Genomic DNA, 57671 nt, shown 5'->3' with positions numbered 1-57671 from the left:
GCGATCACCACCAGGAAGACGAGATCGGAGAGAAAACGGCGATCCTCGAGCCCGGCCGCAATACCGACAACGGCTAGGCTTACCACACAACCGAAGAGCCGCGTCACCAGCTGGCGCGCATTGCCCTTGTCGCGAACGGCGATCCCGCCTTCGATCGACAGTACGATCCCGAGGCCGAAAGCCGCGGTCGGCAGCGGCAGGATGAGAGCCCTGATGGCAAGCAGGATCAAAAACGAAAGGACGATCGTCAGCGTCACCCGCGATGCCATGCGCAGGCGCGAAAGCGCCGGATCGTTGGCAAGCAGCCAGTCGCGGAACTGAAACCCGGAAAACAAATGCAAGAGCCCCCATGCCACGGAAGGATCGACAGATACCGCCGATAGAGCGCAAATCAAACCATCGGAGAACCGATCGGAACAATCGCCCGGGATCGAATCCCCATCATCGATCGCCCGACATCGATCGCCCGACATCGATCGAATGTCGCGCGCCTACTGGCCTTTGGCAATCAGCGCCATCGTCGCCTTCAGGGAATCACGGGCCTGCGTTTCGATATTCTCGGTGACGATATCGTCGATTACCGCCTGGCCGGCCTCCTCGACCACCTCGAAACGAACGGTCGTATAGTCCTTGGCATCGGGCGCGCCCGAGCAGGCAGACTTCTTGAAGCGCACCGTCACCTCGGTCGTGCCGTCAACCGGCGGTGCCGCCGCTGTGGTCATATCCTCCAGCGGGCATGCATCCTGGCCGTTGACGATGACGTCGTAGTTGAACGGCGATATGCCGTCGTCATCGACGGCCGGAAACTGCGCGGCCGCATTGTATCGCGCGACGAAGTCCTTGCTGTAGAGATGATCGAGCCGGCTCGCATCGAAGATGTCGGTCCAATCATTGTTGTTGTCGGCCCAGTTGCTCCCGGTCGCATCCATGATCTCCTTCACCGGAGCGGTGGCATCGGCCGCATGGGCGGCACCTGAAAGGGCGATAAGGTTTGCGATAACAATGGCGAGCGTCTTCATGGTCGAATGTTCCGGACGGGCAAATCAAGGCGGACACTAGAGCATGATGCCGAAAAGTGTGAGCGGTTTTCGGACGACACCATGCTCTAACTTCTAATGTAGAACAGGATTCAGATTTTAGGCCGACCGGCCCAAAATCATCCTGTTCTAGCCGGATTCGAGCGCTTGGCAATGCCGGCAAAAACGCGTTGTGAAACCCGTTGCAGCTTTGCGTTCCAGGTTCACAATGCTATAGCGCTCCTCATCACGTCACCCACCCGGGACCCCGTCCCCCTTCAAGCTCGAACGAGGCAGATACATGAACAAGATCAAGGTCGCCAATCCCGTCGCCGATCTCGACGGCGATGAAATGACGCGCATCATCTGGCAGCTTATCAAGGACAAGCTGATCCATCCGTATCTCGACCTCGACATCGATTATTTCGACCTCTCCGTTGAAAACCGCGACGCCACCAACGACCAGGTGACGGTCGATGCCGCCAACGCCATCAAGAAATACGGCGTCGGCATCAAGTGCGCCACGATCACGCCGGACGAAGCACGCGTCAAGGAATTCAACCTCAAGGAAATGTGGAAGAGCCCGAATGGCACGATCCGCAACATCCTCGGCGGGGTCATTTTTCGCGAGCCGATCATCTGCAAAAACGTGCCGCGTCTAGTTCCCGGCTGGACCAAGCCGATCGTCGTCGGCCGCCACGCCTTCGGCGACCAGTACCGCGCCACCGATTTCAAGTTTCCCGGCAAGGGCAAGCTGACGATCAAGTTCGTCGGCGAGGACGGGACCGTGATCGAGAAGGAAGTCTTCAACGCGCCGGGCTCCGGCGTCGCCATGGCCATGTACAACCTCGACGAGTCGATCCGGGAATTCGCCCGTGCCTCGATGATGTACGGCCTGATGCGCAAGTGGCCGGTCTACCTGTCGACCAAGAACACCATCCTCAAGGCCTATGACGGCCGCTTCAAGGACATCTTCGAAGAAGTCTTCGAGGCTGAGTTCAAGGATCAGTTCAAGGACGCCGGCATCACTTACGAACATCGCCTGATCGACGACATGGTGGCCTCGGCGCTCAAGTGGTCGGGCGGCTACGTCTGGGCCTGCAAAAACTACGATGGCGACGTCCAGTCCGACACCGTTGCCCAAGGCTTCGGCTCGCTCGGCCTGATGACCTCGGTCCTGCTGACGCCCGACGGCAAGACGGTCGAAGCCGAAGCCGCTCACGGCACGGTCACCCGCCACTATCGCCAGCACCAGAAGGGCCAGGAAACCTCGACGAACTCGATCGCCTCGATCTTCGCCTGGACCCGCGGCCTCGCCCATCGCGCCAAGCTCGACGACAATGCCGAGCTTGCCCGCTTTGCCGCAACGCTCGAAAAGGTCTGCGTCGACACCGTCGAATCCGGTTTCATGACCAAGGATCTGGCGCTGCTGATCGGCCCCGACCAGCCGTGGCTGTCGACCACCGCCTTCCTCGACAAGATCGACCAGAACCTGCAGAAGGCCATGGCGTAAGTCAGCCCTTTCGCGATAATATTGAAACGGCGGGGATTTTCTCCGCCGTTTTTCATTTGGGAGAACAGCTGATGACGGCGACCCTGCGCCCGCTCGAACCATCTGACCATGCCGCTTGGCAACCCTTATGGGAGGCCTATCAGCGCTTCTATGACGTAGCCATCCCGCCCGAAACCACGGATCTCACCTGGGCCCGCTTCCACGACCCTGACGAACCGATGCACGCGCTCGGCGCCTTCGATGAAGACGGTCACCTCGTCGGCATCGCCCATGCCATCTTTCACCGCTCCTGCTGGCTGCCGCAATGGACCTGCTACCTGCAAGATCTCTATGTCGAAAATAGCCAACGCGGGCTCGGCACCGGCGCCGCGCTGATCGATGCGGTCGCCGATCTTGCCCGCAAAAACGGCGCAGGCAGGCTCTATTGGATGACGCATGAAACGAACGCAACGGCGCGGCGGCTCTACGACAAGATCGCCGAACGCTCGGGTTTCATCCAGTACCGCAAGGCTCTCTGAAGATCGGGGGTTGCACAAAGACCTCGCAGCGCTATTGATTCCGAGCGACGCAACAGGAGGAGGATCTCATGACTGAGGAATTGGTATTCTATACGAACCCGATGTCGCGCGGCCGTATCGCGCGCTGGATGCTGGAGGAGATCGGCCAGCCTTATCGCACCGAACTGCTGACCTTCGGTGGGACCATGAAAGCCCCCGAATATCTCTCGGTCAATCCGATGGGCAAGGTGCCGGCGATCCGCCACGGCGAGACCGTCGTTACCGAATGTGCGGCGATCTGCGCCTATCTCGCTGAGACCTTCCCGGAAAAGGCGCTGGCGCCGAGGCCGGAGGAGCGCGCCCGCTATTACCGCTGGATGTTCTTTGCCGCCGGTCCGCTCGAATCGGCGGTGACGATGAGGGCTCTCGGCTTCGAAATTCCGACGGAGCGCCTGCGCATGGCCGGCTGCGGCGGTTTCGGCGACGTGATGAACACGCTCGAAATGGCCGTCTCCGGTTCGACCTATGTTGCCGGCGAGCGCTTCACCGCCGCCGACGTCTATGTCGGCTCGCATATCGGCTGGGGCCTTGGCTTCGGCTCCATCGAGAAGCGACAGGCCTTCGTCGATTATTTCGGCCGCATCAGTGAGCGTGAGGCCTATAAGCGTGCCAATGCCCTTGATGATGAGGCCGGCAAGACGATGCAGGCCGCCTGATCGTTACCGGCGCGGCTCTCCGATGGCCGCGCCGGGATGCCAGCCTTCAGGCAAGCGGCATGTGAATATCCGTCAGAAGCTCGGTCGGCGGCACGTCGCGCGGATTGTTGAGATATTCCTCGAACATCACCCTGTCCTTCAACTGTCGACCGGATTTCGGCAGCCATTCGGCAAAGAGCCACTGATAGGACTTGGGCATGTCGGCATAGGGACCCTTGTGGCGCAGCACGGCATAATCGCCGCCGTCGATCGTACGCCGCTCGAAAGGCGCATTGACCGGCACTTCGGCAGCGCCGGCGACGCAGGCGATCGAGCGCAGCTTTTCAAGCGGCACAACGTCGGGATCGTCGAGATAGACGCCGATCATCCGCATGTCGGGCTTGGCAAGCCCGCGGGCGTAAAGCGTGCCGAACAATGTCTCGAAGGCCTTGCCGATCTCCATATAAGAGCCGGTATGGGCGACGCCGATCAGTTCGGTTGGTGCGATCTCGCGTATGGTAATGTCGAACATGGCTTTGGTCTTTCCCTTAGGTGAGGGTTGGAAGGCGGTGTGGCTTCCCTCTTTCCGGTAACGGGCCGGCGGCATGCCGTAGACCGACTTGAAGATGCGGTTGAAAGATTGGAGATTGGGATAGCCTGATCGCTTCGCAATTTCGCTGACCGCAAGCTCCGTGCGGACGATCTCGCCCGCCGCGCGATGCAGCCTGAGCCGCTTGACGGTTGCCGCCAGCGTCTCACCGTAAATCGCCCGGTAGATCCTGTGCCAGTGATAGCTCGACATGCAGGCGATCTCGGCAAGGCGCTCCATATCCAGCTCCTCGTCGAGGTGGTCGTGAATATAGGCAGAAACCCGTCTCAGACGATTTTCATAAAGTGCCCATGCCGTTTCGCCGTTCATGTCAAACCTCGTGCAAATCGATCGGCTAAAGAGAACCATATCCCGATTTGACAAATCCTGCGGAGTTGCTTCCGGCGCAAACCGAAAAAGAAAAAGGCGGAAGCTGAGCCTCCGCCTTTCGAAACTCTCTTATGAACCGGCAGTTCAGCCGGCGAGTGCCAGGGCCACCGCTTCGATCGCCTCGTCGGCCTTCGAGCCGTCGGGACCGCCGGCCTGGGCCATGTCGGGGCGGCCGCCGCCGCCCTTGCCGCCAAGGGCGGCAGAGGCGATGCGGACGAGATCGACGGCGCTGTAGCGCTCAACCAGATCCGGTGTCACCGCCACGACGGCGCTCGCCTTGCCGTCGTCGGACACGCCGATCAGGGTGACGACGCCGGAGCCGATGCTGGTCTTGCCGTCATCGGCAAGCCCCTTCAAATCCTTGGGATCGACGCCTGAAATCGCCTTTCCGAGGAACTTGACGCCGGCGACTTCGCGCACGGCATCGACCGAGCCGCCCTGCCCGCCGCCCATGGCGAGCTTGCGCTTGGCGTCAGCCAGTTCTTTCTCCAACTTGCGGCGCTCGTCCATCAACGCTTCGACGCGCGACAGAACTTCGGCCGGCTGTACCTTGAGCGAAGTGGCAAGCGCCTTCACGCGTTCGTCCTGTTCGGCCAGATATTCGCGCGCCGATTCGCCGGTGACGGCCTCGATGCGGCGAACGCCGGCGCCGACGGCACTTTCGCCGAGAACGCGGATCAGGCCGATCTGGCCGGTCGCCCCGACATGGGTGCCGCCGCAGAGTTCGATCGAATAGGACCTGCCGGCCTTGGCGCCACGCATACCCTCGCCCATCGCCACGACGCGCACCTCGTCGCCGTATTTTTCGCCGAACAGCGCCATCGCGCCTTCGGCGATTGCATCGTCGACGCTCATCAGCCGGGTTGTAACAGGCGAATTCTGCAGCACGATTTCGTTTGCCATATCCTCGACGATCTTCAGCTCTTCGGCCGACATCGGCTTCGGATGCGAAACGTCGAAACGCAGACGCTCAGGCGCGACCAGCGAACCCTTCTGCGCCACATGGGTACCGAGCACCTCGCGCAGCGCCTCATGCAGCAGATGCGTTGCCGAGTGGTTGGCACGCAGCCGCGAGCGTCGGGCGTGATCGACGGTCAGAACAACCGCGTCGCCGGTCTTGAATGCACCTTCGACGACGGCACCGAAATGCACGAAGAGGCCTTCGCCCCTCTTCTGCGTGTCTGATATCTCGATCTTGCCGTGGTCGGACGAGATGACGCCGGTATCGCCCATCTGACCACCGGATTCGCCATAGAACGGCGTCTGGCTGACGACGATCTGCACCTTATCGCCGGCCTTGGCTTCTTCAGCGACGGCGCCGTCCTTGACGATCGCCTGCACCACACCTTCAGCGGTTTCGGTATCGTAACCCAGGAATTCGCTTGCGCCGTGCTTTTCCCTGAGCTCGAACCAGATGGTTTCGGTTGCCTTCTCGCCGGAACCGGCCCAGTGCGAGCGGGCTTCGGCCTTCTGGCGTTGCATGGCATCGGTGAAGCCGGAGATATCGACGCCGATCTCGCGAGCGCGCAGCGCATCCTGCGTCAGGTCGAGCGGGAAGCCGTAGGTGTCGTAGAGCCTGAAGGCGGTCTCGCCATCCAGCATGTCGCCCTTGCCGAGATCGGTGGTCGCATCCGACAGCAACGACAGGCCACGCTCCAGCGTCTTGCGGAAACGGCCTTCTTCGAGTTTCAGCGTCTCCGAGATCAGCGCTTCGGCACGCACCAGTTCCGGATAAGCGCGGCCCATCTCCTGCACCAGCGTCGGCAGCAGCTTGTACATCAGAGGCTCGCGGGCACCGAGCAGTTCGGCATGGCGCATGGCGCGGCGCATGATGCGGCGAAGCACATAGCCGCGACCTTCATTCGACGGCAGCACGCCATCGGCGATCAGGAAAGCCGAGGAGCGCAAGTGGTCGGCGATGACGCGATGGCTGGCGCTCCCCTCCGCCTTGACGCCCATCGTCTCTTCGATAGTACCGATCAGCGTGCGGAACAGGTCCGTGTCAAAGACGCTCTGGACGCCCTGCAGAATGCAGGCCATGCGCTCCAGACCCAAGCCGGTATCGATCGACGGACGCGGCAGCGGGTTGCGAACGCCAGGCTCCGTCTGCTCGAACTGCATGAAAACGAGGTTCCAGAATTCCAGGAACCGGTCGCCATCTTCTTCCGGCGAACCGGGAGGGCCTCCCCAGACGTTCTCGCCTTGGTCAATGAAGATTTCCGAGCAGGGGCCGCAGGGGCCGGTATCGCCCATCTGCCAGAAATTGTCAGAGGTGGGGATGCGGATGATCTTGTCGTCGGAGAATCCGGCAATCTTCTTCCACAGCGTCGCAGCTTCTTCGTCTTCGGAATAGACAGTCACCAGCAGGCGATGTTTCGGCAGATCGAAACCTTCGGTGACGAGCTTCCAGGCAAGCTCGATCGCATTCTCTTTGAAATAGTCGCCAAACGAGAAGTTGCCGAGCATTTCGAAAAAGGTCAGGTGCCGGGCCGTATAACCAACATTGTCGAGGTCGTTATGCTTGCCGCCGGCGCGCACGCATTTCTGCGACGTTGTCGCAGTCGAATAAGGGCGCTTCTCAAGGCCGGTGAAGACGTTCTTGAACTGCACCATACCGGCATTGGTGAACATCAGCGTCGGGTCGTTGCGCGGCACGAGCGGGCTCGACGAGACGATCTCATGACCGTTCTTCTTGAAATAGTCGAGGAATGTCGACCGGATATCGTTCACACCGCTCATGCTATGCCCTTCAATGCTGCCCGAGGCAGGTAAATCTAAATCCATCGGCTTTTAACGTTCGCCTCCGCCACTGTCCAGCAGACAAACAAAACCGGCCGCATTCTGATCAGGGAATGCAGCCGGTTTGGATTTTCTAAAGGACTGGCAGAAAAACTGATCGCGAGATCACATCTCCGCGGCAGCATCACTGTCATCGGGATCCGGTCCGCCGTTCTGCAGGAAGCGGTCGGCGATCAGGCCGGCATTCTGGCGCAGCGACAGCTCGATTTCGCGAGCGAGATCCGGATTGTCGCGCAGGAAGGTCTTGGCGTTTTCGCGGCCTTGGCCGAGACGCTGGCTGTTATAGGAGAACCAGGCACCCGACTTCTCGACGATGCCGGCCTTGACGCCGAGATCGACCAATTCGCCGGTCTTGGAAACGCCCTCGCCATACATGATGTCGAACTCGACCTGCTTGAAGGGCGGCGCCATCTTGTTCTTGACGACCTTCACGCGGGTCTGGTTGCCGATCACCTCTTCGCGCTCCTTGACCGCGCCGATGCGGCGGATGTCGAGGCGCACGGAGGCATAGAACTTCAGCGCATTGCCGCCGGTCGTCGTTTCCGGCGAACCGAACATGACGCCGATCTTCATGCGGATCTGGTTGATGAAGATCACCATGGTGTTCGACTTGGAAATCGAAGCGGTGAGCTTGCGCAGCGCCTGGCTCATCAGGCGCGCCTGCAGGCCGGGTAGGCTGTCGCCCATCTCGCCTTCGATTTCGGCGCGCGGCGTCAGTGCAGCGACCGAGTCGATGACAAGAACGTCGACGGCGCCGGAGCGCACCAGCGTATCGGTGATTTCGAGCGCCTGCTCACCGGTATCGGGCTGCGAGATCAGAAGGTTCTGCAGATCGACGCCAAGCTTGCGGGCATAGACGGGATCGAGCGCATGTTCGGCATCGACGAAGGCGCAGATGCCGCCCTTCTTCTGCGCTTCGGCAATGGTCTGCAGTGCAAGCGTTGTCTTACCCGAGCTTTCCGGCCCGTAAATTTCGATGATGCGGCCCCTCGGCAGACCACCGACGCCAAGTGCAATATCGAGGCCAAGCGAGCCGGTCGAGATCGTCTCGATCTCGACAACATTCTCGTTGGAGCCGAGTTTCATGATCGAGCCCTTGCCGAACGACCGCTCTATCTGTGAGAGTGCCGCTTCAAGCGCCTTGCTTTTGTCCACCGATTTGTCCTCTACCAGCCGCAATGAATTCTGAGACATCCGATCCACCTTTAGGTTATTGAAGCCGCCCAAGCAATGTTGAGTTTGTACCCTGTTTGTTCCATTCTCGCAATAGGCGATCAAACAATTGAAAGAAAAAGGTAAAACGGCCCGTGTTCTATTTTTGTTTTATCGATGCAAAGCAACGGCTTAGACCTGAAATGCCAACACGCGCCCATCAGAATGCATCGCATCGATTCGCTTTTTCGGCATTGGGAGAGCGACTGAAATGAACAGAAAGATTCTCGTTCTCGGTGGTGCCCATATCGATAGACGCGGCCGCATCTTGGGCGAGACGGCGCCTGGCGCCAGCAATCCCGGGACCTGGTTCGAAGAGCCGGGCGGCGGCGGCTTCAATGCGGCGCGCAATCTCGCAAGGCTTGGTTTTCAGGTGACGATGATCTCGCCGCGCGGCGGCGATCCGATGGGCGAGATGGTCGGCGAAGCCGCCGATTTCGCCGGCATCGACGACCGGCCTTTCGTCTTCCTCGACCGCAAGACGCCGAGCTATACGGCGATCATTGAGAAGGACGGCAATCTGGTAATCGCCCTTGCCGACATGGATCTCTACCGCTTCTTCGTGCCGCGGCGTCTCTCCATCCGCTGGGTGCGCGAGGCCTTCGCCGTCCATGATCTCATTCTTTTCGACGCCAACCTGCCGGAGGAGACGATCGCGGCGATCGTTGCCAAGGCGCAGTCCCTGGCAAAGCCGGTCGCAGCGATCGCCATTTCGCCCGCAAAGGTCGTCAGGCTGAAACCCTGTATCGGGGATATCGACTACCTGTTCCTGAACGAGGCCGAGGCCGCCGCCCTTGCCGGGCAACAGCCGGAAGACGCTGCCGGCTGGCCGCCGCTTCTGAACGCGATCGGCATCAGGAACGCCGTCGTCACCCGCGGCCGCCGCGAGCTCGTCGCTCTTTGCGAGGGCCGCGCCGTGACGCTGCAGCCGCCGATCGCCGACACTGTCGCCGATGTCACCGGTGCCGGCGATTCTCTTGCAGCCGGCACGCTCGCCGCCTTGATGGACGGCCTGCCGCTCGAGGAGGCCGTCCGCCACGGCACCGCGGCCGCCACGCTGACCGTGCAGTCGCGGCACGCCGTCAACGAAAATCTGACGCCGGATCTCTTGAATGCGGCGCTTGCCCTTGTTCCCAAGGTCAGAATTCTGCATTGAAACGACGAAATTAAATAGTTGAGTGTGATCTCGTCCGAAACCGCTGAGACTTTCGGCATCATGCTCCATCGACGACAGGACAAATCATGACCAAGCCCATCTCGCCTCTTCTGCCGATCGCCTATTCGAAAGAGGTCGCCAGCGCCAAGCAGCGCGGCGCGCCGTTGGTGGCACTGGAATCGACGATCATCACCCACGGCATGCCCTATCCCGGCAATATCGAGATGGCCCGCAGCGTCGAGACGATCATTCGCGAACAGGGTGCCGTCCCGGCAACGATCGCCGTCATTCACGGCACGCTGCATGTCGGCCTTGAAGCCGGCGAACTGGAGCAGCTTGCCAAGGCGACCGAAGTGATGAAGGTGTCGCGCGCCGATCTCGCCTTCGCGATCGCTGAGCGCCGCACCGGCGCTACCACAGTCGCCGCGACGATGATTGCCGCCGCCCGCGCCGGCATCCGGGTTTTTGCCACAGGCGGCATCGGCGGCGTGCACCGCGGCGCCGAGGAAAGCTTTGACATCTCCGCCGATCTCGAGGAACTGGCGCGCACCGGCGTTATCGTCGTCTGCGCCGGCGCCAAGGCAATCCTCGACATTCCGAAGACGCTGGAGGTGCTGGAAACCCGCGGCGTTCCCGTCGTCACTTACGAGAGCGAAGAATTCCCCGCCTTCTGGTCACGCTCCTCGGGCATCCGCAGCCCGCTGTCACTGAACAGCCCGGCCGCCATTGCCAATTTCCAGACGGTGCGCGAACAGCTCGGCATCGACGGCGGCATGCTGATTGCCAACCCGGTGCCCGAGGCTGACGAGATCGCCCGCGAGGAGATGGAAATCTATATTGAGCGGGCGCTGGACAGCGCCGAGCGCGACGAAATCACCGGCAAGGCGGTCACGCCCTATCTGCTCTCCACCATCTTCGACCTGACAGATGGCCAGAGCCTGAAGACCAATATCGCGCTGGTCGAAAACAATGCGCGGCTGGCGGCAGAGATTGCCGTGGCGCTTGGGGAATAAGGTAGCGGGCCGGCAGGAATCGCCTCGGTAGATAGGCCATACCGGGTGAGCCCCCCTCTGCCCTGCCGGGCATCTCCCCCACAGGTGGGGAGATCGGCTGCGGCACCGGCTTCCACGACAATCAACATTGCAATCCGGCAAACGATAGAGAGGCGGGAGGAGCATGCCTCTTGTCGATCTCCCCACCTGTGGGGGAGATGGCCGGCAGGCCAGAGGGGGGTGTCTCACGGCACGCCCTCTCAAAACCTCTGAGCCACCGAACTCCTAACTATCCAGCGTTTCCTTCACCACCACCGCAAGCTGCTTCAACGAAAAAGGCTTCGGCAAGAACCCGAATTTTGCCTCGGGCGGCAGGTTGCGGGCGAAGGCATCTTCGGCGTAGCCCGAAACGAAGATGAATTTCATGTCGGGATAGGTCTTGCGCAGCTCGCGCAGCAGCGTCGGGCCGTCCATTTCGGGCATGACCACGTCGGAAACGACGATGTCGACCTTGCCGTCGAGCTCTTCCATGATGTTGAGCGCCTCGACGCCCGATCCCGCCTCGTGCACGGTATAACCGCGGGTTTCCAGCATGCGCTTGCCGCCGCGGCGCACCGCCTCCTCGTCTTCGACGAGAAGGATGACCGCCGATCCCGTCAAGTCCTCCGGCTGCTGCGGTGATGTGGGCTGGGGCAGCACCTCGATAGCGCCGTCGATCGAGCCTGCCTCGCCGGCAACCACCGGCTCCGGGATGTGGCGCGGCAGGAAGACCCGGAAGGTCGTGCCCTTGCCGACTTCGGATTCCGGCTGGATGTAGCCGCCCGATTGCTTGACGATGCCGTAGACCATGGCAAGGCCAAGTCCCGTGCCCTTGCCGACATCCTTGGTGGTGAAGAAGGGCTCGAAGATCTTGTCCATGATTTCGGGCGCAATCCCGGTGCCGTTATCGGCAACTTCGATCAGCACCATGTCCTCGGCCGGCATGTAGGAATAGTTGAAGGCAGAGACCTCTGAGGCAGTCAGGTTTCGGGTGCGCAGCGTCAGCGTGCCGCCCTCGGGCATCGCATCGCGCGCATTGACGCAGAGATTGATCAGCACCTGCTCGAATTGCGAAAGGTCTGTTTTGACAGGCCAGAGGTCGCGGCCATATTGCACGTCGAGCTTGACATTGGTGCCGGAGAGCAGCCGGTCGACCAGCATGCGCAGGTCGCCGACGACATCGGTGAGGTTGAGCACCGAGGGCCGCATCGTCTGCTTGCGCGAGAAGGCGAGCAACTGGCGCACCAGCACCGCGGCGCGGTTGGCGTTGCGCTTGATTTCCATCAGGTCGGCAAAGCTGGCATCGGCCGGCCGCGCCTGCAGCAGCAGATGGTCGGAGGAAAGCAGGATCGCCGTCAGCACATTGTTGAAATCATGTGCGATGCCGCCGGCGAGCGTGCCCACAGCATTCATCTTCTGCGTCTGCGCCATCTGCGCTTCCAGCGCCTTCTGCTCGGTCACCTCGACGGCATAGACGATCGCCGCCTCCTCGGGCGCCTCGTCGCTCTGGTCGATGACCGCATTGACATAGAAGCGGAAATAGCGCGCCTCGTCGGTCGGCGTACGGGTATCGAGCGGCGCGATGTCGCCCTGCCGGTCCTTGGCCGCCGCCAGCGCCGCAGCCAACTGCGGCCGATCGCTCTCCTGGACAATGGTTTCGAGATGCGGCGCCTTTTCGAGATCGTCGCGCGAGACGACGCTGGAAAACAGCTTCAGGAACGGCGCGTTGGTCCGCAGGATGCGCCCGTCGCCGTCGACAGAGGCGATTGCCATCGGCGTGTTGTTGAAGAAGCGGGTGAAACGCATAGCGGCAGCCGACGCGGACTGGCCGCCGGCCTCGCTCTTTTCACGCCCCAGCACGATCGTCCGGCTTTCGCCGGGTGCGCCGTCGCGCATCGAGGTGACGCTGTGAATGATCTGCACCGGCAGGCTCTGGCCATTGGTCTTGCGCAGGTCGAGATCGAGCGTTACGGTCTTTTTCAGGCCCGGTTCGGCCTGCACCGACTGGATCAGCGCCAGCCCCTCGCCCGCCACGACGTCGCCGATCGTCATCGAGCCCGGCACGAATTTGGTAAGGTCGAGGCCCAGCCACTCGGCAAGCGTTGCATTGAGATAGAAGATCTCGCCCTTCCTGCCGGCGGAAAAGAAGCCGGCCGGTGCATGGTCGAGATAGTCGATCGCGTTCTGCAACTCCTTGAAGAAGCGCTCCTGGTCGTCGCGCTCGGTGGTGATGTCGGTGATCTGCCAGATCTGCAGCGGTTTGCCGCTGTTCTCCTCGGGCTGCAGCAACCGCGCCTTCAGCCGGTACCAATGCGCGCCGGAGCTGTTGCTGCCAGGCCCGACGGCGCGCAGCAGGCGGAATTCCTCCCGGCCCTCCTTGCCCTCGCGCAGGCCGTTGACCAGCCTGTAGAGTGCTTCGTTCGATTCGCGGTGGCGCGACAGCAGGGTTTCCAGTGTCTGCACCTCGGTCGCCTTGCGCGCGCCGGTCAGCGCGCCATAGGCGGCGTTGGCATAGATGATTCGGCCCTTTTCGTCGGTGATCAGCGTGCCGTCCGGATGGCTGTTGAGGAAGGCGCGCGCCAAGCTGTCGGATTGGCGCTGCGGCATCACCTCGATGAAACCGATGACCGAGGAGACCAGGAAGAAGATGCCGACCATGGCGAGCACGCCGAGACCGCCAAGCACGACCTCGTTGTCGAGCGAGCTCTTGAAGACGACAAAGCCGCCGGCGGCTGCGATCAACACGAGAGCCAGCAGAAGAATGCGCAAAACCGTGCCAGAACGCCCCCCACGATCCACAAGCGGTGCGTTATACTCGTCGGCCTGACGCGGTTTCGTCATGTATTCCTCACATAAGCCCCTCCAGCTTCGTAGCACGAACACGAAGCGGGAATCAGGCACTGTTTCCTTCTTAGCAATTTGCTGCGTCGGCAAAAACACCGCTGGCCGGCAAGACTGCTTGAATTCACAGGCAACAGCGCCATCTGCCCCTGAAGCTCAACCCGGCCACCCGAGCGCATGGTCGCCGGGCGCCAAGCAGCGAAACACGAAATCGCGTTCTCCCGTGACTGGACAGCACCGGCGGCCCTTGCCTAAGGAACGGAAAAGTCGTCAATATGTGCCGAAATGTGAAATGGAGTGAGTGATTATGTTGGGTGATGTTGTCGGAGCTTATGGCAGCCGTTTCCTGCTTGCGGCCGGTGGCGTCGGTCTGGCGCTTCTCTTGCTCATCCTCGTGCTCTGGGTGATCCGCAGACGGGCACCCTCGCCCTTCTTGCGCGGCGGCCGCAACCGCCAGCCTCGCCTGCAGGTGCTGGATGCCGCAGCTGTCGATACCCGTCGCCGGCTGGTGCTGGTGCGCCGCGACGACGTCGAGCACCTGATCATGATCGGCGGCCCGAGCGATATCGTCATCGAAAGCCGTATCCTGCCGGGAGCGACCGAACAGCCGGAAAGCGCCAACCGCCCGCAACTCGTCGAGCAGCGGCCAATACCCCCAGCGCGGCCGGAAACGCCGGCGGTTTCTCCGCCCCACCCGCCGGTCGCGACCCCAGTCGCAGGCCCCGTTGCAGCCCGCATCGAGCCGGCGGCCGAGCCTTCCTTCTCCGCGCCGGTTTCGCCGGTGCCGCTCCCGCGCCCCGAACCGCCTGCCCCGCCGGCTGTCGCCCCGCCCGTGGCGACGAGCCCTCTTCCGGCAAACCCCATGACGCTGTCGGTCGAACGCGACTCTCCTGTGCCTGCCGCCCCGCCGCAGCCGCGCCCGCCGGAGCGTCCCGTCGCTCCTCCGGTCGCACAGCCTGCATCTTTCCACGATACAGCAAGTGCGGCCGAGATCCTCGATGCCGCCCGCCAGCGCGTGCTGCCGCAGCAGCGCATTGAACCCGAGATCTCCGCCCCGCCTGTCCACGTGCCGGCCGCCGCCCGCGCCGCACCTGGTACGGCAGAGGCCGATGCGGCTGCGCAGTCGGCAGCGGCAATCCGCGGCGATTTCCAGCGGGTGCTGGATGAGGAGATGTCGAACAATCTGACGGCCGAACGCATCGTCCCGGTGCCGGCGAACCAGGCCCCCCGCCAAGCCATACCGCAGCCGGGCAACCTGCCGCGCCGCGATCCCGATCTTGCTCCGATCACCGGCGCCGATACCGAGCTGCAGAAGGAAGTGGCCCGCATCTTCGGCGAGATGAGCGTCAACCGCGACAAATGAGGCAAACGCGTCCGCGTGAAACCGGGTTGCTGCGCCTTCGTTTTCATCATCAAGTTGCACAAAAGCCGCATGCCGCGGCTTTTTCCGTTTCCGAATGCCTCCGGCCTCCCCATCATGCCGATCATTTGGTATCGATCAGGGTGAAGAGCGTCGGCGCATTCGAGGTTACATATTGCCTAAATAAATTCCGGTCTCACTCCAGTTTCACCCGTACTGCCGCCTAGCGACACGCTGGCGGCATGCGAACATGTTCATCGGGTGGTGGCGAGAGACCGGTTTGGCATTGTTACAATGTGCCAAGTGCAGCTCCGCTGTCTCAGGTCTTCAGCCGCCCACAACATCGCCACACCGCGCCCGCAAGGGTCTTCTCACGCACCATCTCGATGGGCTTCCGAACGGAAGACCAAGACGATATGTGCAAGACGCTTCGGGTCCGATGGACCATTATTCCCAAGACAGCGCCCCGGCCTTGGATTGCATGCGGCGGATGCGGAGGCCTGAGAGCCTTTCAGTCCAGCGGCAAGATCCGGCTCAATGCCAACGGCCGCAAGCTGGACGCCTGGCTTATCTACAAATGCCTGACCTGCGAACGGACATGGAACCGGCCGATCCTCGAGCGCCGGAATGTCCGCGACATCGATCCTGCCGTTCTTGACGCTTTGCAATCCAACGATCCGGACTGGATCCGCGCGGAAAGCTTCAACCTCGATGCTCTCCGACACAAATCGCTGCGTATGGATGAGTTTGCCGAATTTGAAATCGCGAAGGAAATGCAGCACGAAACTGCCAATTGGACGAGATTGGCAATCGAACTGATGGTGCCGTTTCCAACAAGCACCCGCCTCGACCGTCTGCTGGCCTCGGAACTGAAGCTTTCACGTTCGCGGCTGCGGGCTCTTCACGACAAAGGCATGGTCCGGACGGCTCCTGAGCGGGCAGACATCATGCGGCGGCGGATCAGAAATGGCGCCCTTGTGGTGATTGACCTCTCCATGGAGACCGAGCGGGAGCAATCGTGGAAACCTCTGGCGACAGGCAATTACGCCGTAGAACAGTGATCAACGAAAAAAGCGCCGCGATCGGATCGCGGCGCTTGTTCTGTTCTCATCTCTGCATGAAGACCATTATTCGTCGCGATAGACCTTTTCGCGGCGTTCGTGGCGCTCCTGCGCCTCGATCGACAGCGTCGCGATCGGGCGGGCGTCGAGACGCTTGAGGCCGATCGGTTCGCCGGTTTCCTCGCAAAAGCCGTAAGTGCCGTCTTCGATGCGCTGCAGTGCCGCGTCGATCTTGGAAATCAGCTTTCTCTGCCTGTCACGGGCGCGAAGTTCGATCGCCCGATCAGTTTCCGACGACGCCCGGTCGGCGAGGTCGGGATGGTTTGCGCTTTCCTCGGCCAGATGGTCGAGGGTTTCACGCGCTTCTCTAAGGATATCATTTCTCCATGCAACCAGCTTCGTCCTAAAGTAGGCACGCTGGTTTACGTTCATGAACTCTTCCTCTTCCGAGGGAACGTAATTGCTAAGATCGATCTTCTCACTCAACGCGATTCTCCTGAAGAACATCTCATCTGGCCGGGTGTATATCCCAAGCGCTAGCCGCGGTTCAAGCCAAATACGACAGGTAAACAGATTTTTAAATCTGTTACAATTTTAGGCTAACGATCTATTTTGTCATGGTTATTCCGGCTTCCGTTTTTTTCTTCGCCTTCAAAACGCCGTGTTGTCAGCCACGTTTTGCGCCGTTGCGGCATGGCTGGCGATTGACGGCGGCCGATTGCAACCGCTACTGAAAAGACCCACCCGATCCTGGATTTGCCCATGACCGTACCGCTGCCTCCGCCCAACCGCATCTATCTCCTGCGTCATGCCGAGGCCGCCTGGGCCGACCCCGGGCAGCGCGATTTCGACCGGCCGCTCAACGAAAAGGGCTTTGGCGATGCGGAGATCATCGCCGACAAGGCCGCCGACAAGGGCTACCGTCCCGATCTTGTGATCAGTTCGACGGCGCTGCGCTGCCGCGACACCGCCGGCGCCGTCCACCGGGCAATGGGCGTTGCACTCGACGTGCGTTATGTCGATGCGCTCTACAACGCCACGGTCGACACCTATCTCGAGATCGTCGATGCCCAGGATGAGGCGGCCGTCATGCTGGTCGGCCACAATCCGACCATGGAGCAGACGCTGGAGGCGCTGATTGGCCATGAGGCGATGGTCGGCGCCCTTCCCGGCGGCTTCCCGACGGCTGGCCTTGCCGTCGTCGATTACGACGCTTCCGCCGCCGTCTGGCGCCTCGCCGATTTTGTGATCGTCTGAAAGCTTTCGCGCCGCGTCTTTTTCGGGCGGCGTGCCCTTCCTATATTGCCGGCAGTCACCAACCGGAATCGCGCCTTGCCGCCACGCTTGACATCCTTTGCCGATGACGCCCGCATCGCCCTCGACAATCTCGCCGATCGGGCGAGCGGCCTCGTCAATCCGACCGTGCGGCTCGGCGTCACCGGCCTCTCCCGCTCCGGCAAGACGGTCTTCATTTCCTCGCTGGTTCACAATCTCCTGCATGGCGGCCGCCTGCCGCTGTTCGAGCCGGTGCAATCCGGCCGCGTCTCGGCGGTGCGGCTGGAGCCGCAGCCCGACGATGCCGTGCCGCGCTTCCAGTACGAGGACCATATCCGCGCGCTGGTGAAGGACCGTATCTGGCCGGATTCGACCCGCGCCATTTCCGAACTGCGCATCACGCTGGACTATCAGAGCGCCAGCGGATGGAACCGGCTGTTTTCGCCCGGTCGCCTGTCGATCGACATCGTCGATTATCCCGGCGAATGGCTGCTCGACCTGCCGCTGCTCGGCAAGGATTACCGCACCTTCAGCGAGGAAACGCTGGCGCTGGCGCAAACCGGCGTCCGCTCGGAACTGTCGCGTGGATGGCTGGCGCTGACGCATGCCGCCGATATCAACGCCGGCGCCGACGAAATGGTCGCTCGCGACCTCGCCACCGCCTTTGCCGATTATCTCAAGGCCTGCAAGGCCGACGAACGCTCGCTCTCCACCCTGCCGCCCGGCCGCCTGCTGCTGCCGGGCGATCTCGACGGGTCGCCTGCGCTGACTTTCGCGCCGCTCGCTCTGCCGCCGGACGGGCGTCCCGGCCGCGGCTCGCTCTGGACGATGATGGAACGGCGTTACGAGGCTTATAAATCGGTCGTCGTCAAACCCTTCTTCCGGGAGCATTTCGCCCGGCTCGACCGCCAGATCGTGCTGGTCGATGCACTCCAGGCGATGAACCGCGGCCCTGAAGCCGTGCAGGATCTGGAACGCGCCCTGACCGATGTGCTCGCCTGTTTCCGCCCAGGCACCAATTCGCTGCTCTCCTCGCTGCTCGGGCGCCGCATCGACCGCGTGCTGGTTGCCGCCACCAAGGCCGATCATCTCCACCATGAAAGCCACGACCGGCTCGATGCCCTGACCCGCCGCCTGGTCGATCGTGCCATCGACCGCATCGGCATGGCCGGTGCCGGCATCGACGTCATGGCGCTGGCCTCCGTGCGCGCCACCCGCGAAGCCTCGGTCAAGCGTGAGGGTCATGAACTGCCGGTCATCGTCGGCACGCCGATGGAGGGGGAAACCATTGCCGGCGAGCGCTTCGACGGGCAGAGAAAGACCGCAATCTTTCCCGGCGACCTGCCGGAGGATCCGGAAAGCCTGTTCGACCGCATCGCCTCGGGCGAGACCGGCCTGCAACTGCCCGATGTCAACGTCGTCAGGTTCCGCCCGCCGCAGCTTGAGGAAACCGGCGGCGGCATCAAGCTGTCGGTACCGCATATCCGCCTCGACCGGGCCATGCAGTTCCTGTTCGGAGACCGTCTCGCATGAGCAAGCCTCCGTCCGAGCCGCCACGCCGCCCACCGGCGGTCTTCACCTACGAGGACGAGGCCACCGAGCGTCATGATAACGGCCGCCAACGAGAGCAGCGGCGCAGGCCGGAAAGCTTCTCCGAAAACGTCGTCGTGACGGCCGATGAAGACGATCCCTTCCTCAATCCCGACAAGGATCTGAGCGCAGTGCCCGTGGCAACGCCGCTGAGACGTCGGACCTCCTTCGGCAAGATCGCCGCCGGCGCCTTCGGCATCCTGTTGTCGCTAGGCCTCGGCCTCTGGACCGACAGCCTGATCCGCGATCTCTTCACCCGCGCCGACTGGTTGGGTTATGCAGCCCTTGCCGTGCTCGCGGTCGGCATTCTCGCCGTGTTTGCCCTCGTCATCCGCGAGACATTAGGCATGATGCGCCTTGCCGCTGTCCAGGCGATCAAGGCCGAAGCGGAAGCCGCAATGGTCGAAACCCGGCCGGCAAAGGCGCGCGCCGTCGTCGCCCGCCTGATCACGCTGCTTTCCGCCAATCCCGAAACATCGAACGGCCGCACCACGCTGAAGGCGACCGAGGGCGAGGTCATCGATCCCCCGCACCTGATTGCGCTTGCCGAACGGGAATTGCTCGCTCCGCTCGACCGCAAGGCTCGCGCCTTGATCGTCAACGCCTCGAAGCGCGTCTCGATCGTCACCGCCGTCAGCCCGCGCGCCGTGGTCGATCTGCTCTATGTGCTCTATGAGGCCGTGCGGCTGATCCGCGCCATGGCCGAGCTCTACGGCGGCCGCCCCGGCACGCTCGGCATGTTCCGTCTGCTGCGTGACGTGTTGGCGCATCTGGCGGTCACCGGCTCGATCGCCGTCGGCGACAGCCTCGCCCAGCAGGTGCTCGGCCACGGGCTGGCCTCGAAGCTCTCGGCAAGACTCGGCGAAGGCGTCATCAACGGCCTGATGACCGCCCGTATCGGAATCGCGGCGATGGATCTCTGCCGCCCGCTCGCCTTCCACGCCCTGAAGCGACCGGGAATCGGTGATTTCATCGGCGATCTCGCCCCCTCCATGTCGCCGCGCGGCAACACTCCTTGAACGAAGCAGCGATTCCGCGGCTTTCTCCTCCCCTTGCGTGAAGCGGAAGAAATTACAGCGGATTCAAAGCGATAATGGCGGTATGCTGAAATTACAGCCGCGCGAAAGCCCTGTGCCGCATCGCATTTCGACATGATTGAAAGGAAGGATTAACCATTCTTCGGCAAAACTTGCAGCCAGTTCGTGAGTGGTGTTTGCCAAGGAAAATCCATGTATTCGCGCAAGCTTCTTATTATATGCGGTCTGGCCGCCGCGGCACTGTCTCCCGTCGCAGATGTCGCTCCGGCAGCCACCGCTGCAACCCGTGACAAGGCCTTCTTCGATTCCGTCACCGGCTCCTGGAAGGGCCCGGGCGAAATCGTTGCCGGCAAGTACAAGGGCACCAAATTCACCTGCAATCTGATCGGTGAGCCGACTGGCGACAGTGGCGCCGGCATCAAGCTCGACGGCACCTGCCGCGTCGGCGTCTTCAAGCAACCGATGACCGCCGTCATCTCGCAGTCGGGCTCGACCTACAAGGGCAAGTTCCTCGACGGCGCCGCCGGCAAGGGGCTTGACGTCGTCTCCGGCGCCGTTTCTGAGGATACCGTCGTCGTCGGCATCAACCGCGCCAAGCTGAACGGCGCGATGATCGCCCGGGTGCGGGACGACAAGACGATGAATGTCACCGTTTCCGTCAAGGTCGAAAGCCAGATGATCCCGGTCATCGGTCTGACACTGACCCGCCAGGTCGACGAGATGGCCGTCGGTTCTATCGAATAGATAAATCGTATAGTGGATTTTCCTGAAGCGGCGGGTTTCCCGCCGTTTTCCGTTTCAGGATCTCCGCTTCAGCTTTTGAGCCACCAGTCGCGGCTGTTATCGGCGACTTCGATGCCCGCCACATCAGCATCCGACAGCCAATCGCTGATCGCCCTGCCCTTGACGAAAATGTCCGCCGCGATATCGGCGAGCGGCATCAGCACGAAACCGCGATTGGTCATGCGCGGATGCGGCAGTTCCAGCCGCGGCGCCTCCTGAATGACGTCGCCATAGGTCAGCACGTCGATATCGAGCGTGCGCGGACCCCAGCGCTCGATGCGCTCGCGTTTCATCTCCCGTTCGATCGACAGGCAGACATCGAGCAAAGCCTCGGGTTCCAATCGGGTCTCGACGGCGGCGCAGGCGTTGAAGAAGAAGGATTGGTCGGTCTTGCCCCAGGGCGGCGTGCGATAGAGCCGGGAGACCGCCGTCACCCGGCAGTCATCTCGTTCGTCCAGCCTCTGCAGTGCGGCGGCCATCGCCTTGACGGGATCGCCGACATTGCCGCCGAGACCGAGTGTGGCCGATTGCCATGCGGCCTCAGGCAAAGTGCTCAACGCTCACCTGCACGAAATCGAGCACGCCGGGCACCGGCGCGTTCGGCTTGCGCACCGTGATCTTCGCCCGCCGGACCTGCGGGAATGTCTCGCACAGCCCCTTGGCGATATCGAGCGCCAGGGCCTCGATCAGGTAACGCCGCTTGCCCGTGACGATCTGCTCGATCACGGTGAAGGCGATGCCGTAATTGACGGTATCGTTGATCGAATCGCTTTCCAGCGCCTCGCCGGCAACGACATCGAGCTCGGCATCGACGAAGAAGCGCTGGCCGAGGAATTCCTCCTCGTCATGCACGCCGTGGCGCGCAAAGAAGGCGCAGTTCTGCAGCGTGATCGTGTAGGTGGTCATGTCGGCCGCTTCCTCTCGAATTCCTGGCGCGCATTCAGCATAGCATCGACGATGTCGAGCGCATCCCTGTTGATTGCGACATTGTGCACCCGAAAAACCGCAGCGCCTTGAAGTCTGAGCAGGGCGCTGGTGACAGCCGTCGCCGCGTCTCGGTCCGGCGCCTCACGTCCCGTCACCGCGCCGAGGAAGCGCTTGCGTGACGTGCCGGCGAGCAGCGGCAGGCCAAAGCGGGAAAGTTCGGAAAACCGCGCCATCAGTTCGAGATTCTCCTCCGCCGTCTCCTTGGCGAAGCCGAAGCCCGGATCGAGCACGATGCGATCGCTGCTGACGCCGGCGGCCTGGGCGATCGCAAGCGACCGTTTCAGAAAATGCACCTGGTCGGCGATCACATCGGGAAGCTTCGCCCTGTCGCGGCCGGTATGCATGATGCAGAGCCCGGCCCCGGTCGCCGCGGCGATGTCGGCGATATCGGGCTCCTTCTGCAGCCCGAAGACGTCGTTGACGATATGGGCGCCGGCACTGACCGCCAGCCGCGCCGTCTCGGCGCGATAGGTATCGATCGAGATCAGCGCCTGAGTGCGCCCGCGTAGCGCCTCGATGACGGGCAGCACGCGCGCCTGCTCCTCGGAAGGGCTGACGGATGCTGCGTTCGGCCGGGTCGATTCGCCGCCGATATCGACAATCCCGGCCCCCTCGCTCACTGCCCGCAGCGCGTGTTCGACCGCCGCCTCGACGGTTTCAAAACGTCCGCCGTCGGAAAAGGAGTCCGGCGTCACGTTGATGATCGCCATGATGAGAGAACGACGGCCGAGTTCGATCTGCCGGCCATGGCCCACACGCCATAAACTGCCTTCGAGCCCTGTCACCAGACTTATCCCATTGATCACGAAAAAAGCGCCATCCGATATTGCGCTTGTGGTGGCTATGCCCCAAGCTCCGGTCGATTTCAACACGGGTTGCGTTCAGAATGCCGCTTGCAGTGCGTTATATGGTCCTTCCTATCGCCTTTTCCATTGCTCTTTCCGTCTGCAGCCCAGCGGCGGCAGAAGTGATCGCATCGAAAAGCTACTCCTATTTCGACATCCGCGGCAAAACCGCGGATGAGCTCGACCGCGAACTCAGCCGGCGCGGCCCGACGTCGAGCGGCTCCTCGGCGCGCCATCCCGGCGCAACGAAGATCCGCTTTGGCGGTGAAGCCACCTATATCCAGGATAACGGCCGTTGCCGCGTTGGCAGCGTCAAAGTCACGGTCCACACGCAGATCATCCTGCCGCGCTGGAGCAGCCGCAAGGGCGCCAGCAAGGAGCTGTCGATGATCTGGGATGCCCTGTCGAGCGATATCAAGCGCCACGAGGAGCGCCATGCCGAAATCGCCCGCGATCAGGCCCGCGCCATGGAACGCGCCATTCGCGCGCTGCCGCAGCAGCGCAGCTGCGAGGCCATGCAGGAACTCGTCACTGGCGAATCAGCTCGCGGTATAGACGAGCACGATCGGCAGCAGGCGCGATTCGACCGGGTCGAAGCGGTCAATTTCCAGAAGCGTATGCTGAGGTTGCTGAACAATCGAATCAACGGCCGAGCCGGCGAAAAATAAGGCTTTTTTAGTCTGGTTGCGAGCGGAAAACCTTAGCTGCACAACAAAACTTGTGCGAAACTTGCACCCTCCCCAGTGATTTAATGGTCATTTTTCATCCTGGCAGACTCAACCGGAACGCGTTAATATGAACACATTCGAAAGTTCAGGTACGGCATCTGCACTTTCATCGCTGGGTTCTCCTGGCGCGTTCCGAAGCCGCGGATGTTCCTCCCTCATCCGTAGGTAATGCGCCCGCCTCGCCTCGCTCGCTCAAGCGCGCGAGGCGTCTTTTTTTCTGGACGAATTCTGGCGAAGTTTGAAGCGCAGCGCGCTTAAGCCTGGCGTTCCGGCACGTGCACCACGAGACCGTCATAGACAGACTTCATGCGGATCTGACAGGACAGCCGCGAGGTCGGGCGCACATCGAAGGCGAAGTCGAGCATATCCTCTTCCATCGCTTCCGGCTGACCGACCTGTTCGGTCCACGCCTCGTCGACATAGACATGACAGGTCGCGCAGGCACAGGCGCCGCCGCACTCGGCCTCGATGCCGGGCACCGAATTGCGCACGGCATTCTCCATCACGGTGGAGCCTTGGTCGACGTCGAGGTCGAAGCGCGTGCCGTCGAAGGCGACGATGGTAAGTTTGGGCATCAGGACTATTTCCGGTCTTCAAATGATGGGCGGATTTTCTTCCGACAATTCGACGCGTCAGTCAACATCGGGAAATTCACTATAGCCTCGCAGATTGGGGTTTCACCCGCCGTCTCCAAAGCGTCATGCCACAGGTCGCAAAAAGACCCGTGGTTCCGCAATGGAACAACGGGTCCTTGTTTGAACGGTCTAGAGAAAGAAATCAGCCGCGGCAGAGCTTCAGAATGAAATTCTCGGCGTCGATGACGGCTGCACCGAGCGCTGCCGTCGCACCGGCATCGCCGCCGTTTTCCTCGACGGCCTCAGCCGTCTGCGACACGCGGAACGCGCCGACCGAACTTGCCGCGCCCTTCAGGCGGTGCGCGGCCGCGCCGACGCGGATGGTTTCGCCGCTCGCAATATCCTGCAGACATGCACGAGCCTGGCGCGCAAACATCTGAAGGACTTCGATTTCCAACGTCTTGTCGCCCATCGTCTGCTTGGCGAGATGAACCAGATCGATTGGCCGGACCTTCGAGGGACAGGGTCCCTTTGCATTATCCGGCGCCTCGAATACGATGTTCAATGCTGCCATCTGAGCTGCCATTGCCAATTCTCCCGTCTCGTGTCGTGCGCAGTTCCAACAGTTCTGCGTCAGGAGGGTGGCCATCACGTTAAATTCCGGCACATTCCGGGCGGAAATCTCGCCACATGGTTAACGTCCGTTAAATATCGCTAAATTATTGGTTTTTAAGCGGTGCTACGGATTTAAAGATGTTAACAACAGGTTAACGAGCCTCAAATCTCAAGCCTTCATTAATTGTGTGAGGAGCCCAGATGTGTCACTACGATACTGGTGGAGCGGGTTTATGGTACGCGCCTTTGCCGAGTGAGTGGATAATGGTAGTGTTTTGATACCTTCCGTTTGAAAAAGCGGCTATCTACTCTGAAATGACATGCTTAATCCGTCCGTCGTTGGGATGGAAGGCTGGAACGGCAAAGTTGTTCCCCGGGTGAGGCGGAAGCCCGGGATTGCGCTGCCAGACCGGCCGACAGTAACGAGGCGTAACCAATGGCGAACAACAAATATAACGAGTCGGTTGAGGACAAGGCGTTCAAGGCATTGGACGAGGCGCTCCAGATCGACTTCGGCAAAGATAACGTGCCGTCTCGCCGCGGCGACGCGCCTGAAGCCCCGGAGGCTAATGTGTCTGATCCAGTGAACGCGCGTAACCAGCAGGCCCAGGAAGAAGCGCAGCGCCGTAGCCGCCGCGCCGCCGCCGGCGAGCAGACATCCCGGGGGCCGGCCTTCGCGCCCGCAAACGATGCCAGTCGCAATACGCCCGCCTCGATACTGAAATCCTTCGACGGCGCCTCCAGCCGCTCAGCGGTGCGCACCGCCACCCTCTTCTCGGTGCTTTGGGTCATGGGCGGGCTCGGCCTGATGTCGCTGCTTTATGCGCCTCAGATCTGGCAGATCCGTTCGCTCGCCGATCTCGTCGCCCTGCCGGGCGTCATCGCCGGCCTCGTCGGCATCATCATTCCCGTCATGATGTTCTATGCTTTCGCCATCATGATCGCCCGCGCCCAGGACATGCGCAACGCCGCCCGTTCCATGGCAGAGGTGGCATTGCGCCTGGCGGAGCCCGAAACCATCGCCTCCGAGCGCATCATGACCGTCGGCCAGGCCGTCCGCCGTGAGGTCTCGGCGATGAATGAAGGCATCGAGCGCACCATCGCGCGTGCGTCCGAGCTGGAAACGCTCGTCCATTCCGAAGTCAATGCACTTGAACGTTCCTATGCCGACAATGAGTTGCGCGTCCGTGGTCTCGTCCACGAACTCGGCTCCGAGCGCGAGGCAATCGTCAACCACGCCGACCGCATCCGTACCTCGATCGGCAGCGTCCACGACCAGTTGAAGGAAGAGCTGTCGCTTGCGACCGAAGAGATCGCGGTGCGGCTCTCCACATCGGGCGAAGCCTTCGCCTCGCTGATCGACACGCGCGCCGCGACGATTTTGGAACGATCGGACAACGCCCTGCAGTCGATGGGCAGCCTGCTCGCCGCCAAGACCGATAGCCTGTTGCAGACACTGAACGCATCGGGTTTCGCGCTCGCCACCGAATTCGACAGCCGCCTCGAAGCGCTCTCCGTCAATCTCAACGACCATGGCGAAAGGTTGCTCAGCCAATTCGAGACGCGCGCCTCGACCATGGACAGCAGCACCGAGAAGCTGAATGCGGCGCTGAACGAACGCACGCATCAGCTCAGCGAGATCCTGATCGCCCGCACCCGCGAGATCAATGAGAGCCTGAAATCAGGCGAACGCACCATCGGCGGCACGCTCGACGACGTGCTGTCGAAGCTGAACAGCGCCCTCGACGAAAAGGGCGCGAGCTTCCGCCAGAGCCTGCAGACCACCGCCGACGATGCCGTCATGGATCTCGACGTCCGCTCCGGCTTCTTCGAAGAACGGCTGCAGACGACCGTCGCCCAGCTGTCGACCGCCTTCGACGAACGAGTCGCCGAATTCACCAGCGCCTTCGACAAACGCACCGGCTCGCTCGACACCAAGCTGATGGAGAGCCTCGCCCGCATCAACGAGACGCTGACCGGCGGCTCGGATTCGATCGACGGCATCCTCAGTTCCGGCATCGACCGGCTCGGTTTGTCGATGACCGATCAGTCGCTGGCGCTCGCCACCACACTCGCCACCAGTCACGAAGTGCTGGAAAGCACGCTCGGCACCCGGGCGGATGAAATCACCACTGCACTCACCAGCCGGACCGGCGAACTGACCTCGGCGCTGCAGAGCGCCACCTCGGAAATCGCGCTGACGCTTGCATCCGGCACCTCCGAGCTGCAGAACAATCTGCAGACCCGGACAGCCGAATTCCGCGACACGCTGCGCACCACCACCACCGATCTGACGACCGCCGTTGCCGCCGGCACCGAGCAGGTGACCGCTGCCTTCGGCGGCCGCGCCGAGGAACTGACCGGCGCGCTTGCGGCGCGTGCGGCAGAAATCAGTGAGGCGCTCGGCACGGCCCACGGCCGCATCGACAGTGTCATGGCAGAACGCGGTGGCGCGTTGGTCGAGGCGCTCACCACACATCACGGCCGCTTCGAGGAAGCGCTGACGACCCGCTCCGACGCCATCATCAACGCCGTCTCCAGCACCCATGACCGGCTTGCCGAGACGCTCGACGAAAAGGCGATGGCGCTCGCCATCTCTCTAAACGAAAGCCAGGCCCGCATCGAGGATACGCTCGAAACCCGCTCCGAAACGCTGCTGAGCGCCGTATCCGGCACGCATGACCGCCTCTCCGAAACGCTCGATGAAAAGGCCATGGCGCTCGCCATCTCCCTGAACGAAAGCCAGGCCCGCATCGAGGATACGCTCGAGACCCGCTCCGCGGCCCTGTTGACCGCCGTCTCCGGCACACATGACCGCCTGTCCGAAACACTGGACAGCAAGGCAACCGCCCTGACAACCTCGCTTGACGAGCGCAGCGCCCGCATCGAGGGTGCGCTTGGAACGCGTGCGGAGGCGCTGCTGAACGCCGTCTCCGGCACTCACGAGCGCCTCTCCGAAACGCTGGACGGCAAGGCGGCAGCTTTTGCCACTGCGCTGAGCGAAGGCCAGACCCGTATTGCGGATACGCTCGAAACCCGCTCCGCAGCTCTGCTGAACGCCGTCTCCGGCACGCATGATCGTCTGTCCGAAACCCTGGACGAGAAGGCGATGACGCTCGCCATCTCGCTCAATGAGAGCCAGTCGCGGATTGAAGACACGCTTGAAGCGCGCTCCGAAGCCTTCCTCAAGGCCGTGTCGGGCACGCATGACCGTCTTTCCGAAACCCTCGACCAAAAGTCGGCAGCGCTCGCCGCCTCCCTGAACGAGGGTCAGAACCGCCTGCAGGACACGCTGGAGAGCCGTTCGGAATCCTTCCTCACTGCGGTCTCCGCCACCCACGACCGCCTGTCCGAGACACTCGACGACCGGGCAATGGCGCTTGCCATTTCGCTGAACGAGAGCCAGAGCCGTCTCGAAGAGACACTGACATCAGGCGCCGATGCAATTATCAATGCGGTCTCCGGCACGCATGAAGGCCTGAACGGTGTGCTCGACCAGAAGGCCGCCTCCCTTGCCACCTCGCTGAAAGAGGGCCAGACCCGCATCGAGGAAGCCTTGGGGCACCGCACCGCTGCAATCATCAGTGCCGTAACGGCAACTCACGACCGGCTCACCGATACGCTCGCCGAAAAGACCATGGCGCTCGCCATTTCGCTCGACGACAACCAGAGCCGCTTCGACAGTGTGCTCGAAGCGCGCAGCAACGCCATCATGGAGGCCGTCTCCGGCGCCGAGTCACGCGTCGCCGGCGCCTTCACCGACAAGACCGATGCCATCCGCGCCGCCTACACCGACAATCAGCAGAGGCTCGAAAATGCGCTCTCCGAGCATAGTGCCGCCCTTTCCGGCGTTCTCGATGCCGGCGGCGCCCGCTTCGAGGATCTCGTCGGCGGCTTGACCGGCCGCATCGAAGGTCGCCTGACCGATGCTCATGTTCGGCTCGGAGGCCTCGCCGACGAGGCCGCCGCACGCATCGAAGGCGGACTCACCTCTGCCCATGAGCGCATCCGCACGACGCTTGAGGATCGCGCCAACGCCATCGACCTGTCGCTGAACCAAGCCCATGCGCTGATCAACGATACGCTGACCGAACATGCGACCAGCATCGGCACCTCGGTGGCAACGAGCGTCAGCATGCTCGAAATGTCGCTGGAGGACCGTGAAGCCTCGATCCGTCAGGCCATCGATGCCAGCGCCCAGACATTGGAAGATCGCATGCATGCCGGCGCCGGCCAGATCGCCAGCCGGTTCCAGGAGGCGGCGAATGCGATTTCCAGCTCCACCCAGAACTTCTCCGCTCATCTCGACCAATCGGTCGAAAGCCTGACTGGCCGGGTCGAAGAAACCGGATCGCGTGTGGAAGCCGGTCTTGCGGCCATCGAGACCCGCATCCGCGACGGTGTCGGCGGCGTTGCCGAAAAGGTTGAAGCCGCCAGCGGCCACCTGTCCGGCGTGCTGGCCGACGGCATATCCCGTATCGGCACGCTCAGCGACGACGCCACTCAGCGCATCTCGGCAACGCTCCAAGGCAGCGCCGCAAACCTCACCCAGGCGATCGACAGCCGCACCGCCAACCTGGCTGAGACGCTCGACAGCCGCGCCACGACCTTGACGGGCGCTATCGACGGCCGCACCGTGAGCCTTGGCGAAACCCTTGACCGCGGCAATGAACGCATCGAGGAACGCCTCTCCACCATGGATCGCGCGTTGACTGTCGGCCTCGAGGCCGTCAACCGCACCATCGAAGGCAAGGCCGTCGGCCTCGCCTCGACGCTGCGCAGCGCGGTTGCCGAAGCCGCCCAGGGAATGGAAGGCGAAGCAACGAGGACCACCGAACTGCTCGGCAAGACCGGCCAGCAATTCGCTGTGGATCTCAATGCGAAAAGCGACGAATTCACCCGCACCATGGATGAACGCTCGTCGCAGATCGTCACCCGCGTCGCTGAAGCCCAGAGCCGGCTGGCAAGCCAGGCCGCTGCCGTCGCCCAGACCTTTTCGGAAGCCGGCAACGCAATCGTCAACAAGGTCGCCGAGGCCGAAACCATCGTCGGCACGCAGGTCAATGCCATCTCCAAGGCGCTGTCGGATGCCGGCCAGTCTCTGGAAACGCGCGGCGACGCCATCCGCTTGACGCTGTCGGGAGCCGGAAGCGAGATTTCCGCCACCATGGCGGATGTCGACCGGGCGCTGGAAGCCCGCAGCAGCGCTATCCGCTCCAATCTCGAGGAGCGTGCTCGCGAGATCGATACGACCTTCTCCGAGATCGACCGGGCGCTCGAAGCGCGCGGCAATTCGATCCGCTCGACGCTCGACGAACGCACCCGCGACCTCAACTCGATGCTGTCGGGCCGTTCGGTCGAATTGACGCGCATCCTCGACGAAACCGCCCGTCCGATCATCGACCGGTATACCGATGCCGGCGAGCAGGCCGCCGCCCGCATCACCGCCGCAGCCAACCTCAGCGCCGACCGTCTGCGCGCCGAAAACGAAGCGCTCGCCAGCGCCGTTGCCGCCCGTACCGAAAATGTCGCCAATGCCGTCAGCGCCATCGAAAACAGCCTGGTCGGTAACGTCAATGGCCTCGTCGAGCGCATGGCGGAAAGCAGCGCGGCGATGGCGATGATGATGAACCGCGCCGCCGAGCAACTGACCACCGTCGACGGCCGTCTCGGCGACACCACCACGCGTTTTGCCGAGTCCGCCAACAGGGCCGCCGAAATGGTCTCGGCCTCGACCAGGCTGCTCGAAGGCAAGGTCGACCGCCTCTCCGACATCTCGGGCCAGACGCTGTCGCAGGTCGGCGGCATCATCGGCCGCTTCGACGAACACTCCAAGGTCCTCACTCAGGCCTCGCAGCTCCTCGGCGCCGCCCAGTCCAATCTCGCCTCGACGCTCGAGGAGCGCGAAAGCGCCCTGCAGACGCTCTCCGTCGGCCTCGTCCAACGCTCCGCCGAGATCGAAAAGACCATGCTCGGCCTCGGCGGCATGATCGAGACTGTGTTCGAGCGGGCAGAGCAACGCTCAAGCCAGGTGACCGGCAATCTGCGCCAGGGCGTGCAATCCTCCTTCGCCGATATCGGCCGCATTCTCACCGAAACCGAGAAGCGCGCCCAGGAAGCGGCCGAGACGATGCGCGAGGCAATCACCCGCGCCGGCGACGAAGCCAATACGACGATCGACGGCACCTTCGCCAATGTCGAGCGCCGCTCCGGCGATCTCTCCAACCGTATTCGCGGCGGTCTGACGGCCTCGCTGTCGGAAGTCGAGCGCATGCTCGGCGAAGCCGGCCGCGCCTCCGACGGCGCCGCCCAGAACATGCGGGAGGCGTTGCGCGAGGCGATCGATGATGCCGTCGGCCGCTTCTCCGGCGCCACGGATGATATCCGCCGCTCCGCCGCCGACATCCGCAACGAGCTCGACGCCACACGCGCCGAACTGAAGCGCGGCGCCTTCGATCTTCCCGAGGAGGCCAAGGAAAGCGCCTCGGCCATGCGCCGGGCCGTCGCCGAGCAGATCAAGGCGCTGCAGGATATCTCCCAGCTTGTCGGCCGCTCCAGCCAGCAGCTTGAGATTTCCGAGCCCGTCGCCCGCACGCTCGCCCAGGCGCAGCCGGCCCCGCGTGCCGCCCAGCCGGTCGCAACCCGGCCGGTTGCAAGTCAGCCGGTCGTAAGTCAGCCGGTCGCAGCCCAGGCGCCGCAGCCGGCAGCGCCCCCGCCGATCGAAGCGACGGGTCTGCGCGGAACGATCGCGCCGACAGCACCCGCTGCCGCCCCGCAGCGCGCCGCCCCGCAGCCTCTTCGCCAGGACACAGGGCGCCAGGAGCCGGCTCCTCCGGAAAGCGGCGGCTGGATCAGCGATCTCCTGCGCGGCGCGTCGCGTGAGGAGGCCGCCGACGAGGCGTCTGCCCGCGCTCCGGCCCGGCCGGCGGAAACCGCCGCACCCGCCGCGCGCAGCAATGACAGCCGCAATCCGCGCCACGTCGTCGAATCGCTGAACTCGCTCTCGGTCGACATTGCCCGGGCCATCGACCACGACGCCTCGGTCGATCTCTGGCGCCGTTACCAGCGCGGCGAGCGCGACGTCTTCACCCGTCGCCTCTACACGCTGAAGGGCCAGCAGACCTTCGACGAGATCAAGCGCAAATATGACCGCGAACCGGAATTCCGCACCGCCGTCGATCGCTACATCGGTGACTTCGAAAAGCTGCTTGCCGATGTTGCCCGCACCGACCCGAACCGGACGGTGACGCAGTCCTACCTCACCTCGGATACCGGCAAGGTTTACACCATGCTCGCCCACGCCGCAGGCAGGCTCAGCTAAGTTCGCTGATCTGAACTGGAATTGGGAAAGCCGCTTGAACATATGTCAGGCGGCTTTTCTTTTGCGATGCCAGTGGAACTAATGCATGTCGCCCGGAAGTGTGCAGCGGTTCCGGGATAACGACATGCATAAAAACAAAGGACTAAAGCGCGTCGCATGAATCAAGTTTGATGCGACGCGCTTTAAGAGTGCGACTAAGATCTCTCCGGCTTCACTGTCCAGATAAGATCTCCAGCAGCCATTCGTAAGCAATACCGCCACCCAGACCCGACTTTGCCATCCAGTCACGGAAACCTCTCCCGAATGACCCAGGCCCTTCTGATCATCGACGTGCAGAATGCGATCTTCTCCCGAAAAGCTACGCTGGAGAGGCAGCCTCAGATCGATGCAGCTCGACGGCACCGTCGCGCGGCTGGCCGCACTGCAAGAAAAGGCTCGGCAGGCAGGCGCGCCGATCGTGCTCGTCCAGCATGACGGCGACACCGGTCATCGATTGGCCGTCGGCACGGCGGGATGGGCACTGCGCGAGGAGATTGCGCCGAGACAGGGCGAGGTGGTCGTGCGCAAGAAGAGCGCCGACTCCTTCTTCGAAACCGATCTTGCCGAACGCCTGAACGAACGCTCGGTCACCCGCCTCGTCATCGGCGGCCGCATGTCGCAATTTTGCGTCGACACGACAGTCAGGCGCGCCGTTTCCCTCGGATATGATGTGACTTTGATTGCCGATGGCCACACCACCGGCGATACGGCGACCCTCACCTTCTCCGCGATCATCGCCCACCACAATGAAACGCTCGACGGTTTCGACGCGGGCAAGGCGACGGTGGATATCCGCCCGGCCGCCGACATTGCTTTTTCATAAAACGTCGGCAGAGACATATCGTCCGCCGGCAGAGAGGGACCGATAGTCCATGCCTCCTGTATTCTCCCGCCTTATGGGGGACATGCCCGGCAGGGCAGAAGGGCATTCACGGCACGCCCTACAAGACCCGGCATCAAATCGAAAGCGGACGATCAATCCCCAGCCTGACGATCAACGCGTCGACGATCTCTTGCACATCCTTCGCGGCCGTATCGACAACGATCGGCCTCCGCTCCCAATGGTCATACACCCGCTCGACGGTTTCCTGCCACGTCGGTTTGACAAGCCCTTCGACGTCGGTTTTACGCGTCTCGACCCGGCGGCGATGCTCGATCTTGTCGGAACATATCACCTCGACTTCGACCGCGGTCACCGCAGATCGCGCCGCGACTGCCAGCCAGGCGTCGCGCGTTATCTGAAGAGGATTGACCGAGTCGGCGATCACCATACGGCCGAGCGTGAGATTATCCTCGGCAACCCCATAGGCGACAACATAACCTGCCGGACCGACGTCTGTTGAAGGGACACCCGCTCTGATCGCCTGCTCGATGGTGTCAACCCTCACATACACGGCTCCCAGCCGTTTCGCGAGCGCGCGGGCGACAGTCGTTTTTCCACTACCCGGCAAGCCGCCGAAGATAATCAGCATGGTTTCCGATCCTGTCGTTGAGTGAATACATCTCGGGCGAAGGAGAACGACAATCGTGCCCCTTCGCTGATCATAGCTCTTACCAACGAGATGCCCGAAGGTCCAACGCGCCGGCGACGACAGAACCCCGCTACCCCGCGCATCGCCATCGCGGAGAGCCGGAACCGCCACCAGCGTCCCCGGCTCCATTCTTACCGATCCGCTGATATGTTCCAGTTGTAGATGCACCGATCGAGGCCGATGGCGATCTCGAGCACGAGGACATCATGGTCGACGGCAGCTCCCTTCTTCGGCTGCGACCGGTAGCGCTGCGGAAAATCGGTGCGCCGCGAGATCGAGCAGACCTCCATCCACTTGTTGCCATTGTCGACCTCGATATCCATCGTCACCTCGGAATAGGCCGGCAGCCGGTCGGAGGCCACGATCCGCGTCGGCAGAGGGATCAGCGAGGCGATCATGCGGCGCACCGGTTCGAGGCAGGCGGCGTGATTGTCGTTGCCGCTGTCGGCCGTGAAGGCGCATTGGAATTCGAGCTGCCAGAACTCCTTCAGCCGCATGTGTTTGGTCGGCTGCTCCTGCTCACGGCGATAGGATCTGCCGGCCTGCCAGACGCAGAGCGGTAGCCGCGTCTTCGAGTGATTGCCGAGAATATGCTGCATGTAGGCATAGGTCGATGGCGTGGTCTCCGGCCTCAGTACCAGCGCGGCATCACCGGCTGACAGCTGTTCCTGGACCCAGATATCGGCATTCGAATAAGCGCTCGAAACCAGTGATCGCGGCATCAAGGTGGGAGCCTCGACCCTTCGAACATCCCAGGCCGGATTGACCGATCTCAGAAAACTGCGGACCTCTTGCGAGAAGAAGCCGATCATATGATCGCGCAGATGGATCTCGCGCTCCTCCCAATGGACGAGCGAATTGACATGATAAAGATTGAGCACGGTGCCTGTCTCCCTGGCAACCTGGATTGACGTGGTGAGGGGCTTTACGTCCAGCCGGACGCAGAGAGCGCCCCGACGTCACAGCAGGACGCAGAGACCTCGTCCGTCAAAAGCGCACACAATCGCAGCCTGCAGGCAGGTGCTGATATGGCGGGAGAAAGGCGCGCGCTTCATGCTCATGTTGAATTTCTACGTGCCCTGCGCGCCATTGTCAAAACCGAAGACGGTGAGCCAAAAGCAATCAGCTGTGGATGGGGCCTTTTTATTGCCGCCCGTCCTTCATTTCGTCACAAACTTTCTGGATCCGCTTGCGTCTAGCCGATGGCTCACCCGACCGTCCAACGACAGAGACAGTAACATCGATGACCAAGACGACCTCCCGGCTCCTTGCCACCGCCCTCTCGTCCGCCATTCTGATGGGCGCTTTCACTGTGGCCGAGGCCGGCCAGGCAAGTTTCGTCGTCGATGCGCACTCCGGTCAGGTCCTCGAAGGCTCCAATCAGGACGAATTGAATTATCCGGCGTCGTTGACCAAGATGATGACTCTCTATCTCGCCTTCGAGGCCCTGCATGAGCGGCGCCTCAACTGGGAGCAGAAGCTCACCATGTCGGAAAATGCCGAGAGCAAGGAGCCCTTTAAACTCGCTGTCGGCGCCGGCCGCCAAGTGACGCTGCGCGAAGCGGTCGAAAGCATCGTCGTCTTGTCTGCCAACGACTCTGCCGTGGCGATCGCCGAACAGCTTGGTGGCTCCGAACAGGCTTTCGCCATGGCGATGACGGACAAGGCGCGCCAACTCGGCATGAAGGATACTGTCTTCAAGAATCCCTCGGGCCTTCCCGATCCCGAGCAGGTCACCACCGCACGCGATATGGCGACCCTCGGCGTCTCGCTGATGCGGGATTTCCCCGAGGAGTTCAAGCTGTTTTCCATGCGCGGCTTCCAGTTCCGCGGCATGAAGCTGCGCGGCCACAACAACCTCATGTATCGCTATGACGGCGTTGACGGCATCAAGACCGGCTTTACCGATGCATCGGGCTACAATGTCGTGACATCGGCGCTGAAGGATGGCCGCCGCGTCGTCGGCGTTGTCATGGGCGAAAAGACCGCAGGCCTGCGCGACGACAAGATGGCAGGACTGCTGGACAGCACCCTGTCGTCGTCGTCGAGTGCGACAGCTTCCACGACACCAGGCAACCAGCCGGGAGCGACGATGACGGATTCGCAACCGACGAAATAAGCGCTCGATGCACGTCGCCCGAAAATGCCCAGCGTTTGAGATAACGGCATGCAGGAAACAGAAACCTGCCGACAGGTTTTTGCTGCCGGTTATCTGAAAACTACCCCCAGGCTAAATGGAATAGGGTGACAATCCAGGCGCCGTCGGGACAAATATTTTTAAACGCCGGCAAGGTCACATTGCGGCGTTCTCCTGCAAACACCGGATCAGATCGAGCGCAGCGTCCAGTTGACGATCTCGGAGGCAACCATTGAGAAGGCACGGTCGAGACCCTTGACGAAGCCGCCATTATCGCCGCCGGCCGGCGCCGTGGCGCGGAATACCTTCTGGGCGCGCACCGAGCCGTTGCGGTCGTTGAGGATCTTGGCGGAGATTTCGACCACCGCCTGGTTGCCGTTTGAAGCGTCGATCTCGAAGGAGCGGATATCGGTGACGACCTGATAGTCGATCGCCAGTCCCTGCCCCGGCATGCCGACGCCACCGAGCTTGCCGGAGTTCTCGAAGGCTTCCACCAGCTTCGACTGCACCATGCGCGGCAGCTTGTCGCCCCATTGCGCCCGCGAGAGATACTGGATTTCCGAGGACGAGACGCGGATGACGATCTGCTCGCTGCCGAGCGCACTCAGCGCCGTTGGCGATGCGATCAGGATCTGGCGGGATTTGGCCGCCGGTCCGTCGCCGTCGACGGCGGCGGAAAGGTCATAGGTATCGTTCTTGGCCGCAGTGCCGCACCCGGAAAGGATCAGCGCCGTCAGCGGCAGCGCGATCACCGTTCCCCTGATCCATGAACGGCGCGACAACAGATGCGATGCGACCATATTAGGCTACCCCTGACTTCCCAGTTAACGCCGCGTCCGGCCGTCATATTGCTTCACCGTGTCCCCGCCGAAGATCAGCCGTTGGGGATTGCGGTCGAAGTTGGTGATCGTATCGTTCAGATTGTTGACGGTTCCACGCATGTCGTTGACGAGCGTCTGCACGTCGCGCAAACCGCCGCTTGAGAATTTCTGCAGATTGTCGGCGATCGGCCCGATGCGCGCATTCAGGTTGTCGGCGACCTTCTTGAAGGATTCCAGCGTATCGCGCGCCTCGGTAAACAGCGATTGTGTGTTGTCGGTTCCAAGCAAGGCATCGACTTTGATCAGGATACCGTCGATGCGGGTCGAGGCCGAATTCAGCTTGTTGGCAAGCTGCGAGACGTCCTGGATCGTCTGGTCAATATCTTTCTGACGCCCCGAAACCGTGTTGGCGACATCGCGGATCGACGCGACCGCGGCGCGTGCATCCTTGGTCGCCTGCGAGATATCGTCAACCGAGCCCTTCAGCTTGGCCGGGTCGATCTGGGCGACAAGCGTGTCGACGCGGTCGAGCGTCGCCTGTGCCTGTTTGCCGAAATCGTTGAAGGTGGTGGCCGTCTGGTCGAACTTCTGGATCGCCCCCTTAAGGTCGCCAGAGGCATCGGCGACATTGGCGGTGATCTTATCGGCGTTGGAAACGATGTTGTCGATCTTCTTCGCATCAACCGCCTTGACCAGCGATTCCACAGCTTGAAGCGTCGAATCGACACGGCCGGAGACCGCCTTCACCGTATTGGAAAGCTCACCCACACTCTGCAAGAAGGCGTCGATATTGCCGGAATTCTTGGCAAGCGCATCCGAGAACGTCTCGGCATTCTTGAACGTCTGGGTCAGTGGCGCGCGTGAATCCTCGATGAAACCCTGAAGTTCACCGACCGCATCATTGGCGCGATCGAGGATCTTGTCGGCGGTCGCCAAAAGATTGGTGACGCTCGACTGGTCGGCGACGATGACAGCGCGTTTGCCGTTGTCGAGCGCATGTTGGAGGATGCTTTCCTCGCCCTTGCGGCCACCTGAAAGTTCGATATAGGCAGCCCCGGTCAAGCCCTGGATTTCAAGGGCGGCTTTGGTGGAAGGGTAGATCGGCGCATCGGTGCGCACCTGGGTGAAAGCCAGCGAATATTGCGGATCGTCGGCATCGATCGACAGTGTCTGCACCGAGCCGATCTGAATGCCGTTGAAGCGCACCGGCGAGCCGACGCTGAGGCCGTTGGCCGAACCCGGAATACGCACGATCAGCTCGGTCATCGGGCCACCACGGCCATATTCGGCCATCCAGTAGACGAAGCCGAAGGCCGCCGCGATTACCAGCACCGTGAAAAAACCGACAATCGTATAATTGGCTTTGGTTTCCATCTTATCCGGTCACTTCCCGCTGCTGCCGTGCCGCGCGCCATCATCCTGCGGCACGATCGAGCGCGCCCGCTTACCCTTGAAATAGGCTTGCACCCACGGATCGTCGTAGGCCAGCATGTCGTTGATCGTGCCTTCCACCATTACCCGTTTCTTTCCGAGCACGGCAATACGGTCGCAGACCGAAAACAGGCTGTCGAGATCATGCGTTACCATATAGACGGTCAGTCCCAGACTATCGCGCAGGTTGGCGATCAGTTCATCGAATTCGGCGGCGCCGATCGGGTCGAGACCCGAGGTCGGTTCATCCAGGAAGACGAGTTCAGGATCAAGCGAGAGTGCACGGGCAAGGGCGGCGCGCTTGATCATGCCGCCTGACAGTTCGGACGGGTATTTGTCGGCGGCATCGGCTGCGAGCCCGACCATGCGGATCTTCAGATGCGCCAGTTCGTCCATCAGCGAGCGCGGCAGGTCGAGATATTCGCGCATCGGCACCTGGATGTTTTCCTTGACCGTCAGCGACGAAAACAGGGCCCCCTGCTGGAACAGCACGCCAAGCCGCATGTCGAGCGCGTTGCGCTGCGGTTCGTCGAGTTCGTCGAAATCCTGGCCGAGGATCTTGATCGTGCCGGAGCGGCGCGGCAATAGCCTCAGCACCGTGCGCATCAGCACCGATTTTCCGGTGCCCGACGCGCCAACGAAGCCGAGGATTTCGCCGCGATAGATGTCGAGGTTGAGATTGTCGAGCACCACCTTGGAGCCGAAGGCGACGGTGACGTCGCGCGCCGAGAGCACGATGTCGCTCTCGTTTCTGTCTTCCGTATCGATTGGTTTTTCGTCCACGCGATTCGCCATGCTAGAAGTCGATCGCTGCATAGAACATCGCAAAAAGCCCGTCCATCAGGATGACGACGAAAATCGCCTTCACCACCGCGGCCGTCACATGCTGGCCGAGCGATTCCGCGCTGCCGCCGACCTTCAGCCCTTCGACGGCGGCGACGATGCCAATGACCAGCGCCATGAACGGCGCCTTGATCATGCCTGAGAGCACCGTGGACAGCGTCACCGCCTCGTGCAGGCGCGACAGGAAGTTGGCGAAGGTGATGCCGGAATAGCCCCAGGCGACGGCGGCCGCACCACCGAGCGAGGCGAAATTTGCCAGCACCGTCAAAAGCGGCAGCGCGATGGTCAGCGCCACCAGTCGCGGGAAGATCAGTACGCCGATCGGGTTGAGCCCCATCACCTTCAGCGCGTCGATCTCCTCGCGCATCTTCATCGAGCCGATCTCGGCGGTGATCGCGCTGCCCGAACGGCCGGCGATCATGATCGAGGTCAACAGCACGCCGATTTCGCGCAATTGCAGGATGCCGACGAGATCGACGACGAAGACCTCGGCACCGAAGTAGCGCAGCTGGAAGGCGCCCTGCTGGGCAATGATCGCCCCGATCAGAAACGACATCAGAAGGATGATCGGAACGGCGCGAACGCCCATATTGTCGATTTGGTTGATGATCGAGGCCGGCGAAACGCCGCTGCCGCGGCCGAACTTCATCTGTGCGCCGCGCACCGCCGAGCCGAGAATATACATGGCGGCGGCGAAATTGTCCCAGACGTCGTAGGCCATCTTACCGACCGGCGCGAAGATGCGCCCAGCAAGCGACACCTTCTCCTTCAACTCCGGCTCCGGTTTGGCCGACTCCTCGGAGAACATCGCCAGCATTTCGTCGATATGCTGATTGGTGCCTTCGAAGCGGACCGTCCGTCCGGCCGCCTCCTCTTCCTTCTTCAGCCGGCACAGCAGCCAGATCCCGGCGGTATCGATATCCGTAATGTCGGAAAGATCGACCGTCAGGTCACCGGCCTTCTGGTGCAGCAGCTTCTCGAAGTCACGCAGCACGAAATGCACATAGGCACTACGCCAGCTGCCTCTGAGACGCACATGCTGCCCCGAGCCATCGGACTGGTCGTCCACGTCAAGTGAGGCAACGTTGCGATTCTCGGCGTTCAAGATACTTATGTCTTTCAAGGCTCACGGCGACATTACCGACTCGGCGGATCGTTCGCCGCCCGGCGCGTCAATATACAGAAGCAACGTGCGAATTCCATGCTCACAGGACAGCAATAATGCCGCGCACCCTCGATATCCAGATGAATTCATTTCCGATTGCTGGGACCTTCACCATCTCGCGCGGCGCAAAGACCGAGGCCGAGGTGATTACCTGCACGCTCTCCGAAGACGGTGTACAGGGGCTTGGCGAATGCGTGCCCTATCGCCGCTACGGTGAGACCATGGAGAGCGTTTTTGCCCAGATCGAGGCGGCGCGTCCGCTGATCGAGGCCGGGATCTCCCGCCGCGACCTCTTGTCCGCCATGCCGCCGGGCGCTGCCCGCAACGCCGTCGATTGCGCCCTCTGGGACCTGGAAGCGAAACAAACGGGTGAAAGCGTCGCGGCCCGTCTCGGCCTTGCCGATCTGAAGCCGCTCACCACCGCTTACACCATCTCGCTCGGTGAGCCGGAGGTGATGGCCGCAAAGGCTCGCGAACATGCAGGCCGCGCGCTGCTCAAGGTCAAGGTCGGAACCGGCGACGATGAAAGCCGTATCCGCGCCGTCCGCGCGGCCGCACCCGATGCCGCCATCATCCTTGACGCCAATGAAGGCTGGCCGGAAGCCGTGCTCGAACGACATCTCAACATCGCGGCGCAAGCGGGTGTGGCTCTCGTCGAGCAGCCGCTGCCGGCCGGCCGCGACGCTCTGCTTGCCGAAATCCGTCGCCCGCTTCTCGTCTGCGCCGACGAAAGTGTCCACCACACCGGCGATCTCGCAAGCCTTGCAGACCGCTATGATGCGATTAACATCAAGCTCGACAAGACGGGAGGCCTGACGGAGGCCCTGGCGATGAAGGTCGAGGCAGAACGGCTCGGTTTCAGCATCATGATCGGCTGCATGGTCGGCACCTCGCTTGCCATGGCGCCGGCCGTGCTGCTCGCCCAGAATGCCGATTTCGTCGATCTCGACGGTCCGCTGCTGCTTGCCCGCGATCGCGAACCCGGCCTGCGCTACGCCGCTTCCCTGGTCTTTCCGCCTGAAAGCACGCTTTGGGGCTGAAGGTAGTAAGCTGAGATGACGAGGCCGAGACCGGAGAACGCGACGAGCGCCATGACGTAATAGCTGACGACGCCGAGCCAGGCATAGAGATAACCCGACGCCAGCGTCATCAGCGCCATTGCCATGCCGACATAGAAGAAGTAGGCGCCTTGCGCCGAGGATTCCTGCGTCTCCTGCACCGTCGCCATGATCCGCCGCTGCACCCCGGTATGCACGAAGGCATAGGTGAAGCCGTGGAAACATTGCAGCAGGAAAAAACCGGCAAAGCCGGTATTCATCGGAAACAGTATCCAGCGGCAGACGCTGACCGCGCAGCCGAAGCGGATCAGGGTCCAGGCGTCGAAGCGCCGGTTGAGACGCTTCGACAGGAAGAACACCGTCACTTCGGAAGCGACGCCGACGCTCCAGAGCAGGCCGACCTCAGTGCCGGAAAAGCCGAGATGATGCCAGTAGATCGATGAAAAGGCGTTGAGCACCGCATGGCTCGACTGCTGAATGGCGACACCGATCAGCAGCAGCAGCAAGTGCGGCTCGCGCAACCCGCTGCCGGTGGCGGCCGGAATGTTGATCGGCTGGCCACGCCGACGCGTCGGCCCGATGCGCGGGCAGAAGATCGCCATGACCACGGTCATGGCAAAGCCGAACACCATGATATCAAGCACCATCCCGCCGCCCCACCGGCTGATTAGCTGGCCACCGACCAGCGTCGAGACGATGAAGGCAATCGAACCCCAGACGCGCATCGACCCGTAATCGAGGCCCCAGCGGCGCACGCCCGAGATGACGATCGATTCGACGACGGGCACATAGGGCGCGAAAGTGGCGCCCTGCAGTGCATAGACGATCGTCACCGGCCAGAAGGTCGTCGTCCAGAAGAGCGCGATCGCCGTCAGCAGCGACAGGCTGCCCGACCAGAGCAGCACGTCGGCGCGCTCCTTCAAACGGTCGGCGATCATGGCGACAACAGGCGCCACCAACACGCGAACCACCATCGGTATGGCAAGGATAACGCCGATCTCGTGGTCGCTGAAGCTGTGGGTTGCGAGCCACATCGGAAAGAACGGCAGAACGATGCCGTTGACGAGCAATGGCGCGCAATAGGAAAGCGCGCTGAGCAGCCGGAAGCGCGGAGGCGCTCCCTCACTCGGGGAATGTTGAGCGGGAATCATCGGTGGACCTGAAGGAAACTGATCGTTGTCCTAACACACCACCCTGGAGGCGACCATTGCGAGAAATAGCCCTACTGAAACGTTTTAGAAAATAAATAGTGCCTGTCGCCTGACGGTAACGGCTAAACTCCTGGAGCGCGCGGCGCTGATACGCCGGCCCCAAAAATCAGACGGCCCTCAAATCAGGCGCCCCCCAAATCACGCGGCCTGCGGGGCGAACTCGCCCTGGTCATGCATTTCGATGGCGGCAAGCGCCGGCACACTGCTGGCAAGCGCCCGCCAGGTGATCAGTTCGAACGTGCCGTCGTCGTGCTCGGCCACCGCCGTGCAGCTTTCCACCCAATCGCCCGTATTGATGTAGCGGATGCCGTCCATGTCCTGGATGATGGCATGATGGATGTGTCCGCAGATCACGCCGTCGGCGCCGCTTTTGCGGGCTTCCTCTGTCACGACGCGCTCGAACTCACCGATGAAGTTGACGGCATGCTTGACCTGCAGCTTCGCCCAGGCCGAGAACGACCAGTAAGGCATGCCGAGGCGTCGGCGCACTGCCGCCAGGAGGATGTTGATGCGGATCGCAGTATCGTAGGCCCAGTCGCCGAGATAGGCGAGCAGGCGTGCGTTGCGGACGACCACATCGAACTCGTCGCCGTGCAAAATCAGGTATTTTTTGCCGTCGGCGCCATCATGCATCATGCGGTCGACGACCTCGATGCCGCCGAAATGCATTCCCGGGAAGTCGCGCAGGAATTCGTCGTGATTGCCGGGGATATAGACGACGCGTGTGCCCTTGCGGGCCTTGCGCAGCAGCTTCTGGACGACATCGTTGCAGACCTGCGGCCAGTACCAGCTGCGCTTCAGGCGCCAGCCGTCGACGATGTCGCCGACGAGCACGATCGTATCGGCCTCGTGGTGGCGCAGGAAATCCAAAAGGAAATCGGCCTTCGCGGCCTTCGAGCCGAGATGGACATCGGAAATGAAGAGCGTTCGGAAATGTCTGGGTTCCATCATGTCTATCACGAGCTGTCGCTCATGCCCCATCTTTCATCTAGCCTTCCAAAACCAGACTCGTGTTTCAGGAAGATGACAGACTGGGGAAAAGCCCTGCGCGCCGGCAATATTGCCCTCTCCATCGAGCGCGTTCATGATGAAGGCGACTCATATCCGACAATGCGGGATGGCTGATGCGTCTCTTTCTCGTTCGCCACGGCGAATCTCTCGGCAACCTCAATGAACAGGCCTATCGGCAATTCGGCGATCACAATGTGCCGCTGACCGAGTGGGGTCACCGCCAGGCGGTGGAAGCCGGCGGCGCGATCGCCTCCTATTTGAAGACACTGCCGGGCGCGGATTTCCGCAAGCTGCAGATCTGGTACTCGCCATTCCTCAGAACACGGCAAAGTAAGGATGCCTTGCTTACAGCCCTGCCGGAAAGCTATGTCGGCGAAATCCGGGAGGATTACCTGCTGCGCGAGCAGGATTTCGGTCTGTTCACCGAAATCTATGACCATGCCGAACAGAAGCAGAAATTTCCCGAGGAATTCGAAAAATGGGCGAGACTGCGCAGCAACAGCGGCAAGTTCTACGCGCGGCCGCCAGATGGCGAGAGCCGGGCGGATGTGGCCCAGCGTGTCCGCCTTTTCCTTCAGACCGTCATGCGCGACGCTGAAAATAGCAGCCACAACGTCGTGATCGTCGGCCATGGCGTCACCAACCGGGCGGTCGAAATGAATTTTCTGCACCGCCCCGTCGAATGGTTCGAGCGTTCCGACAATCCTGGAAATGCCGATATCACGTTGATCGAGGGGACGCGCTCGCAAGGATACGTGTCGACCCTGCTGCACCAGGCGGCCGACCGGCAGCCGGGACAGGAAAGTGAACTGCGCGATGCCTATGGCGCCGACGTGACGATCACGCCGAAGCCCGGTGGATAGGTTTCTGGCGGATTACACAAGGCAACCCGCCAACTCCTCACCTCAGGTTATTCGTCGCCTCGGGTGAACCTTCACCTCGGGTGACTGGTCACCCTATGTCGGCGACGTCACCGTTGCCGGTTCCTGCCCGGCCGGTGCCTCCTCGTTCACAGTCTCCGGCCGCTTCATCCTCAAGAGACGCAGCACGAAGACGAAGAAGACGGGAACGAAGAAGATCGCCAGCACCGTCGCCGAGACCATGCCGCCCAGCACGCCGGTGCCGATCGCATTCTGGCTGGCCGCACTTGGGCCGGTGGCGATTGCCAGCGGCACCACGCCCAATGTAAAGGCGAGCGAGGTCATGATGATCGGCCGGAAGCGCAGCCGAGCGCCTTCGATCGCGGCATCCATCAGCGATTTTCCCTCGGCAAAGCCGTCCTTGGCGAATTCGACGATCAGGATGGCGTTCTTCGCCGACAGACCGATGATCGCGATCAGGCCGACCTTGAAGTAGATGTCGTTGGACATGTCGCGGCTCATTACCGCGAGCACGCAGCCGATGACCCCAAGCGGCACGACCAGCATCACCGACAACGGGATCGACCAGCTCTCGTATAGCCCCGATAGCAGCAGGAAGACGAAAAGGATGCTGAGACCGAACAGGAACGGCGCCTGCGATCCCGATTTGAGCTCCTCCAGCGACTGGCCGGTCCATTCGAAGCCGAAGCCGTCGGGAAGCTCGGAGGCCAGCCGTTCCATTTCGGTAATCGCCGCGCCCGATGAATATCCCGGCGCCGGAGCGCCCGAAATGCGAACAGAGGGATAGCCGTTGTAACCGACGATCTGCGCCGGCCCCTTCTGCCACTCGGCGACCGCGAAGGATGAGAGCGGCACCATGCCGCCGCTCGCATTGCGGACGTTGAGTTTCATCAGGTCTTCGGCCTGAAGCCTGCTCTTGTCCTGTGCCTGCACGATGACGCGCTGCATGCGGCCGGAATTCGGGAAGTCGTTGACGTAGCTCGAACCGAGATTGGCGGTGATCGTGCTGTTGATGTCGGCGAAGGCGACGCCGAAGGTATTGGCCTTTTCGCGATCGATGACGAGCACCAGCTGAGCCGAATCAGGCATGCCCTCCGGCCGGATACCGGCGATGATAGGGTTCTCAGATGCCTTGCCGAGCAGCATTCCTGCCGCCTCGGTCAGTGCCGCCTGGCCCTTTGCCCCGCGATCCTGAAGGCGGAAGGTGAAACCGTTGGTCGTGCCGAAGCCTTCGATCGGCGGCGGCGACAATGCGAAGGAAGTCGCATCCTTCAACGCAAACAGCTGCATATTGACGCGGTTGGAGATCTCCTGCACCGAATTGCCCGCGCCACGCTCGGCCCAGTCCTTCAGGGTAACGAACACCAGGGCGGCATTCGGCCCCTGCCCCGAAAAGCTGAAGCCCTGGATCGCCACGACGTTGGCAACCGCCGGCTCCTTCTTGAAGATCGCCTCGATGCTTTCGAGCGAGGCGACCGTGCGGTTACGGCTCGCCTCGGGCGGCCCCTGCACGTCGACGATCAGGAAGCCCTGGTCCTCGTCCGGCACGAAACTGCTCGGCAGGTTGACGAAGAGATAGCCGAGACCGACGACGACCGCGACATAGACCGCCATGACCCGCCAGGAGCGCTTGGCCAGTCCCTCGACGGCGCGGGCGTACCTGCCGGTCAGCCGTTCGAACTTTCGGTTGAACCAGCCGGCGATGCCCTTCTTCTCGTGATGGCCCTTGATCGGCTTCAGGAAAGTCGCGCAGAGCGCCGGCGTCAGCGACAGCGCCAGGAAGGCCGAAAACAGGATCGAGACGACCATGGTCAGGCTGAACTGGCGGTAAATGATGCCTGTCGAACCCGGGAAGAACGCCATCGGCACGAAGACGCAGGAGAGCACCAGCGTGATGCCGAGGATTGCGCCGGTGATCTGCCGCATCGCCTTTTTGGTCGCCTCCTTCGGCGACAGGCCTTCCACCGCCATCAGACGCTCGACGTTCTCGACCACGACGATGGCGTCATCGACGAGGATGCCGATGGCAAGCACCATCGCAAACATCGTCAACACGTTGATCGAGAAGCCGGCGGCAAACATCACCGCCAGCGTCCCGAGCAGCGCGACCGGCACGACGAGCGTCGGAATGATGGTGTAGCGGAAGCTTTGCAGGAAGACGAGCATGACGATAAAGACGAGGGCAACGGCTTCTGCGAGCGTATGCGCCACCTTCTCGATCGATGCCGAGACGAACGGGCTGGTGTCGTAGGGAACGGAATATTCGACGCCCGCCGGGAAGAAACGCGACAGCTCCTCCATCTTCGCCTTGACCAGATTGGACGTGTTGACGGCGTTGCCCGTCGACGACAGCTGGATGGCGATGGCAGCGCTCGGTTGCCCGTTCAGCCGGGTGGAGAAGCTGTAGCTCTCGCTGCCCTCTTCGATCCGCGCGACGTCGCGCAGCCGGACGTTCGACCCGTCGGCATTGGCGCGCAGCACGATGTTCCCGAATTCCTTGCTGTCGGTCAGCTGACCCTTCACCAGTACCGTCGCCGTCAGGTCTTGCGAGATCGGATTGGGTGCGGCGCCGATCTGGCCCGCCGCAACTTGGGCATTCTGCGCCGAGATCGCCCCGCTGATGTCGGAGGCGGTGAGGTTCAAGCCGACCATCTTGTCGGGATCGATCCAGATGCGCATCGCCCGCTGCGAGGCAAACAGCTGCGCCCGGCCGACGCCGTCGAGACGGCGTAGCTCGCCGATGACGTTCCGGTTGAGATAGTCGCCGAGCGCCACCTCATCGGTCTTGCCGTCGGTCGAGGTCAGCGAGATGAACATCAGGAAGCCGGACGACGCCTCCTCGACTGTGACGCCCTGATCCTTGACGGATTGCGGCAGCCGCGGCTCGACGCGGCGGATGGCATTCTGAACGTCGACGGAGGCCTGGTCGATATCGGTGCCCGCCGCAAACGTCGCGGTGATCGTCATCGCGCCCGAGGTGTCGGAGGTCGATTCGAAATAGGCAAGGTGCTCGACCCCGTTCAGCTCTTCCTCGATCTGCCGGGTGACGCCCTGATAGATGTCCTGCGGCGATGCGCCGGGATAGCTGGTAGTAATGCTGAGCTGCGGCGGCGCGACCTTCGGATATTGTGCGACCGGGAGGAACGGCAGCGCGATCAGGCCGGCGATGGAGATGAAGATCGCAAAGACCCATGCCAGGATCGGGCGATCGATAAAGAAACGTGCCATTGATCTTACTCCGGCTTCTTGGCGTCGCCGGACGCGACTTCGCCATCCCGCCACGCTTCCGGCGCGACCTTGGCGCCCGGCTGCAGTTTCTGCACGCCGTCGACGACCAGGCGTTCGCCAGCAGACAGGCCGCTTTCGACCACCCATTCATTGCCGGAGGATTGACCGAGCTCGACGTCGCGCGGCTGCGCCACGTCTCCGTCCTCTACGACATAGACCTGCGCCTTGCCATCGGCCGCACGGATGACGGCGCGTTGCGGGATGAGGATCGCCTTCTCGCGGACGGCCTGCTCGATGCGGACCCTGACGTAAAGACCCGGCAGCAGATCGCCGTTGGGATTGGGGAATTCGCCGCGCAGGGTAACCTGGCCCGTCGTCGCATCGACGCTGGCGCTGCGGAACAGCAGTTTTCCGGCCTGGGCGTAGACCGTGCCGTCGTCGAAGACGAGTTTGATGTCGGCTTTGCCTTGTTCCGTCGAGGCGAGGTTGCCATTCTCGACCGCCCGCTTCAGCGCCAGCAAGTCGCCGGAGGATTGCGTGAAGTCGGCATAGACGGGGTCGATCTGCTGGATCATCGCCAGCGCATCGCCGGCATCTGCCGTCACCAACGCGCCTTCGGTCACCAGTGCGGCGCCGATGATGCCTGAGATCGGTGCCCGGATTTCGGTATAGCCGAGATTGATCTTCGCTTCGTCGAGTGCTGCCTGCGCCAGCGCGACATCGGCGTCGGCCTGGGCAAGGGCGACAGCCGCCGCATCATATTCGACCCCGCTTGCGACATCGCGGTCGCGCAGCGACTTCTGCCGATCCAGCTGCTGCCGGGCATTCAGCTGCGTCGCCCTGGCGCGCTCGAGGCTGGCTTCGGCGCTGGCGACGCGGACCCGGAACAGGGCCGGATCGATCCGATAGAGCACGTCGCCCTGATGAACGAGACTGCCCTGCTCGAACACCCGTTCCTGCAGGATGCCGGAAACCCGGGCCCTCACCTCCGAAACACGCGTCGCGGCGATGCGGCCGGGCAATTCGCTGACAACGGGAACCGGACGCGCGTTCAGCGTCAGCACGCTGACGGCGGCCGGCGGCATGGCGCCGCCTTCCTGGGCGTGAACCGGCAATCCCACGCCGAGGAACAGCGCCAGCGTTAGTGCGTAACGCACTGTTTTCGTATGAAAATGCATAATCCACTAGCCTTCCTGATGGTCCCGCTGAGGTCCAAAAAAGCACAGCCCGCCGAAATGACGTTCGGCGGGCCTCCTGTGCCGACAGATAGCCAATCTTATTTCGGATTGCAAGATACCTACCGGTTGGTATGATAGCGACATCACTTCTTTTGGTATGATAGCTCCGCGATCCCGGGAGTGATACTGATCCCCTCCGGTCTTCTCGTCACGAAACGCATCTCGAACCCAGGTCATGCATTGATAGATAGTCCCCGCAACAGAAAGAAACAACCGGAAGTCGTGCGGCAGGCTCTTCTCGATTGTGCCACCAAGCTGGCACTGGAGCAGGGTCTGGCCGCCGTCAGCCTGCAGGCAGTCGCAAGTGCTGCCGGTGTGACAAAAGGAGGTCTGTTTCACCACTTCCCCAATAAGCAGGCTCTTATTGAGGCCGTGTTCGACGGTATGATGGAAAACCTCGACCGCGAAATCGACCAGGAACTGGAAAAGGACAAGGGCGGCCACGGCACATTCAGCCGCGCCTATGTCCGTACTCTTTTTTCCGATCGCGCTCTCAACAACAGCCCATGGTCGGCGCAGACGATGACCGTGCTGGCCGACCCCTACTCCAAAAGCCTCTGGCACAAATGGATCAATGACCGGCTGGTCAGGCACGCCGAAACCGACGCGGGAATGCGGCTCGAAATCATTCGCCTGGCGGCGGATGGCGCATGGCTCGCCCATGTCCTAAGGCCAGACGACCGCGCCGGCTCGGACGACACGGCTCTGCTGAAGGAATTGATCGAACTCACCGAGGGGTGACAGCCGATCGGCATCCCGCGCCCGAGCGCTGTCACTTGAGCGCGGGATGATCCGGCTAAGCAGCCCGCACGGCCACCGTCGGTTTGACGTTCTGGTTCATGCGGAACAGATTGTTCGGATCGTAGCGCCGCTTGATTTCGGCAAGCCGGCCGTAATTGGCGCCATAGGCGCTTTCCACCCGATCGGCCTCGTCCTCAGGCATGAAGTTGATATAGGCGGTTCCCACAGCATGCGGCTTGGTTGCCTCGAAAAGCTCACGCGCCCAGCCGGTGCAGCTTGCATCCATCCCGCTTTCCCGCCAGCGTGCATGCACGTTCATGACGAAATGCGAGCTGCGCTGCGGAAATGCGGTGGCCTCAGTCGGAATGCGGCCGGCCGCACCGCCGACATGGCCGATGAAGATTTCGCATTCTGGTCCCGGCAGCTTGCGCACGGCGCTGAGCAACACCTCGATCGCTGCGTCGGAGAGCGAGGCGAAATCCTGGCTCTTCCAGTAATTGCGCGCACCTGGCGTCAGCAGCGGGTCGAATGCCTGCTGCCAGCCGGTAAACGGTACCGGGCCGACGACGTCGGCAATCGGTTTTCCGATCGCCCGCAATCTTTCCGTCGCTTTTTCCCCGGCCGCGATGTCTCCGCAATAGCACATCGCAAGCACCACGACCTCTTTGCCATGCCATTCGGCCGGAAGGAACGGCAGCGGCGGCGCCTGGCGCATCACCACCCAGCAGGTCAGTTCATCGGGTGCGGCTTCCAGCGCCTGCCGATATTCCCTCAGCACCTTTTCCGCGTCAGCGAACGGATGCACCACCAGCCCGGCGAGGACCTCTGTCTTGAGCGGGTTGAGCTGGAATTCGAAGGAGGTAACGACGCCGAAATTGCCGCCACCGCCGCGCAACGCCCAGAACAGGTCCGGTCTTTCCGTCTCGCTCGCCTTGACCAGCTCGCCATCGGCCGTCACCACATCCACCGAAATCAGATTGTCGATCGTCAGCCCGAATTTGCGGGTCAGCCAGCCGAAACCGCCGCCGAGCGTCAGGCCGGCTATGCCGGTGGTCGAATTGATGCCGGTCGGCAGCACCAGCCCGAAGGCGAGCGTTTCCTGGTCGACGTCGGCAAGCGTTGCCCCCGGCTCGATCCTGGCGCGGCGCGTCTCCGGGTCGACCCGCACCGATTTCATCGCCGACAGGTCGATGACGACGCCGCCCTCGCAGACGGCGTTGCCGGCAATACCGTGGCCGCCGCCGCGCACCGAAACGAGCAGATTATTGTCGCGCGCAAACCGCACCGCGCGCACGACATCGGCAGCGCCGGCGCAACGCGCGATAAGCCCGGGCCGCCGGTCGATCATCGCATTCCAGATCGCCCGCGCCTCATTGTAATCCATGTCTTTACTGGTCAGGAGATTGCCGCGAAATCCGGCGGCAAACGCATCGATGGCCACGTCATTGACCATCGTCTGCCCCTTTTGCAGGGTCGTCAGGTTCAAATTGTCCATGGTTTCCTCCATGCGACCGGCGCCCCGCACCGTCGCGGCCGGGATTTTGCGCCCGTTGCCTTCGGCAAACAAGTTTCGAAAAGGATTAGCTAATATAGACGTGGTAGAACGAAGCGTATCTCGTTGAGATTACTTTTAAAATTTGTACCGGCGCCGACGGACGGCGATCCTTGCGTGGTAGCCCGTTGCGATCGCCGCGCAAGTTCCTACTTTGCAACCTCGTAAATGGCGGGATGCAAATTCGTTGCTTTGATTTGCCATTGCGATAGACAGGATCGCCAACCTGGAGAAGATCGATGGTCAGTTTCGGTGTTTTGACAACCTATGTCCTGGTGGTGCTGGGTCTGATGATCATTCCGGGGCCGGCCACACTCCTCACCCTGGCCAGAGCCATCAGCGGCGGCAAACGCGCCGGAATGGCAACGGGCCTCGGCATTGCTGCGGGTGATCTTGTCCATACGACGATGGCAACCTTCGGCCTGTCGGCATTGCTTGCCACGTCAGCCCTGGCGTTTGAAATCGTCAAATATGCCGGCGTCGCTTACCTGATTTATCTCGGATTCCGGGCCTTCTTCGAGAAGGCGCAAAGCCTCGACATGCCCAAGGCACAAGCGATCAGCCCCATGCGCGCCTTTCGTCAGGGACTCTTTACCGAGATCCTGAATCCCAAGACGGCTTTGTTCTTCTTGGCTTTCCTGCCGCAGTTCATCCATCCGGAAAGCGGGTCCGCCATCGCACAATTCGCCCTGCTCGGAATCATTTTCGTCGGGCTCAGCATCTGCGTAACGTCGCTTCTGGCGATCGCGGCCGGTTCTATTGGCGGCTGGCTGCAGAGCAACCGTCGGGTTGGGCGGTGGCAGGGAAAGGTCGTCGGCACGGTTTACATGGCCTTGGGTGCCAGGCTCGCCCTTCAGCAGCAGTAACCTGCTGCTTCGCGCAAATATCAGCGCACGCTGGAAAATAGCTTTCTCAGGAAGAAACGGCGCGGCGTTTGGGCGTCGCCTTCAAGTTCGCCGAACTGCTCGAAGCCCAGTTTGAGATAGAAGGGTTTCGCTTGAAAATCGAAGGTGTCGAGAAAGATACCCAAACAAGCGCGCTCGCGGGCTATGCGCTCTGCCTCCTCCATCAGCTTGGTACCAAAACCTTCGCCTCTGCGCGCAGCTGGAACAACCAGGTATTTGATAAAAAGCCAATTGTACTCCTCCACGGCATAGAGACCCCCGATGATGTCGAAAGTGTCGGGATCTCTCAGGACTATCCCGAGATCGGGCTGCTCGATCAGGTGAGTCGTGTGCGGAGCGTTGAAGTCCAATAGCAATTTGAGCACTTCGTTCCGCTCTTCGGCGGTTGGCTCATTCGGGAGGATTTCGAGGATGGGCAGCATCACCAAAGGATGAGGCAGCGATCGCGCAGTGTCCAGCTGTCAATTGGAGATGCCCCTCCGCCCGCCCGTCTCACGAAAACTTCTCCCATCCCTATTTCCATACTGTCGCCGCTAACCGATTGATGTATGCAGGGAGCACAAAAGACGTGCACGGAGGCGGCAATGGATCACCAGGAAAAATCCAAGACGGAAAAGAACCTGACAGGCGGCGATCTCGACGAGCAGGCGCTGTTCTTCCACCGCTATCCCCGCCCCGGCAAACTGGAGATCCAGGCAACCAAGCCGCTCGGCAACCAGCGCGACCTGGCACTTGCCTATTCGCCCGGCGTCGCAGCCCCCTGCCTTGCCATCCGCGACAATCCCGAAATGGCGGCCGAATATACCTCGCGCGCCAATCTCGTCGCCGTCATTTCCAACGGCACGGCAGTGCTTGGCCTCGGCAATATCGGCCCGCTGGCCTCGAAGCCGGTGATGGAGGGCAAGGCCGTGCTCTTCAAGAAATTCGCCGGCATCGATGTCTTCGATATCGAAATCGACGCCGCAGGCGTCGAGCAGATGGTCTCGACTATCGCCTCGCTGGAGCCGACCTTCGGCGGCATCAATCTCGAAGACATCAAGGCGCCGGAATGTTTCGAGGTCGAGCGGCGCCTGCGCGAAAAGATGAAGATCCCGGTCTTCCACGACGACCAGCATGGCACGGCAATCATCGTCGCCGCCGCGATCCTCAACGGACTGGAACTCGCCGGCAAGGCGATCGAAAACGTCAAGATCGTCGCCTCCGGCGCCGGTGCCGCAGCCCTTGCCTGCCTGAACCTGCTGGTGATCCTCGGCGCCAAGCGCGAAAACATCTGGGTCCACGATCTCGAAGGCCTCGTCTATGAGGGCCGCATCGAGCTGATGGACGAATGGAAATCCGTCTACGCCCAGAAGAGCGAGACGCGCACGCTCGCCGAAAATATCGGCGGCGCCGACGTCTTCCTCGGCCTGTCGGCCGCCGGCGTGCTGAAGCCGGAGCTGCTGGCGCAGATGGCCGATAAGCCGCTGATCATGGCGCTCGCCAATCCGACGCCGGAAATCATGCCGGATCTTGCCCGTGCCGCCCGCCCCGATGCGATGATCTGCACCGGCCGCTCGGATTTCGCCAACCAGGTCAACAACGTCCTCTGCTTCCCCTATATCTTCCGCGGCGCGCTCGATTGCGGCGCCGAGACGATCAACGAGGAAATGAAGATGGCGGCCGTGCGTGCCATCGCCGCCCTTGCCCGCGAAGAGCCGTCGGATGTCGCCGCCCGCGCCTATTCCGGCGAAACGCCCGTCTTCGGCCCCGACTACCTGATCCCCTCGCCCTTCGATCCGCGCCTCATCCTGCGCATCGCCCCTGCGGTTGCCAAGGCCGCCGAACAGAGTGGCGTGGCGCGCCGCCCGATCCAGGATTTCGACGCCTATCTCGATCAGCTGAACCGCTTCGTCTTCCGCTCCGGCTTCGTCATGAAGCCGATCTTCACCGCGGCCAAGGCAGCAGAACGCAAGCGTGTCATCTTCTCCGAAGGCGAAGACGAGCGCGTGTTGCGCGCCGCCCAGGTGCTGCTCGAGGAAGGCCTCGCCGAACCGATCCTGATCGGCCGCCCGCAGGTCATCGAGACCCGCCTGAAGCGCTACGGCCTGCGTATCCGCCCGCTGCAGGATTTCGAGGTCATCAATCCGGAAGACGATCCGCGCTTCCGCGAATATGTCGATCTCTATTTCTCGCTGGTCGGCCGCCGCGGCGTCATTCCCGAAGCCGCCCGCACCATCGTGCGCACCAACACCACCGTCATCGGCGCACTGGCGCTGAGGCGCGGCGAGGCCGATGCGCTGATCTGCGGTCTGGAAGGCCGCTACGAGAAGCACCTGCGCGACGTCCGCCAGATCATCGGCAAGCGCAAGGATGTCCGTGATTTCTCGGCCCTCAGCCTGATGATCTCACAGCGCGGCGCCACTTTCTTCACCGATACCTACGTCACCTTCAATCCGAACGCCGAAGAGATCGCCGAGGCTACGGTGCTGGCGGCCGAGGAAATCCGCCGTTTCGGCATCACCCCGCGCGCCGCCCTCGTTTCGCATTCCAACTTCGGCTCGCGCGAATCCGAAAGCGCCACGAAGATGCGCAACGCCCTGCAGCTTGTGCGCGAGGCCGCCCCAGATCTCGAGGTCGACGGCGAGATGCACGGCGAAAGCGCCATCACCGAAGCGCTGCGCAAGCGCGTCATGCCGGATACGACCCTGCACGATGAGGCAAACCTGCTGGTCTTCCCGAACCTCGACGCCGCCAACATCACGCTTGGCGTGGTGAAGTCGATGACCGATGGTCTGCATGTCGGCCCGATCCTCCTTGGCACCGCCCTGCCTGCCCACATCCTTGCCCCCTCGGTCACCTCCCGCGGCGTCGTCAACATGGCGGCGCTGGCCGTCGTCGAAGCATCGCAACCGGCTTAAGCCGGTTGCCGGCAAGCAAACGACAGGCGCTTGAGACCGGCCCGACGCCCTGTCAACCACCCTCTATCGACAGGCGTCCTCTGCCCGCGAGCGCATCCGCGCGTTCGTTGCCGATAATCCCTGAATGACCCTTGCACCAGGCAATGGTCACCAGGGCGTTCCGGGATAATTGAAGATCGATCGCTTTCCAGAGTTCCGCATTATCGATCGTTCGCCGTCGGCCATGTCCATTCGGGCTGCTTTTCTTCCAGCCATTGTTCTTCCAGATATGTCGCCGGCTGTTACAGCCTTTGACGGCATAGACGGAATCGGACCAGATGGTCGCAGCTTCGCCGGTTGTTTGGCTGTTGATCCACATGGCCGCCCTGAGAACGGCGGTCAATTCCATCGAATTATTGCTGGAATCTCCAACGCCACCGAAGTCCGCCGCGATTTCCACCGCATCGCGATAAGCGACAAACGACCAGCCTCCATGCCCGGAACCGGGCTCAAAACAACCGTCCGCGAAGACGTGAAGGCCGTGTTGGGTTTCCGCTACGCCTGATGTCGGTGCAAAGGATCGGATCTCGTCGGGAATGCCTGTCATTTTCACCGAGTCCCAGGCGATTGCTGGATAAGATTACGAAAATACGGTAGGATTTTCTCTGAGCTTATTAAGAGAAATCCGTTAAGGGAAAACGCGCGGCCGTTGAAGTCGCATTCGACCCACCGACCGTTTGCTCATTCCGGGACGACGCCGTGAAACGCCGAAACCTGTCTCTCGCCGTCCTCCTCGCTTTCTCAGCGCCCGCCGCCGCGCAGACCAGTGCCGTCTGTGAGGACCTGCGCGGCCGTCTCGCCGACCTGCCGCGATCGATCGGCAATGGCAACGGTTCGGAAGCCCGCCAATATTCCAGCGCCATGGCCGAGCAGAACCTCGAGCTGCGCAAGGTTCGCAACGACCTGCGCAGTTACGGCTGCACCTCGGGCAGCATGGTGGTGATCGGCGGCCAGAATGCCGATTATTGCGCCGAGCTCTCGGACTCCGAAGCCCGAATGATCGACAATATCGGTTACCTCCAGGATCGCCGCAACGAGCTGACCGGCCGGAACGGCGCCGATGACGGCGCCCGGCGGGAGCTGATGTCTGCGCTCGATAGCAATGGCTGCAACAGCGAGAATTTCTATGCGCCTGACGAGCGCAGCGCCAACGACCCTGCCCCGAGCGTCGAGGAACAGGCGATGCGCACCGATACCTTCATTCCGCTCGGCGGTGGTGAGGAGGCCGACCCGCGCTACGGCCTGCCGCGAGCCGAGATGCTGTCGCCGGTCAGCACCATGTGCGTGCGCAGCTGCGACGGCGGTTTCTTCCCGATCAGCTCGAACGCCACTTCGGTCGATTTCGGCCGCGATGCCCAGACCTGCGCCAAGATGTGCCCGGGGATCGAAACCCAACTGTTCTATCGCGAGGTGACGAGCACCGAAGCCTCGAACATGATCTCGGTCGCGACCGGCACACCCTACAGCGCCATGAAAAACGCTTTTGCCTACAAGAACCGCACGCCCGGCGAAAAGACCTCCTGCGCCTGCAATCTCACCGCCTATTATGACGAGATGCGCGGCAAGCAGGCGGTAAGCCAGCCGCCGCAACAAGGCTCGATCACCACCATCCACACCAATCCGCCGGTGAAGGATGGTACGGCTGCCGCGCCGCAGCCATCCGTGCCGGAGCGCCCGTACGACCCAACGCAGAACAAGGTCCGCCAGGTCGGCCCGCAGTTCCTTGCCGGTGACCAGGGCTCGATCGATCTCGCCAATCCTGCCGCACCTGGCCCCCAACCCCAGCAGCAGCAGTAATTGGCTACGGCTCGGTCCGCCCCCAGCCGTCGTGGAAGACGAGTTCCTCGAGCGGCAGCCGCTGCCGCCAACCTTTGACGGAGAGTTCCGGCTGATCATAGAGCCGATCGACAAAACCGGCGCAGAGCCAGGCGACCACCTCGATATGCTCGGGTATGCCGAGAATCGTTTTCAGGTCGCCTTCGTGAAAGATGCTGACCCAGCCGATACCGATCCCTTCGGCGCGCGCCGCAAGCCAGAGATTCTGGATGGCGCAGACGGTGGAATAGCTATCCATCCGCGGATTGTGCGTCCTCCCCAGCACCACGCTGCCGCTGCGCGTGGGATCGCAGGTCACGCAGATGCCGAGCGGCGCCTCTGCGATGCCTTCGAGCTTGAGGGAGCGGTAGGCCTGCTGCCGTTCGCCCTCAAACATCAATGCCGCCTCTTCGTTCGCCTTGGCAAAGGCATCGCGGACGCGCGCGCGCACCGTTGGACTTTTCACCAGAATGAAATTCCACGGCTGCATGAAGCCGACGGAGGGTGCGTGATGAGCGGCCGTCAGCAGCCGTTCCACGACGTCGTCCGGCAAGGGGTCAGGCAGGAACTGGCTGCGAACGTCGCGCCGCGTCAAGATCGCATGATAGACGGCCTCGCGTTCGGCCAAGGAAAAACCGGACGCCGCCGGAAGGGCATCCTCATCAAAGGGTCGCATCGTCAAATCCCCAACAACGCAACCGCCCGCCGTCCGCGCGGGTTGGGTCTATCTTGCCAGGCCGGTCTTCTGACTTGGCGTCATCCGTCTGCCGCAGCCTTCCCGGCAAAGCCAGTGGCATGATTAGCGGCAGACGTCAGCCTTACAGCGTTGGGCACGTTCCGGTCTTGCACCGGATTCCCGATTCTCCCGCCTGGCCGGCGGGCACCTGACGGCGCATCTATTTCAGGAAAGCAGCGCTACGGCAAGCCGGGAGTCCCCTTCTCCCCAGCGGGGAGAAGGTGGCCCGAAGGGTCGGATGAGGGGGCCGCACGGCACACCATTCATTGCCCTTCGCCCGCGCTCACCGCATTCGCGACTTCGCCGCTCACCCCCTTGTATCTGCACGTTAGAGATTTTGTGCGATGGAAGCGATTGAGCCTCTGGCCGGGTGGCCACCCGGCCAGAGGCGTGACGAAGTCGCCCGTTCCCCCTCTGGTTACAACCGTGGATGAGCCTGGGATCTTCGTCATCGTCACGTACGACCGAATAGTCG

At 62.1% G+C, this 57671-nt stretch carries 46 protein-coding genes, 1 pseudogene and 1 riboswitch (1 of these 48 running past the window's edge); of the genes and pseudogenes, 21 read left to right on the top strand and 26 right to left on the bottom strand.

Annotated features, from left to right (window positions below; genetic code table 11):
- Positions 1–341, bottom strand: partial view of an FUSC family protein gene (locus tag HJB84_RS23745; protein ID WP_221117086.1) — the beginning only. Its footprint begins 1699 nt before the window's first position; the window shows 341 of its 2040 coding nt (coding positions 1–341); its start codon is at positions 339–341; the stop codon falls past the left edge of the window.
- Between the two features lie 150 nt (positions 342–491).
- Positions 492–1019: a hypothetical protein gene (locus tag HJB84_RS23740; RefSeq protein WP_207580645.1), complete on the bottom strand. Its 528-nt coding sequence runs from the start codon at positions 1017–1019 to the stop codon at positions 492–494.
- A 298-nt stretch (positions 1020–1317) separates the two neighbouring features.
- Between HJB84_RS23740 and HJB84_RS23735 the strand changes: the two genes are divergently transcribed.
- The 3 genes from HJB84_RS23735 to HJB84_RS23725 all read left to right on the top strand — a co-directional run bounded on the left by HJB84_RS23735 (position 1318) and on the right by HJB84_RS23725 (position 3742).
- Entirely contained in the window at positions 1318–2529 is a 1212-nt protein-coding gene (locus HJB84_RS23735) for an NADP-dependent isocitrate dehydrogenase (RefSeq protein ID WP_221117085.1), read from the top strand.
- 71 nt (positions 2530–2600) lie between these two features.
- Positions 2601–3047 (top strand): GNAT family N-acetyltransferase, encoded by a 447-nt coding sequence (locus HJB84_RS23730; protein WP_207580647.1) that lies wholly within the window; start codon positions 2601–2603, stop codon positions 3045–3047.
- A gap of 68 nt (positions 3048–3115) precedes the next feature.
- Positions 3116–3742, top strand: a complete 627-nt coding sequence (locus HJB84_RS23725; protein WP_207580648.1) for a glutathione S-transferase family protein — start codon at positions 3116–3118, stop codon at positions 3740–3742.
- A gap of 46 nt (positions 3743–3788) precedes the next feature.
- Here the strand turns inward: HJB84_RS23725 and HJB84_RS23720 are convergent, their stop codons facing one another.
- The 3 genes from HJB84_RS23720 to recA all read right to left on the bottom strand — a co-directional run bounded on the left by HJB84_RS23720 (position 3789) and on the right by recA (position 8693).
- On the bottom strand, positions 3789–4640 hold the full coding sequence (locus HJB84_RS23720; RefSeq protein ID WP_221117084.1) for a GyrI-like domain-containing protein: 852 nt from the start codon (positions 4638–4640) through the stop codon (positions 3789–3791).
- Positions 4641–4784: 144 nt separating this feature from the next.
- Positions 4785–7439 (bottom strand): alanine--tRNA ligase, encoded by a 2655-nt coding sequence (alaS, locus tag HJB84_RS23715; protein WP_221117083.1) that lies wholly within the window; start codon positions 7437–7439, stop codon positions 4785–4787.
- Between the two features lie 165 nt (positions 7440–7604).
- Positions 7605–8693 carry a recombinase RecA gene (gene recA, locus HJB84_RS23710; protein WP_207580652.1) on the bottom strand — a complete coding sequence of 363 codons (1089 nt, stop codon included), beginning with the start codon at positions 8691–8693 and terminating at the stop codon, positions 7605–7607.
- A 229-nt stretch (positions 8694–8922) separates the two neighbouring features.
- Here recA and HJB84_RS23705 point away from each other — a divergent pair, with 229 nt between their 5' ends.
- Both HJB84_RS23705 and HJB84_RS23700 read left to right on the top strand, forming a co-directional pair.
- On the top strand, positions 8923–9867 hold the full coding sequence (locus tag HJB84_RS23705; protein WP_221117082.1) for a carbohydrate kinase family protein: 945 nt from the start codon (positions 8923–8925) through the stop codon (positions 9865–9867).
- A gap of 86 nt (positions 9868–9953) precedes the next feature.
- Positions 9954–10880 (top strand): pseudouridine-5'-phosphate glycosidase, encoded by a 927-nt coding sequence (locus tag HJB84_RS23700; protein ID WP_164014206.1) that lies wholly within the window; start codon positions 9954–9956, stop codon positions 10878–10880.
- Positions 10881–11144: 264 nt separating this feature from the next.
- Here HJB84_RS23700 and cckA read toward each other — a convergent pair whose 3' ends face one another.
- Entirely contained in the window at positions 11145–13739 is a 2595-nt protein-coding gene (gene cckA / locus HJB84_RS23695) for a cell cycle histidine kinase CckA (RefSeq protein WP_207580655.1), read from the bottom strand.
- Between the two features lie 307 nt (positions 13740–14046).
- Here cckA and HJB84_RS23690 point away from each other — a divergent pair, with 307 nt between their 5' ends.
- On the top strand, positions 14047–15102 hold the full coding sequence (locus tag HJB84_RS23690; protein WP_207580656.1) for a flagellar biosynthetic protein FliO: 1056 nt from the start codon (positions 14047–14049) through the stop codon (positions 15100–15102).
- 413 nt (positions 15103–15515) lie between these two features.
- Entirely contained in the window at positions 15516–16160 is a 645-nt protein-coding gene (locus HJB84_RS23685; RefSeq protein ID WP_221117081.1) for a DUF1062 domain-containing protein, read from the top strand.
- A 66-nt stretch (positions 16161–16226) separates the two neighbouring features.
- Here HJB84_RS23685 and dksA read toward each other — a convergent pair whose 3' ends face one another.
- A complete protein-coding gene (gene dksA, locus HJB84_RS23680; RefSeq protein ID WP_164014196.1) occupies positions 16227–16646 on the bottom strand; it encodes an RNA polymerase-binding protein DksA in 420 nt (139 codons plus the stop codon).
- A gap of 276 nt (positions 16647–16922) precedes the next feature.
- On the opposite strand from dksA, the gene HJB84_RS23675 reads away from it, so the two are divergent.
- The 4 genes from HJB84_RS23675 (at position 16923) to HJB84_RS23660 (ending at position 20806) form a co-directional block, all read left to right on the top strand.
- Positions 16923–17417, top strand: a complete 495-nt coding sequence (locus HJB84_RS23675; protein ID WP_207580658.1) for a histidine phosphatase family protein — start codon at positions 16923–16925, stop codon at positions 17415–17417.
- Positions 17418–17492: 75 nt separating this feature from the next.
- Positions 17493–18968 carry a YcjX family protein gene (locus tag HJB84_RS23670; protein WP_221117080.1) on the top strand — a complete coding sequence of 492 codons (1476 nt, stop codon included), beginning with the start codon at positions 17493–17495 and terminating at the stop codon, positions 18966–18968.
- On the top strand, positions 18965–20044 hold the full coding sequence (locus HJB84_RS23665; RefSeq protein ID WP_221117079.1) for a YcjF family protein: 1080 nt from the start codon (positions 18965–18967) through the stop codon (positions 20042–20044). Before HJB84_RS23670 ends, HJB84_RS23665 begins: the two co-directional genes overlap by 4 nt.
- 210 nt (positions 20045–20254) lie before the next feature.
- Positions 20255–20806: a hypothetical protein gene (locus HJB84_RS23660; RefSeq protein ID WP_207580661.1), complete on the top strand. Its 552-nt coding sequence runs from the start codon at positions 20255–20257 to the stop codon at positions 20804–20806.
- A gap of 68 nt (positions 20807–20874) precedes the next feature.
- Here HJB84_RS23660 and folK read toward each other — a convergent pair whose 3' ends face one another.
- Genes folK through folP form a run of 3 tightly spaced genes read right to left on the bottom strand, consistent with a single transcriptional unit; the run spans position 20875 to position 22617 of the window.
- The gene (folK, locus tag HJB84_RS23655) at positions 20875–21393 is read right to left on the bottom strand and encodes a 2-amino-4-hydroxy-6-hydroxymethyldihydropteridine diphosphokinase (RefSeq protein ID WP_221117114.1); all 519 of its coding nucleotides are present in this window, start codon (positions 21391–21393) and stop codon (positions 20875–20877) included.
- On the bottom strand, positions 21386–21751 hold the full coding sequence (gene folB / locus HJB84_RS23650) for a dihydroneopterin aldolase (RefSeq protein WP_003579602.1): 366 nt from the start codon (positions 21749–21751) through the stop codon (positions 21386–21388). Before folB ends, folK begins: the two co-directional genes overlap by 8 nt.
- Positions 21748–22617, bottom strand: a complete 870-nt coding sequence (folP, locus tag HJB84_RS23645; protein ID WP_207580662.1) for a dihydropteroate synthase — start codon at positions 22615–22617, stop codon at positions 21748–21750. Before folP ends, folB begins: the two co-directional genes overlap by 4 nt.
- A 101-nt stretch (positions 22618–22718) precedes the next feature.
- Here folP and HJB84_RS23640 point away from each other — a divergent pair, with 101 nt between their 5' ends.
- Positions 22719–23345 carry a DUF922 domain-containing Zn-dependent protease gene (locus HJB84_RS23640; RefSeq protein ID WP_207580663.1) on the top strand — a complete coding sequence of 209 codons (627 nt, stop codon included), beginning with the start codon at positions 22719–22721 and terminating at the stop codon, positions 23343–23345.
- Positions 23346–23659: 314 nt separating this feature from the next.
- Here the strand turns inward: HJB84_RS23640 and HJB84_RS23635 are convergent, their stop codons facing one another.
- Positions 23660–23980, bottom strand: coding sequence for a 2Fe-2S iron-sulfur cluster-binding protein (locus tag HJB84_RS23635; protein ID WP_207580664.1), 321 nt, complete (start codon positions 23978–23980; stop codon positions 23660–23662).
- 202 nt (positions 23981–24182) lie between these two features.
- Positions 24183–24566 (bottom strand): Hpt domain-containing protein, encoded by a 384-nt coding sequence (locus HJB84_RS23630; RefSeq protein ID WP_007629359.1) that lies wholly within the window; start codon positions 24564–24566, stop codon positions 24183–24185.
- Between the two features lie 465 nt (positions 24567–25031).
- On the opposite strand from HJB84_RS23630, the gene HJB84_RS23625 reads away from it, so the two are divergent.
- Together HJB84_RS23625 and HJB84_RS23620 are read left to right on the top strand one after the other, a co-directional pair.
- The gene (locus HJB84_RS23625; protein ID WP_221117078.1) at positions 25032–31916 is read left to right on the top strand and encodes a hypothetical protein; all 6885 of its coding nucleotides are present in this window, start codon (positions 25032–25034) and stop codon (positions 31914–31916) included.
- 303 nt (positions 31917–32219) lie between these two features.
- Positions 32220–32778: pseudogene (locus tag HJB84_RS23620) on the top strand (cysteine hydrolase family protein).
- 133 nt (positions 32779–32911) lie between these two features.
- Here HJB84_RS23620 and HJB84_RS23615 read toward each other — a convergent pair.
- Positions 32912–33427 (bottom strand): AAA family ATPase, encoded by a 516-nt coding sequence (locus tag HJB84_RS23615; RefSeq protein WP_221117077.1) that lies wholly within the window; start codon positions 33425–33427, stop codon positions 32912–32914.
- Between the two features lie 191 nt (positions 33428–33618).
- Positions 33619–34368 carry an aminoacyl--tRNA ligase-related protein gene (locus HJB84_RS23610; RefSeq protein WP_221117076.1) on the bottom strand — a complete coding sequence of 250 codons (750 nt, stop codon included), beginning with the start codon at positions 34366–34368 and terminating at the stop codon, positions 33619–33621.
- 362 nt (positions 34369–34730) lie between these two features.
- Between HJB84_RS23610 and HJB84_RS23605 the strand changes: the two genes are divergently transcribed.
- The gene (locus tag HJB84_RS23605) at positions 34731–35606 is read left to right on the top strand and encodes a D-alanyl-D-alanine carboxypeptidase family protein (RefSeq protein ID WP_207580669.1); all 876 of its coding nucleotides are present in this window, start codon (positions 34731–34733) and stop codon (positions 35604–35606) included.
- Positions 35607–35812: 206 nt separating this feature from the next.
- On the opposite strand, the gene HJB84_RS23600 is transcribed toward HJB84_RS23605, so the two are convergent.
- From HJB84_RS23600 to HJB84_RS23585, 4 genes are read right to left on the bottom strand one after another with little or no spacing between them, the layout of a single operon-like run.
- On the bottom strand, positions 35813–36424 hold the full coding sequence (locus HJB84_RS23600; protein ID WP_207580670.1) for an ABC-type transport auxiliary lipoprotein family protein: 612 nt from the start codon (positions 36422–36424) through the stop codon (positions 35813–35815).
- A 24-nt stretch (positions 36425–36448) separates the two neighbouring features.
- Entirely contained in the window at positions 36449–37819 is a 1371-nt protein-coding gene (locus HJB84_RS23595; protein WP_164014169.1) for an MlaD family protein, read from the bottom strand.
- Positions 37820–37828: 9 nt separating this feature from the next.
- Entirely contained in the window at positions 37829–38671 is an 843-nt protein-coding gene (locus HJB84_RS23590; protein WP_207580671.1) for an ABC transporter ATP-binding protein, read from the bottom strand.
- A gap of 1 nt (position 38672) precedes the next feature.
- A complete protein-coding gene (locus HJB84_RS23585; RefSeq protein WP_207580672.1) occupies positions 38673–39842 on the bottom strand; it encodes an ABC transporter permease in 1170 nt (389 codons plus the stop codon).
- 98 nt (positions 39843–39940) lie between these two features.
- Here HJB84_RS23585 and dgcA point away from each other — a divergent pair, with 98 nt between their 5' ends.
- On the top strand, positions 39941–40924 hold the full coding sequence (gene dgcA / locus HJB84_RS23580) for an N-acetyl-D-Glu racemase DgcA (protein ID WP_207580673.1): 984 nt from the start codon (positions 39941–39943) through the stop codon (positions 40922–40924).
- Here the strand turns inward: dgcA and HJB84_RS23575 are convergent.
- A complete protein-coding gene (locus tag HJB84_RS23575; RefSeq protein ID WP_207580674.1) occupies positions 40876–42093 on the bottom strand; it encodes an MFS transporter in 1218 nt (405 codons plus the stop codon). The two genes, dgcA and HJB84_RS23575, sit on opposite strands and share 49 nt — an antisense overlap.
- A gap of 198 nt (positions 42094–42291) precedes the next feature.
- The gene (locus HJB84_RS23570) at positions 42292–43134 is read right to left on the bottom strand and encodes a UDP-2,3-diacylglucosamine diphosphatase (RefSeq protein WP_164014159.1); all 843 of its coding nucleotides are present in this window, start codon (positions 43132–43134) and stop codon (positions 42292–42294) included.
- 143 nt (positions 43135–43277) lie between these two features.
- Here HJB84_RS23570 and HJB84_RS23565 point away from each other — a divergent pair, with 143 nt between their 5' ends.
- Positions 43278–44027 (top strand): histidine phosphatase family protein, encoded by a 750-nt coding sequence (locus HJB84_RS23565; RefSeq protein ID WP_221117075.1) that lies wholly within the window; start codon positions 43278–43280, stop codon positions 44025–44027.
- A gap of 93 nt (positions 44028–44120) precedes the next feature.
- On the opposite strand, the gene HJB84_RS23560 is transcribed toward HJB84_RS23565, so the two are convergent.
- Positions 44121–47273 (bottom strand): efflux RND transporter permease subunit, encoded by a 3153-nt coding sequence (locus HJB84_RS23560; RefSeq protein WP_221117074.1) that lies wholly within the window; start codon positions 47271–47273, stop codon positions 44121–44123.
- A 5-nt stretch (positions 47274–47278) separates the two neighbouring features.
- A complete protein-coding gene (locus tag HJB84_RS23555; protein ID WP_221117073.1) occupies positions 47279–48451 on the bottom strand; it encodes an efflux RND transporter periplasmic adaptor subunit in 1173 nt (390 codons plus the stop codon).
- A gap of 240 nt (positions 48452–48691) precedes the next feature.
- On the opposite strand from HJB84_RS23555, the gene HJB84_RS23550 reads away from it, so the two are divergent.
- On the top strand, positions 48692–49252 hold the full coding sequence (locus tag HJB84_RS23550; RefSeq protein WP_207584318.1) for a TetR/AcrR family transcriptional regulator: 561 nt from the start codon (positions 48692–48694) through the stop codon (positions 49250–49252).
- A gap of 55 nt (positions 49253–49307) precedes the next feature.
- On the opposite strand, the gene HJB84_RS23545 is transcribed toward HJB84_RS23550, so the two are convergent.
- Positions 49308–50747, bottom strand: coding sequence for an FAD-binding oxidoreductase (locus tag HJB84_RS23545; protein ID WP_221117072.1), 1440 nt, complete (start codon positions 50745–50747; stop codon positions 49308–49310).
- Positions 50748–51043: 296 nt separating this feature from the next.
- On the opposite strand from HJB84_RS23545, the gene HJB84_RS23540 reads away from it, so the two are divergent.
- A complete protein-coding gene (locus tag HJB84_RS23540; protein WP_207580679.1) occupies positions 51044–51670 on the top strand; it encodes a LysE family translocator in 627 nt (208 codons plus the stop codon).
- A 20-nt stretch (positions 51671–51690) separates the two neighbouring features.
- Here HJB84_RS23540 and HJB84_RS23535 read toward each other — a convergent pair whose 3' ends face one another.
- Positions 51691–52131, bottom strand: a complete 441-nt coding sequence (locus HJB84_RS23535; RefSeq protein ID WP_207584319.1) for a GNAT family N-acetyltransferase — start codon at positions 52129–52131, stop codon at positions 51691–51693.
- A 162-nt stretch (positions 52132–52293) separates the two neighbouring features.
- Here HJB84_RS23535 and HJB84_RS23530 point away from each other — a divergent pair, with 162 nt between their 5' ends.
- The gene (locus HJB84_RS23530) at positions 52294–54606 is read left to right on the top strand and encodes an NADP-dependent malic enzyme (RefSeq protein WP_221117071.1); all 2313 of its coding nucleotides are present in this window, start codon (positions 52294–52296) and stop codon (positions 54604–54606) included.
- A gap of 52 nt (positions 54607–54658) precedes the next feature.
- Here the strand turns inward: HJB84_RS23530 and HJB84_RS23525 are convergent, their stop codons facing one another.
- The gene (locus tag HJB84_RS23525) at positions 54659–55192 is read right to left on the bottom strand and encodes a ribonuclease H (RefSeq protein WP_221117070.1); all 534 of its coding nucleotides are present in this window, start codon (positions 55190–55192) and stop codon (positions 54659–54661) included.
- Positions 55193–55344: 152 nt separating this feature from the next.
- On the opposite strand from HJB84_RS23525, the gene HJB84_RS23520 reads away from it, so the two are divergent.
- The gene (locus HJB84_RS23520) at positions 55345–56442 is read left to right on the top strand and encodes a DUF2865 domain-containing protein (RefSeq protein WP_221117069.1); all 1098 of its coding nucleotides are present in this window, start codon (positions 55345–55347) and stop codon (positions 56440–56442) included.
- A gap of 4 nt (positions 56443–56446) precedes the next feature.
- On the opposite strand, the gene bluB is transcribed toward HJB84_RS23520, so the two are convergent.
- Positions 56447–57136: a 5,6-dimethylbenzimidazole synthase gene (gene bluB / locus HJB84_RS23515; protein WP_221117068.1), complete on the bottom strand. Its 690-nt coding sequence runs from the start codon at positions 57134–57136 to the stop codon at positions 56447–56449.
- A 41-nt stretch (positions 57137–57177) separates the two neighbouring features.
- Positions 57178–57363: riboswitch (cobalamin riboswitch) on the bottom strand.
- Positions 57364–57671: the final 308 nt, after the last annotated feature.

The sequence above is a fragment of the Rhizobium sp. NZLR1b genome, assembly GCF_019685155.1.
GTDB lineage: Bacteria > Pseudomonadota > Alphaproteobacteria > Rhizobiales > Rhizobiaceae > Rhizobium.
This window is presented reverse-complemented; position numbering and strand designations above follow the sequence as displayed.

Bases quoted from the DNA above. Each gene is read 5' to 3' on its own strand.
- HJB84_RS23740 (WP_207580645.1), bottom strand. From the start codon at position 1,019: ATGAAGACGCTCGCCATTGTTATCGCAAACCTTATCGCCCTTTCAGGT.
- HJB84_RS23735 (WP_221117085.1), top strand. From the start codon at position 1,318: ATGAACAAGATCAAGGTCGCCAATCCCGTCGCCGATCTCGACGGCGAT.
- HJB84_RS23730 (WP_207580647.1), top strand. From the start codon at position 2,601: ATGACGGCGACCCTGCGCCCGCTCGAACCATCTGACCATGCCGCTTGG.
- HJB84_RS23725 (WP_207580648.1), top strand. From the start codon at position 3,116: ATGACTGAGGAATTGGTATTCTATACGAACCCGATGTCGCGCGGCCGT.
- HJB84_RS23720 (WP_221117084.1), bottom strand. From the start codon at position 4,640: ATGAACGGCGAAACGGCATGGGCACTTTATGAAAATCGTCTGAGACGG.
- alaS (WP_221117083.1), bottom strand. From the start codon at position 7,439: ATGAGCGGTGTGAACGATATCCGGTCGACATTCCTCGACTATTTCAAG.
- recA (WP_207580652.1), bottom strand. From the start codon at position 8,693: ATGTCTCAGAATTCATTGCGGCTGGTAGAGGACAAATCGGTGGACAAA.
- HJB84_RS23705 (WP_221117082.1), top strand. From the start codon at position 8,923: ATGAACAGAAAGATTCTCGTTCTCGGTGGTGCCCATATCGATAGACGC.
- HJB84_RS23700 (WP_164014206.1), top strand. From the start codon at position 9,954: ATGACCAAGCCCATCTCGCCTCTTCTGCCGATCGCCTATTCGAAAGAG.
- cckA (WP_207580655.1), bottom strand. From the start codon at position 13,739: ATGACGAAACCGCGTCAGGCCGACGAGTATAACGCACCGCTTGTGGAT.
- HJB84_RS23690 (WP_207580656.1), top strand. From the start codon at position 14,047: ATGTTGGGTGATGTTGTCGGAGCTTATGGCAGCCGTTTCCTGCTTGCG.
- HJB84_RS23685 (WP_221117081.1), top strand. From the start codon at position 15,516: ATGTGCAAGACGCTTCGGGTCCGATGGACCATTATTCCCAAGACAGCG.
- HJB84_RS23675 (WP_207580658.1), top strand. From the start codon at position 16,923: ATGACCGTACCGCTGCCTCCGCCCAACCGCATCTATCTCCTGCGTCAT.
- HJB84_RS23665 (WP_221117079.1), top strand. From the start codon at position 18,965: ATGAGCAAGCCTCCGTCCGAGCCGCCACGCCGCCCACCGGCGGTCTTC.
- HJB84_RS23660 (WP_207580661.1), top strand. From the start codon at position 20,255: ATGTATTCGCGCAAGCTTCTTATTATATGCGGTCTGGCCGCCGCGGCA.
- folB (WP_003579602.1), bottom strand. From the start codon at position 21,751: ATGACCACCTACACGATCACGCTGCAGAACTGCGCCTTCTTTGCGCGC.
- HJB84_RS23640 (WP_207580663.1), top strand. From the start codon at position 22,719: ATGCCGCTTGCAGTGCGTTATATGGTCCTTCCTATCGCCTTTTCCATT.
- HJB84_RS23635 (WP_207580664.1), bottom strand. From the start codon at position 23,980: ATGCCCAAACTTACCATCGTCGCCTTCGACGGCACGCGCTTCGACCTC.
- HJB84_RS23630 (WP_007629359.1), bottom strand. From the start codon at position 24,566: ATGGCAGCTCAGATGGCAGCATTGAACATCGTATTCGAGGCGCCGGAT.
- HJB84_RS23625 (WP_221117078.1), top strand. From the start codon at position 25,032: ATGGCGAACAACAAATATAACGAGTCGGTTGAGGACAAGGCGTTCAAG.
- HJB84_RS23615 (WP_221117077.1), bottom strand. From the start codon at position 33,427: ATGCTGATTATCTTCGGCGGCTTGCCGGGTAGTGGAAAAACGACTGTC.
- HJB84_RS23605 (WP_207580669.1), top strand. From the start codon at position 34,731: ATGACCAAGACGACCTCCCGGCTCCTTGCCACCGCCCTCTCGTCCGCC.
- HJB84_RS23600 (WP_207580670.1), bottom strand. From the start codon at position 36,424: ATGGTCGCATCGCATCTGTTGTCGCGCCGTTCATGGATCAGGGGAACG.
- HJB84_RS23595 (WP_164014169.1), bottom strand. From the start codon at position 37,819: ATGGAAACCAAAGCCAATTATACGATTGTCGGTTTTTTCACGGTGCTG.
- HJB84_RS23590 (WP_207580671.1), bottom strand. From the start codon at position 38,671: ATGGCGAATCGCGTGGACGAAAAACCAATCGATACGGAAGACAGAAAC.
- dgcA (WP_207580673.1), top strand. From the start codon at position 39,941: ATGCCGCGCACCCTCGATATCCAGATGAATTCATTTCCGATTGCTGGG.
- HJB84_RS23575 (WP_207580674.1), bottom strand. From the start codon at position 42,093: ATGATTCCCGCTCAACATTCCCCGAGTGAGGGAGCGCCTCCGCGCTTC.
- HJB84_RS23570 (WP_164014159.1), bottom strand. From the start codon at position 43,134: ATGGGGCATGAGCGACAGCTCGTGATAGACATGATGGAACCCAGACAT.
- HJB84_RS23565 (WP_221117075.1), top strand. From the start codon at position 43,278: ATGCGTCTCTTTCTCGTTCGCCACGGCGAATCTCTCGGCAACCTCAAT.
- HJB84_RS23560 (WP_221117074.1), bottom strand. From the start codon at position 47,273: ATGGCACGTTTCTTTATCGATCGCCCGATCCTGGCATGGGTCTTTGCG.
- HJB84_RS23555 (WP_221117073.1), bottom strand. From the start codon at position 48,451: ATGCATTTTCATACGAAAACAGTGCGTTACGCACTAACGCTGGCGCTG.
- HJB84_RS23545 (WP_221117072.1), bottom strand. From the start codon at position 50,747: ATGGACAATTTGAACCTGACGACCCTGCAAAAGGGGCAGACGATGGTC.
- HJB84_RS23540 (WP_207580679.1), top strand. From the start codon at position 51,044: ATGGTCAGTTTCGGTGTTTTGACAACCTATGTCCTGGTGGTGCTGGGT.
- HJB84_RS23535 (WP_207584319.1), bottom strand. From the start codon at position 52,131: ATGCTGCCCATCCTCGAAATCCTCCCGAATGAGCCAACCGCCGAAGAG.
- HJB84_RS23530 (WP_221117071.1), top strand. From the start codon at position 52,294: ATGGATCACCAGGAAAAATCCAAGACGGAAAAGAACCTGACAGGCGGC.
- HJB84_RS23525 (WP_221117070.1), bottom strand. From the start codon at position 55,192: ATGACAGGCATTCCCGACGAGATCCGATCCTTTGCACCGACATCAGGC.
- bluB (WP_221117068.1), bottom strand. From the start codon at position 57,136: ATGCGACCCTTTGATGAGGATGCCCTTCCGGCGGCGTCCGGTTTTTCC.